This is a genomic window from Burkholderia sp. lig30, assembly GCF_000687455.2.
Taxonomy (GTDB): Bacteria; Pseudomonadota; Gammaproteobacteria; order Burkholderiales; family Burkholderiaceae; genus Burkholderia.
In genome coordinates, this window is record NZ_JGVW01000066.1 from 1 (window position 1) to 57,671 (window position 57,671).

Here is a 57,671-nt window from a genome sequence, read left to right on the forward strand (position 1 = left end):
GTGCCGTGCCGTGCCGTGCCGATGCGGCGTCCCGCCGCCTCGGCCCCCGTTGCCCTTCGTCTCCTTGCTCGCGATGAACCTCGTATCGATTCAGGCGCCCGCCGCCGTCGTGATGATCCGGCCGCACCGCTTTCTCCCCAACCCGCAAACCGCCGCCGACAATGCGTTTCAACGCGACGCCGCGGCATGCGGCGCGCACGACGCGCACGCGTTGTCGGACGCGGCCCGCGACGAAGTCACCGCCGCGGCGCAGACGCTGTCGGAGACCGGCGTGCGCGTGCACGTGTTCGACGACCTCGGCGAGCGCGGCACGCCCGACGCGGTGTTCCCGAACAACTGGTTCTCGACGCATCCGGGCGGCCACGTCGCGCTCTATCCGATGTACAGCCCGAACCGCCGCCGCGAGCGGCGCGGCGACGTGATCGAGATGCTCAAGCGCGAATACCGCGTGCAGGACGTGATCGACTATTCCGGCCTCGAATACGACGACGTGTTCCTCGAAGGCACCGGCGCGATGGTGCTCGACCACGTCGCGCGAATCGCGTATGCGGCGCGCTCGCGCCGCGCCGATCCGGTCGCGCTCGAGCGGTTCTGCACGCACTTCAACTTCGAGCCGGTGTGCTTCGACACGGCCGACGCAGACGGCAGGCCGATCTATCACACCAACGTGATGATGAGCGTCGCGACCGAATTCGCGCTGATCGGCCTCGACCTGATCGCCGATCCGCGGCGGCGGGACGAGGTCCATCGCCGCCTGGCCGAAACCGGCCGCGCGGTGATCGCGCTCGATCGCGCGCAGATCGCGAACTTCGCCGGCAATGCGCTCGAGCTGTCGGCGCGCGACGGCCGGGTACTGGCGCTGTCGCGGCGCGCGTTCGACTGCCTCACGCCGCACCAGCGCAAGCGGATCGAGCGCTCGGCGCGCCTCGTGCCGCTCGACGTGCCGACGATCGAGATGGCGGGCGGCTCGGTGCGCTGCATGCTCGCCGGCATCCACCTCGCGCGGCGCCAGGGCTGACGCACCGCGGGCCGTGTGGCGCGCGCACCGCTGGCCGGGTCAGCCGGCCTGTTCGGCCAGCGCGTCGATCAGCGCCGTCGCGCACTGCACCGCCAGCGCCGCGCTGCGCGCCGGGTCGACGCTCGCGCCGGTTGCCAGCATGCCTTGCACCATACTGCACAGCAGCTCCTTGGCCAGATCGGCAATGTCGTTGTCTCGCTCGGTCATGATGTGCCTCCTGCGGTTCGTTTCACCGCGACGATTCATCCGCTCCGCTCCGGCGGCCGCCGCCCCTGCCGATCCGGCAAGGCCCGCCGCCGTCACGGCCCCTTCATTCGTACGACGATCTGCGCTTGCGTGTCGCGCTCGATTCGCGCGAGCGCCGCGCGCATCGCGTCGAAATCCTCCGGCGTGCAGACCTGCCGGTCGAAGCGCGCGTCCAGCCGCCGCGTGATCTGCACGACGTGCGCGGCGGAATCGTAAACATAGCGCGACGCGAAATCGAAGAAGCGATCGCGCGCCGACGCGTCGGCCGGCATATCGGTGACGACGGCGGTGTCCGGCAACGCGATCTGTGCGGTCTCGCGAAACGCGCCGCCGATGCACACCCACGGCTGCGTGCGCGCCGGCTCCGCGAGCCAGCCCTGCACCTGCGTGGCGATGCCGCCCGCGAGGCTCGACAGCGCGGGCAGCGCGGTCGTCCCGTCCGGCCATACGAAGTGATCGAGCGTGCCCGTCATCGTGACGGAAAACGGCCCGCCCGTCGCGTCGCGGTCGCTGCTCTCCCACCGCGCGACGCCGCGCAGGCCGCTTTGCCGCAAGCGGTCGGCGACGATCTGCTGCGCGCGTTCGCGCGGCGCACGCCGGAACAGGTTGCGCTCCAGCTCGGCAGTCCAGCCGGCATCCTCGACATAGGACTGAAAGCGCGCGGCGCCGGTCTGCGCGGCGTCGATCTGCAGATGCGCGACGCGTTCGCGCGCCTGCACGGGCGGCGTGCGGGCAAGCACGCCCTCGTCCACCCGCAGCGCCGGCCGGTCCATCACGATCGGCGGCAGGTCGCCGAATGCGATGCCCGCCGTCGTGGTGTCGGCATACAGATCGAGATCGGGCATCCAGGTGATCGCGTGGTTGATCGCGCTGACCCCGTAGCCGGGCACCGCGGGCAGCGTATAGACGGAACCGAGGTTGAGCAGCACCGGTTCGCTGCGAATCCCCGCCGCCGCGAGCAACGCGCCGAACAGCGCCACGTGATCCTTGCAGTCGCCGTAGCGGTTGCGCAGGATGTCCGTGACACGATGAGGCGCGGCCGCCGTTTCGCCGAGAAACAGCGCGACGTAGCGCACGTTCGCCTGCACCCAGTCGTAGAGCGCGCGCGCCTTGTCGCGCGGCTGCGGCGCGTTCGCAGTCAGCGCCTGCGCGAGCTGCACGATTGCGGGGTCGGTCGCGCCGGGGTCGACCGCCGACGCGCGGTAGCGTGCGGCGAACGACGCGAAATCCGGGACGGTCGTGACCATCAGCCGGTCGCCGTAGGTCGCATAGCCAACCGCGCCGTTCTCGATGCGCTGATAGGGGCCGTGGCGGTAGTCGAACTCATAGCGGGTGCGGCCGTTCTCCGTGACCGGCTCGCGCGCGACGTAGCCGCGCGCATCCGCATAAAGCGGCATGTCGGTAGGCAAGTCGAAGATCAGGCGCTGGCTGTCGACCGGCTCGCGCGACGGTTCGACGTAGTACGCGAAATAGCCGGGATTGAGCGGCCGGATGCGTGCCTTGCGGAACGCGATGCGCGTGCGCGATCCCGCCTCGACGCCCGGGAACACCACCGTGCGGAGCACGCCGTCCTGAAACGTCGGCGCGCCCGCGGAGCGCGGCTCCTGCACGTCGCGGATCGCTTCCGGCCCGACCGGGTGCGCGACGCCGTCGCGATCGATCGTCTCGGCCGCCAGCAGTTCGACCTTCTCGATGTCCTTGTCGAACCACACATAGCGTTGCGCGACCGCGTCGATGCCGCTCGCGGTGTTTGCGCGCAGCGTCGATTCGTCGTGCTCGTCGAGCATGCCGTCGCGCTGGATCACGAACACGTGGACGTCGCTTTCGATCGAGGCGGGCGACGTGTCGTCCGCGTCCGGCGCGTCCGGCGTCGCACTTGCGCGGCACACCGACAGGCAGACGCACGCGAAGCCAAGCAACCGGACGAAAGAGCGCATCGCGTCGAACCTCGCGGCAGGCATGCCAATGGAGTGGCGGCACCGCGCCGCACTGGCGATCAGACTACGCCTATTGCGTGGCGTCCGCTGCATGCCGTTTGTGGCACGAATTCAGGGCCGGAGTGCTCGCGAAGCGGCGCAATGCGCGGGGAGAATGCGCGACGCAGCGCCTGTTGGCGCGGCGTCGCATTCCATCGCGGCCGGAGACCGGCTCAGCGCCTGTCGATCGAATACTTGCCCGGCCCCGTCACCGCCAGCAGCAGCATGCCGCCGGCGATACTGACGTTCTTGTAGAAGTTGATCATCGCCATGTACTGATCCATCCCGTGCAACGCCCAGTAACGGTGGCCGATCAGCGCGGTGGCGACCGTATAGACGGCGAAGATCAGCGCGAGCGGGCGAGTGTAGAAGCCTGCGAGGATCAGCAAGCCGCCAGCCAGCTCGACCGCCACGGCAATCACCGCCGACAGCGCCGGAATGGGCGCCCCCGTCGACGCCATATACGCAACCGTACCCGAGAAGCCGGCGAGCTTCTGCCAGCCAAACAACACGAACAGCACCATCATCAGCACACGAGCAGACAGCAGCATGCCGTCCTTCTGCGATTCCAGCGAAACGTATCTCATAGCACTCACCCAATAAATGAACGGTTATCCGGCGCGCTCAGGCAACGATGTGCGACATGCCCCTGCGCCGAGCCAAACGAAAACACCCATCGCGCGACGTTCAGATAGTCAGCAAACCTGTCTGCACGCCGTTCGACCCGATGCCGCGATGCTTGCCGAATCCGGCGGATCGAATCTCGCGAAGCAATATCGGTAGTCTACTGACACATACAGATTGATCAACGGCACAAAACGAGATTGGTTGTCACGTTTTGGTTGACGATCAAAAGTCTATCGGGGCATGGGCATCGCGACCGTTCATTTTTTTGCGCTGTTCGAGCTCGCCGCCGCCATCATCTGCGCCCGCTTCGGCGATGGCTTGCGCTCGCGAATCTTAATCAGGAAGCCGAATCTTCCTGAGTTTCGTCGGCGTGATGCCGAAAAGATGCCTGAATTTAATGGTAAAAAGAGATTGAGAGTTGTATCCGCAGCATTCGGCAATGCGGCCTATCGGCTCCATGGTTGTCTGCACCAGATGGAGACCATGCCCCAACCTTACCCTGTCAATGATCGACTTGATGCTCGCTCCCTCCTTTTTCAATCGCCTGCGGAGCGTCGACTCACTTACGGCCATTTGTACCGCAAGCCGCTCGACATTCCAGTCACCTTGAATGTTCTTACTGACGATTTCATGAATCTGGTGACCAAGCCCCGGGGGAGCCGAAATAGAACCCACATCCTCGTATCCCGAAAGATATAGAAGCTGGAGAAGCTCTTCCTTCCTGAAGTCCCACAATTCGCGAGGCGCAAAACTCGACCACTCGATGAATTGCATCAGGGTCTTTTTCAGCGTGAAATCGATTTCCCCCTGAAAATATCGCCTTCTGCCTCTTTTCCCGCTCCGGAATTTATTGAAGTTTCCGTAATCGAAGTCGACCAGAATCGCCAGGTACTCATCGCCCGGAATATTCCTCATGTCTATGTCGGAAGCATTGGGCAGGAACAGGAAGTTTCCAGCCGGGCATCTTATTTCATCCGCCTCGCCCAGCTGTTTGATGCCGGCGAGCACGAAAATCAGCAGCGGCTTCGAAACAGGAGCATTCAGGATCCTTTGCTCCTTGAACGACGAGTACACCGAGAATGGCAGCGCCTTCTCGTCATGCAACATCTTCTTGGCTAGAGACACGAGATCCTGCATTTTTCGAGGCCGGATTTAATTGAAAAATGACCGTGCGCCTTTCCACGAAAAAGCGGAAAGGCGCACGAGGTTCATGCCGCCGTTACACTAGGTGGCTTGAAGAACTCGCCCCTGCGGCTCGAATTCCCCGTTCCTGGCTGCGTCCACGATGTCGGCAACCTCGCGAATGGAGCGGGCCGACATGATGTCCGCCACGGAAAGCGAAACCTTTCGGCTGGACGTAGAACACTCGGCCTGAAGCGCGCTCGCGAACTGCACGATGCCCAGCGATGCAAGGCCACACTCCTCAAGACTCCACTCCGGCTTCGCCTCCATGCCGGTAGTCCGCTGCACGATCCGAAGCACGATGGACATCGTATCTTTCTCCGGATGCGACGTCGCGCCGACCTTTCTCAATGAACTCAACGCAAGGCCGAACCACCTTCTTATCACCCCATCGGCAGGCTGCACGAGCTTCCCGAAGAGCACGACCAGGCCGACGACATAGAAATACTCGTACCATTCCACCGGAACCGGCTGCGGGCTGAACCAGTAGAAGTCCTTTCTATGACTCCACCAGTTCCACCATTCGCCGTTCCTTGTGATCGCATAGTACCACTGACCGACCATCTGATGAAACAGGAAGCACGCGTAGGCGGTTGGCGCCAGCACTTGCGAAACAGGATTAAGCCGCAGGATCCTTGCCGTCATCCCTTGCCCGGTGCTCAACGCAAACACCCAAAGCAAAGTGAACGGAGCGAACAACCTCGAATTGACCTCATCCCAAATTCGGTTGACTATCCCGGGATCGGCGAAATTGTCGGCCGCCTCGGGACGCAGGAAAAACGTTTCGAGAGAAGCTTTATCCAGCGACGGCCCATGAGGAATATACCCTTGCGCGACATGCGCAACACTCACCACGATGATGAGCACCGTAATGGCGTCGGCAATGTAACCCCAGATGTAGGCTCGACGTTGTTCGGAAGGACGAATCGCATCGTACAGAAATGCGGCGCACATGCCCGCCGCGAAGTACACCATCCAGAATGGCGCGAACAGGTAGAAGCCCAGCATGACGGCATTGTCCTTGTCTGCCATCGCTGCCTGCTCGGCGGTCGGGACGATTTTCTCGCCGGTCAGACGATCAAAGAAGCCATAGCCCGTCGCATCCGCTGCGTATCCGTACCAGAATCCGAGCAATATCAGGACGTTGACCCCCAACCCGCCTGCCGTCAGCAGAATCAGCCGCTTCGTATTGCCCCGACTCTTGAGCAGAGCGTTGTACAGAAACGGAAACACCACCAGGCACTGGAAATACATGGAAATGAACCAGAGATAGAATCCCAGGAACCATGAAGCGCTCCAAAGTGGCGTAGCCGACAACCCTGTCAGATATATCGCCAACGTCGACACCAGGTTGGCCATCCACGAACCCTGGAAAATCGGCGTGCCTTCACAAAACAGTCGGCCAACATCACCTGACTGCGAATTCCAATGGAATACGGAAGAAAACGTCGACGGCTGGCAGTTCGGCACAAGATTGATCAGCGCCAGGAATACCGCGAATGCATACAGTGGATATATCGTCGAGATTCTGGCCCAGACAAAGGATGCCTTTCGCGTGATCAGGGACGGCATGAAAACCGTCAGCGAGAATCCCGCCACGACAAAGAAAGCATGTACGTGCCACGGAAATTGCCGCAGGTTCGCGAAGGCTCCCCAGGACTGATCTGAGCCGATGTGCATGAACATCACATAGCAGGCCAGAAGAAATCGAAGTCCGGCGATAGCGGACCAATCGACGTTCGGTTTTCCGTCAACGCCCGTTTCGACCGACGCCGCTTTAGCGCCTGATGCGACAGCAGGGGGCGGCGTTTTTTTCGACGCAGACGCCCCCATGCCGAGAACCTCCGCAAGCCCGTTTCTGATGTACTTCCGACTTGACGTCTTGGGCAGATCCTCGTCCTGGACAAGCTTTATGAAAGCCGGAAGCTTGTGGGGAGCCAATCCCTCTTTGCGCAGAAATTCCCGCACTTCTTTCGTCGCATCCTGGTCGGTGACACGCAACGTGGCGGATGATTTAAGGACCAGCGCGCAACCCACCTCTTCCCCATAAACGTCGGAGGGCACGGGAAAGCACACCGGGGTGCCGACCCACGGGTGCCGAGCCAGGATGTTTTCTATTTCGAACGGAGAAATCTGCTCCCCGCCCCTCTTGATCATCTCCTTTATTCTTCCTCGCAAGGAAAGCGTCCCGTCATGATTCATTTCGCCCAGGTCGCCGGTCAAGAACCAGCGGCGAATCGATCCATCCTCATGGGACTTCAACAGAAAACGCGATTGACGATTGGCTGCCTGATTATTCAGATATCCGGAGAACACCGTCGGGCCGGATAGGGCGACCTCGCCGACGACGCCGAAGGGCAGCGGGCGCAATGTCGCGGAATCGACCACCGCCATGGAAGCCGTCACCGGTACGCCAACCGACCCAGGCTGTTGCAGCCACCCCGTTTCGCTCCTGGGAGGCTGCGAAATCGGCATTTGCTCCGACATGCCGTACGTGGTGACGACTTCACATCCGTACGTGGTCTCGAGTAGCTGGCGGTCCACTTCCTTGAGTTCGGCGGCCCCCGAGCGGATGACGCGGAGATGGTGAGATGGCCAAGTGCCGCTCTGACTCAGATAGGTTTCCGCGTTATCGCGAAGATATCGTGCCGTAGCGTTGTGAATGGTCGGAACGGCGGAATACCAGGTCGGCTTGGGATTCGATCGGCTCAGCGCCTCCACCATCCCTTGCGGGTTGTACAGGCCATCGCACGTGATCGATGCGCCCACGGCCACGCTGCACAGAATCGATGCGCTGATTCCCCCTATATGGTCCAGGGGCATGATGCTGTACGTTACGTCGCTGGCATTGATCCCGATGCCGTCAGCCAGGATCGCAGCATTCCAGACCAAATCGCGTTGACGCAGCGGAACCACTTTCGGTGTCGAGGTGCTGCCGGAAGTGCGAAGCAACAAACAGGGCGAAGCGCGCGGATTGAAAAGAACCGGAGACGTTTCAAATCCCTCGACGGAATCCTTGTATCGATACAGGCCCGGAGCGGTTTCCGCTGAACTGCTGGCGAAATGAATCCGGGCCCGGCCGTTCTTCGAATGGATCTCAAACGCCGACCGGACTCCCGGAGCGGCAACCTCCTCGAACAGTATCATGTGCCGGACATCGAACTGTTCGAGCGCAAGAAGCGTATCGGCTTCGCTCATGCCGGCATTGAACGGGGCGGCGCAAGTCTGGGACGCAATGGATATGAACGCCACGGCTGCGGTTGCATTCCCTCCAGGCGGAGCGACATATGCGACGACCTCGCCGGCCCGCACGCCGAGTCTCCGCAGATCGCCGTCGCCACCCGGTCGAGAGAAGGCCAGCACCTGACCATAGGTCGCGCATGCATTTGCATTCTCCTCCCTGGCGTGGCGAAACAGCGGTGCATCGGCAGGCTGGGCCGCAAGCATCTCGACAATCGTCTCCGGCAGCCCGTCGGTTTCCACGTTTACCGCACTGATCTGAAGATGCCTTGCAACAGCCCGGTGGCTCCGGCTGCTCGATTTCTTCCACTCCCATTCGCCGTGCCTGGAGCCTGGCGCGCTGCCGCTATCCGAATCCCCGTTAAGGCATTGCCGCACCGCTTCGCAGACTTCGCCGTCATGTCGCTGCCGGTTTATTTCATGAGCGCCGCTCAGATAAAAAACATCCGTCGATGGCGAATTCAGCGTGGCGGCAAGCGACTCCGACCATGACTTATATTCGTCTTCGATGCCGATCAGATGAATGATGCGGGATTGCAACGACGTGACCGACGGCGCCTCTCCCAGCCCGGCTCTCGAACGAAGCTCCGGCAACGGGATAGCCGATCCTGCACAGGCGATGACGACGGCGCGAAACGGCAACCCCTCTTGAATGAGTGGCGAAATCAGTCGATTCGATCTGCTCTTCAAAAGAGACAACAGCGAATCATCCTGCAAGAGATTGTTGACAAGGCCGGCAATGACACCCCCTTGACTGAATCCATAGATTCCGTCGAACGGACCTTCCGATTCCAGAACGGACAGCACGTGCTCCACCGCCGCACAAATGGCATCCGCCAGGATTTTTTCGTTTCCCGACGCGCTCTCGCTCAGATTTTCCGGCAGCCAGGAATACCAGGGGCCGGAGACCAACCCCTCCAGCTCCTCCACGCCCGGCCCCGGCCGGCTGGACGTAATCGGCCCGTCGACGTAGCGTATCTCGTAATCAGACTCCGACAATCCTAGATTGTTTATCTGAAGTCTTGTGACATCGCCATTGCTTCCTCTTCCGTGAAGCGCCAATAATTTTGGCTTCGGCACAATTCGCCCTGCTGGCGTGCTCATTTCCATTCCTTTAAATATGCTTTTTATATTGACAAATTGGCATGGAATAGCGGGCGGGCATCCCGTCAGATGCCCGCCCACATGATAAAATACCGTGCCTCTATTACTCGCCGCCGCAGACAGCAGACGTGCAGTCACCCTGCTTTTCTTATATCGTTTTGAGCGATTTTTGATTCAACACACTTGCGCGACCCGACATTTTCATTTTATTTATTGAGCCATCCGCCGCGCCGACACTCATCCGCAGCATTTTCGATATCAGAAAACCACCGGATCATGATTAACATCGCCGCGGGCAGCCCACCCTCCAGCCAATGAAGAATGGGCCGGTTACGTTAACTTGTTGCTCTCCCCGGCATGTACTTATCCACGCAAGCAAGCAAATACGAAACGATTGACGGCTCCATATAAATGAATCCCTCAATCCTTCTTATAGAGAGCCTCGATAGTGCTTGAACCGATCGAATTGGCTCGCACCATATAGCCAGCCAGGGCTCCCGAGGCATTCTTGGGCAGCTCCAGCTTCTTCGAGAGCGCATATACGGTGAACTGGTAACGATGGGCGCCATGCCCCGGAGGCGGACAAGCGCCGCCAAACCCGACTACGCCGTAATCGTTCCGGGTGCTGACGCTTCCCGCCGGAGCCAGATTCTTGCCGGGATCGCCCGCACCCGCGGCCAACGTAGTGACCTCCTTGGGGATATTGATGATCTGCCAATGCCACCAGCCACTTCCGGTAGGCGCGTCGGGATCGTATGCAAACACCGCAAACGCTTCCGTACCTTTGGGGGCGCCAGTCCACGAAAGTTGCGGAGACAGGTTGCCGCCGCTACAGCCAAAGCCTTCGAATTCCTGAGCCTTGACCATGTACTTTCCATTCGATATATCGGTGCTGGTCAATTGAAACGTTTCAGCAAAAACAGATCCGGAAAGGAATACCGATACCGGCAAGGCAAGTTTCAAAAGTTTCCTGTGCATGCTAATCCTCGCTGTTTGAGAAAGTGAAATTCCACCTATGGCGTTGCTGCATAAATCGAATTTGAAGACACGAGCGCTCCCATGAGGGGAGACTCAGGCGATACGGATAAAATGCGGGCGGGCAATCACGGCCGTGCGGTTGAGCGCGCCCGTGTGGATTCCTGCTTCGGTCACCGGGGAGCCGTCCTTGCGTGCCCGCGGGCAATGTCCGGTGGGCACGCGAGCTGGCACGTCAAGCGCTCAAGCGGCGCGCGCCGGTAGCGGCCGTCGGTCTTTTTCCATCCGCGTCGACCGCTCCGGGCAATGGCGTCGAAGACCAGTCGCGCCATGCCGCGCCGGGCGTGGTGTCGGCCCGGGATATCGCCCCCTCGCGCGACGGAATCGACAACCGCACACCACGCCGGACAACGGCCGCATGGCGCGGCTCGCGTCGTACGCGCCATCGCCGCCGACGGTGTCCACAAGCTTCAGCCAAGCGGCCGTGTCCCTGCGTATCTTCCCGGCAAAATTCGGGAATCAACGCCCCCGCATTGCTTGCAGCTCACTGTCCCGATGGTTTCGCGTAAGCGTCAGCCCGCCGTGCAGCGGCGGGACTCATGCAACAACACCGCTGCGAATCATAGGAATTTTATGCAGAACTTATTAGTCGAAAAACAGTCAACTTTTATATGAAAACGGGCATGTGGATCGCACGGGCCGCCGACGAGCCCCCACCTTCCGGCCTGGCCGGCCCGCGGCGTCCCTGTTCGCCCAAGCGCTGCCTCAAGCCGGACGGGAGCGTCAGATTGCCGGAAAACCGGGCTTCCCGAGCCGGTTGGCCGTTGTCCGGTGGCCATGCATGTCCTCAAGGACGTCCAAGACTATTCGACAGCCGAACCATAGTCCCGCCTCGATCAGTTCCCGGATCGGATCGGCAATGCCTCATGTCGCGCTCGCCTTCCTCGATCCAGTCCGGCATCACGTCGAACCGGCACAGCTTGTTTCAGTGGATTATTGAAGCGGCGACAGTGGAGGAGATACCTGGGCCGCGTCCGCACAAATGCCCTGTCGCGCCAAGAGAAATAAATATGCATACCTGATTGATTGCGGCATGCCAGCGCGTGACTGCGTCCATTCGGATGGACGCCAATCTCAAAATCTTGAGATCCGGTCATTGCACGGCGATGCAGCGCAATGACCGGATCATGCCAAATGACCGCATTAAGCGAGCGAAACGTCGGGATTCAAGCTGTAGAGCCCTGTCAGACTGGTTTGAGCCAACACCGGGGTCGAAGCCAGGGCAGCGAGCACGTTCGCGCCGGTCAGCGGGCCTTCGACGGAAAGCGTGGGCGTGGCCAGCGCATAAACCGTGAAAACGTAACGATGTGCCACAGTGTCGTTCCACGGGGGGCAAGGACCGTCGTAGCCGTAGTAATCCCCCTTCATCTGTTCGTCGCCGGAGAACCACCCGGTGTAGTCGTTGATGCCATGACGCAATCCGTTCGGCGCAACAGGGCCAGGCTTGCCGCGCGGCGTTACGCCGCTTGAGTGTTGGCCAGCTTGGATTTCCGTGACCGCGGCCGGAATGTCGAGCAGCAGCCAGTGGAAGAAGTCGACGCGCGGCAGTGTCGCGGAAACTTCCCGGCCTTCCTGGTTCACGTCGTCACCGCGGCTCGGCACGTCCGGGTCGTGACAGACCACGACGAAAGATCGAGTGCCTTCGGGTACGCCGCTCCATGCGAGATGTGGGTTCCGATTCGACGACAGGGCGATATGCGAGTGCGCGTCGGGCACGGCGAACGCGAATTCGCCCGGGATTTCATGGCCGTCTTGAAAACTATTGCTGCTCACTTGCATGGCGAATTTTCCAGGTTTGCATTGAAAGATGGCTAAGGAGGATCGTACGCATCCTTCTTCGCAATTTTAGAAAGCAAAATCACCTGAAATTGTCTTGATTCGATCAATGTTTCTTCGAATTCGCTCAATCGTGAATGAAGGGGGGTCGAGAAACCCGGCGAGATCGCCTGTTACTTTGCGCGGCGCCCGCTCGCGGGCGCCGCCTCCTGCCCCAGTTGCTCCGCCAGAAAATTGATGAAGGTCCGCAACGTGACGAACGCCTCGCGATGCTGCGGAAACACGGCGTTCAGCCGCAACGGCGGCGGCGCGTAGTCTTCGAGAACCGGCACGAGCGCGCCGCTGGCGAGCGCCGGCCCGACGATGAACTGCGGCAGCAGCGCGATGCCCAGCCCGGCGATCGCGGCATCGCGCACGATTTCGCCGTTGTTCGCGAGAAGCGGGCCTTGCACGTCGATCGTGCGGCGCCCGCCGTCGACCCGGAATTCCCAGCCGGCGCGCCCTTCCCGCCCATACGGCAAACACACGTGCGCGAGCAGATCAGACGGCGTCGCCGGCACGCCCCGGTCGCGCCGGTACGCCGGACTGCAACACACCACCATCGGCCACTCGCCGAGGCTGCGCGCGACGAGCGACGAATCTTCCAGCGGGCCGATGCGCAGCGCGACGTCGAACCCCTCGCCGATCAGGTCGACGCGCCGGTCGGTCAGGTCGACATTGAGCCGGACGGCGGGGTGCGCGGCGAGGAACCGCGCGATCAATGGCGACAGATGGGTCACGCCGAACGACATCGGCGCGCTGATCCTCAGCGACCCGTGCAATTCGGTGCGCCTGACCGACATCGCCTGCTCCGCGTCGGCGACCTCCGCGAGAATGCGCTGCGCGCGGGCATAGAAATCGACCCCCGATTCCGTCACGGCGAGCTTGCGCGTATTGCGGTGAAGCAGCCGCACGCCGAGCGACGCTTCGAGCGCCATCGTGCGTCGGCTGACGAATTGCTTCGACAGCATGAGTTGATCTGCTGCTGCGGTGAAGCTGCCCGCATCCACCGTCGCCACGAACATGCGGAGATCGTCGAGTTCCATGATTGTCCACCAAAACGTGACACTGATTATCCGTTCCTTTATTTATTTGTCAAACCGATTGACATAAGCTGACGTCATTGATCGGCCGGCGCCCATTCCGGCGCACCGGCAGTCCACAGGGAAACCATCATGATCGAAGTCAGAGCCGCAAACCAACGGGGCCGCGCCGAGCACGGCTGGCTCAGCTCCCGCCATACCTTCTCGTTCGCCAACTACTACGATCCGGCGCAGGTCGGCTTTTCCGACCTGCTCGTCATCAACGACGACCGGGTCGCGCCCGGCGGCGGGTTCGGCACGCACCCGCACCGGGACATGGAAATCCTGTCGTACGTGCTGGACGGCGCGCTCGAGCACAAGGACTCGATGGGCACGGGCTCGGTGATCGTGCCGGGCGACGTCCAGCTGATGAGCGCGGGCACCGGCGTCGCGCACAGCGAGTACAACCATTCGCGCGCCGAACCGGTCCACTTCCTGCAGATCTGGATCGGGCCGTCCGTGCGGGGCGCGCAGCCGCGCTATCAGCAGGCGGGCATTCCCGCCGCCAGCAAGCGCGGCAAGCTGCAGCTCGTCGTGTCGCCCGACGGCGCGGACGGCTCGCTGGAGATCCGGCAGGACACGCGGGTCTATGCGGGGCTGTTCGACGGCGACGAGCGCGCGCAGGTCGCGTTGCCGCCCGGCCGCTACGCGTACATCCACGTCGCGCGCGGCAGCGTGACCGTCAACGGCGTCGTGCTTGGCGAGGGCGATGGTGCGCGGGTGCGCGAGGAGGAGGCGCTGACGTTCTCGGACGGAAAGCAGGCAGAAGTGCTGCTGTTCGATCTGCGTCCGATCGAAGTGACGGCCGAGTGGGCATGACGCCTGCCGGCGAACGCCCCGGCCCCGCCCTTCGGCGGGGCCGCCGCGCCGCTACCCGACGTTCATCGGCAGCAGCACCATCTGCCGGCCCTGCACGTGCAGGCGCGCCTGCAGCTCGACGGGCGTCTGGTTGTGCAGCCACGCGGTCAGGAAATTGACGCGCCTGAAGATCAGCTTGCTCGCGAAGCACACGCTGTTCGGAAACTCATCGAGCGTGGTTGACGCCAGCTGCATGAACTCGACGACCGGATTCGTGCCGAAGGCGATCCGGTAATCCGCCGCGATGCCGTTGCGCCGGCAATGCGCGACGTAGTATTCGAGCGATTCGGTGATCGTGTGCCGCAGCCGTTCCAGGTGCTCGTGGCCGTCGTACGCCTTCGCGTCGACCTCGCCGACCGCGAGGAAGATCACGTTGCGGAAGTGCCCCGGAAAGAGCCGGTTGACCCATAGCAGCGCGTGCATGCTTGCGCCTCGATGCTTGCCGACCAGCAGCACCGCCGTCGGCTGTGACGGATCGGGCTTGCCCGGCGCCTTCGCTTCGTCGACGGCCGGCGGCGGGCCGGCGAACAACTCATCCTCCCTGGCGAGCTGCACGCGTGTGTCGGCATAGTGGCGGTTGATCATGAAGCAGAGCGCGATCACCGCGCTCGTCACGAGCACCGTCAGCCAGCCGCCCGCGGTGAATTTCTCGACCAGCGTGATGACCAGCACCGTCGCGGTCACGCACAGCCCGAGCGCGGACAGGAAGAAATGCTTGAACCAGCGGCTGCCCGCGTCGCGGTGGCGCCACCAGTATGTGCACAGGCCGAGCAGCGACATGCTGAACGTGAGGAACACGTTGATGCTGTACAGCACCACCAGCACGTCGACGTTGCCGTGCGTCCACAGCAGGATCAGCAGGCTCGACACCCCGACCACGATGATCCCGTTCTGGCGGACGAGCCGCGTCGACAGGTCGCGGAAATGGCGCGGCACCCACGAATCCGACGCCATGTTCGACAGCACCGCAGGGCCGTCGAGAAAGCCGGTCTGCGCGCCGACCAGCAACAGCCCCGCCTCGAACGCGAGCACGGCGGCCAGCAGCGCATGGCGCGCGAACGACGAGCCGAGCCCCAGATGATCGATCACGCGGCCGAACACGACCGCATTGAGCGTCTGGCCCTCCACCGGCGTCGCGTGCCACAGCATGTAGAGCAGGATGATCCCGCCGGCGGTGAACGCCAGCGACGTCGCCATGTAGACCATCGTCACCTTGCCGCTCGGCACGCGCGGCTCGGCGAGCATGTTCACGTTGTTCGACACTGCCTCGAGGCCGGTGTACGTGCCGCCGCCCAGCGAAAACGCGCGCATCAGCAACGCGAGCATCACGAAGGTGCCGAGCGTCTGCGACATGCCGTGCGCTTCGCGCACCGCGTCCGGCGCGACGGCGGCCAGATGATCGCCGTGCACCGCGACGCCATAGACGATCAGGCCGAAATGCAGCACCACGAAGCCGATGAAGATCGGCAGCAGCACCAGGATCGATTCCTTCATGCCGCGGAAATTCAGCCCGGTCATCAGCACGATGAGCACCAGCTCGGTCGTCAGCTTGAACGCCTGCGCGCCGACCGGCAACAGGCTGAAGAATGCATCGACCCCGCTGGCGAGCGACGTCGCCACCGTCAGCACGTAATCGACCAGCAGCGCCGCGCCGGACACGAGGCCCGGTTTCGCGCCGAGCAGCGCGGTCGACACGCGATAGCCGCCGCCGCCCGTTGGAAACAGCTCGATGACCTGGTTGTAGCCGAGCGCGATGACGAACACCGTCGCGGCGGTGGCCAGCGCGAGGAACAGTGCGAGCGGCGTGTGGTGCCCGAGCGCGAGGAATGCCTCCTCCGGCCCGTAGCAGGACGACGACAGGCCGTCGGCGCCCAGCCCCACCCACGCGAGGAGCGGGGTGACGGCGATCGCGTGGCGCGTGCGCGGATCGAGCGGGTCGAGTGGCTTTCCGACGAGCAACTGCCACATTTTCTGGAGTGCGGTCATGGGTCCTCCGGCATGCTGGACGCGTCGGGTCGTACTACTCAAGGTAAATGACTTCCCCGGGACTTGCCAGTCGGCATCTTCCATAGGCGCGGCGCCGAAAACCCGGCGTTTCTTTCAAAACACCAACGCATCGCAAACATCCAGGCAACAAGCCGTCCGCGTGGCCGAGCGCGCGATGCCACTGCGCCGGACCCACGCCGCCTTCCGCGTGGCCGGCCGCGCGCCACGACCGGCCTGGCGCGTGACAGCGGCCCGGACTCCGCACGGGGACAACGCTCCCGGCACATCCCAAGTACTTCGCATAACGAACGTTTTGGCGAGAACGTGCCCGTGCGTTGGCGACAGCCATCGTTCCCGTTCGCCCGCGCATTGTGGACAGTGAAACGGCACGCCGGCGGCTTGCCCGCCCACTTCGATCGGCATCCGGCGGCTGCCGGCACGCTCAATCGCTTCCCGCTTGAATGCCATTTCCGGCCTAAAGAATTCGCATTTCCGCATGCCGGATCTTTTCCGGAAATTCACTCGGAAAATCCGTTTCCGTTATTGCGCCGCCTGATTGAACGCATCACGCGGCGTGCTTCCTGACGCCCTTCCCCGCCTTTTTCGCCGCCAACGGATCACGCAATTCGCTCGGCGAATTCATTGAGTATCTACGCGCAAAAATGGCAATGCCGCACGGCCGAATGCACACGGCGCTCATTGCCCGCCTCGTCATCCGGCCTGTAACGGCTTTTTCCTTTTTAAATCATCTCTCTGACGAGGATTCATCCATGCAACTCAAATCGCACCCCGCATGCCGGCCATTCTACGAAGCCGGCGAGATGTCGCAATTGACGGCCTACTACGAAGAAGGCCGCAACATCATGTGGATGATGCTGCGCTCCGAGCCGCGCCCCTGCTTCAACCAGCAGCTCGTCTCCGACATCATCCATCTGGCGCGCGTGGCCCGCGAATCCGGGCTGCCGTTCGATTTCTGGGTGACGGGCTCGCTGGTGCCGGAGATCTTCAACGTCGGCGGCGACCTCAGCTTTTTCGTCGACGCGATCCGCGGCGGGAAGCGCGACATGCTGATGGCGTATGCGCGCTCGTGCATCGACGGCGTCTACGAGATCTATACCGGCTTCGGCACCGGCGCGGTGTCGATGGCGATGATCGAAGGCAGCGCGCTCGGCGGCGGCTTCGAGGCGGCGCTCGCGCATCATTTCGTGCTGGCGCAGAAGGGCGCGAAGCTCGGCTTCCCCGAGATCGCGTTCAACCTGTTCCCGGGAATGGGCGGCTATTCGCTCGTCACGCGCAAGGCCGACATGCGCGTCGCGGAAGCGCTGATCTCGACCGGCGAGCCCCATCCCGCGGAGTGGTATGCGGAAAGGGGGCTCGTCGACCAGACCTTCGAAGCGGGCGAAGCCTACCTCGCCACACGCACGTTCATCGACGTGATGCGGCCGAAGCTGAACGGCATCCGGGCGATGATCCGCGCGCGCCAGCGCGTGCTGCCGCTGTCCCGTTCGGAACTGATGGACATCACGGAGGACTGGGTGCACTCGGCGTTTACGATCGAGGAGAAGGACCTGGCATACATGGAGCGCCTCGTGATGCTGCAGAACAGGCGCGTCTCCAAGCTGCGCACGGTGTCCTGAGCCTCGCGCATCGCCCGCTGACGTAACAGGCGGCACATGAAAGCTCAGGCGATCAGCCTGAGCTTTCTCTTCTCGCCGAGCCATGCCTCGAACGCGTGCGCCGACATCGGCCGCGCATAGACATAGCCCTGCACGTAGTCGACATTGACCTCTTTCAGGAAATCGACCTCGGCATGGGTTTCGACGCCCTCGGCGACCACCCCGAAATTCAGCGCGCGCGCGAGCGCGACCATCGAGCGCACGAGCGCCTGGGACTTGGCGTTGCGGTCGATGCCGCTGATGAAGCTCCGGTCGAGCTTGATCACGTCGATCGGCAGGCGCGCGAGTTGCGACAGCGACGAATAGCCGGTGCCGAAATCGTCCAGATGGATCTCGGCGCCGAGGTGGCGGAACTGCTTCATCATCCGCAGCACGCTGCGTTCGTCGTCGATCAGGCAGCTTTCCGTCAGCTCGATGTCGATCATCCCCGGTTTCAGCGCTTCGCTTTCGAGGATCGACGCGAAATGGCCGACGATGTTCGCGTCGCACAACTGGCGCGCGGACACGTTGATCGAGATGCGAACGTCCAGCCCCTTCGCCTTCCACCGCGCGGCCTGCGCGACCGCCGTGCGCATCACCCAGCGGCCGAGCGGGCCGATCAGGCCCGACTCCTCCGCATGGTGGATGAATTCGGTCGGCGCGACGAGCCCGCGCTCGGGCGACTGCCAGCGGATCAGCGCCTCGACGCTGTGCACGTCGCCGGTCGCCATGTCCACGAGCGGCTGGTAATGGAGAACGAATTGCTCCTCCTCCAGTGCCTTGCGCAGGTTGGTGTCGAGCCACATGTACTTCGCGACCTTCTGGTTCATGTCGAGCGTGAAGACGCGATACGTGTGGCGGCCGGCCTCCTTCGCCACGTACATGGCGGTGTCGGCGTTGCGGATCAGGGTTTCCAGCGTATTGCCGTGCTGCGGATACAGCGCGATGCCGATCGAGCAGCTCGTGTAGATCTCCATCAGGTCCAGATGGATCGGCGTGCGCAGGCGATCGAGAATCAGCTGGGCCGTCGCCTCCAGCAATGAGCGCGTCGCGTGCTCGAACAGCACCAGGAACTCGTCGCCGCCGAGTCGGGCCAGCGTCGCGCCGCCCGGCACGCAGCCCTTGATGATGGCCGACACGTCCTTGAGCAGGCGATCGCCGGTGACGTGCCCGTAGTGATCGTTGACCCGCTTGAAATTGTCGAGGTCGAGAAACAGGATGCCGACCTGGTGCCGCTCGTCGTCGTGCGACGCGTTCAGCGCGGCCGCGATCTTCTCATTGATCGCGTGGCGGTTCGGAAGGCCGGTGAGCACGTCGGTGTTCGCGAGTTCGATCAGCCGTTGCTGGGCGCTGCGCTCCTCGGTGATGTCGGTGCCCGAGCAAATCAGGAATTGCTCGTCGATGCCGCTTCCGCTCTGCACGAACTTGTTGCGGAACTGGTACAGGCGCGGGCCGTTGACGGTGTTGATGTAGCGCTCGACCGAGGTGGGCAGGCTGCTCGAAAAGAATCCGGCGATGTTGCTGCGCGATTGCGCCCCTTGCTCAGGGTTCATGAACAGCGCGAAGGCGCTCTTGCCGATCACGTCCACTTCGCGCATCCCGGTGACTTCCTCGCAGAGACGGTTGAAGCGTTGCACGATGCCGTTCCGGTCGAGGATGACCACCAGCGAATTGACTTCCGAGACGACCTGCTCGGCGAACGCGAGGCCGTGGGCAAGGTCGCGCGCGACCGACAGCGTGTCGGTATACGCGGATGCGGTGCCGGCCCAGTCGGTCGTGTCGAGCTTCTTGCCGACGAGGTGCAGGCTGACCGGACGGCCGAACAGCGCGATCTCCAGCACGAGGTGCGACGTGACGCCCGTCATCGCGCGGATCTGCGCAGCCTGGGCGGCGGTGAGGGCCACGCTGACGTTGGCCATGCCGCGGACGGCCGCCAGCTCCAGCGCATTGCTGTCGCTGCCCAGGCGCCAGCATGGGCTGCTCGTCCCGAAACGGGTTTCGAGCATCGCGCAATCGTTTTCGTCGTAGACATCCATGGACGAGCCCTGGCCGAGAAAAAACCGCAATATTAGACGTACGCGGACAATGCCAGAAGCTTATCCCGCCGCCCCACATGCCATTCCTTGAATTCCGACCGCGACAATGATCCAGCGCGCCATCGCCGATTATTCGGGCCAGACTGCCCGCTCCCCCGGGTCGCGCAACGCGATTCGCGTCGGCACGATGGCGCATGGACGTCTCATCTTATCAAATTACCGATTGGCCGGGGACGCGTGAAACCGATGCCCCGCCACATGACCGAAGGGCCGCGCATGCGCCCGGTTCAACCGGCAGACCGCTGCCCGCGCCGGCCGGTCGGCCTCGGGATTTCTGCACAACCGGACCGAACCGGCGCCGGGGCCTTATCATGGCGTCCCAGTCAGTCTCACCGCGTCGACCATCGTGCCTCACCTCGCCCCCCACGGCTCCCCCGCGACACTCGTCCTGCCCGGCGGCATCCGCATGCGCTACGCGCGGGCCGGGAACGGGCCGGCCGTTGTTTTCGTCCACGGCTCGCTGTGCGACTTTCGCTTCTGGCAGCCGCAACTGATCGGCCTCGCCGCGCACTTCGACTGCATCGCGCCGAGCCTCACTCACTATTGGCCGGGGCCGCATGCCGCGTCGCTGCCGGCGTTCGGCTGGCGCGCGCACGTCGACGAGCTCGGCGCGTTCATCCAGCGCCTCGGCGTCGCGCCGGTCCATCTGGTCGGCCACTCGCGCGGCGGATACGTCGCATTTCACGTCGCCGCGCATTTTCCCGCGCTCGTCAGGTCGCTGACGCTCGCGGACCCCGGCGGATCGCTGGCCGGCGCGACGCCCGACGGCGTGCCGACGCCGCTGGAGGTGAAACGCTTGCGCTCGCGCGCCGCCGCGCTCATCGCCGACGGGCAGGTGGATGCCGGACTCGAATTATTCGTGGACTCGGTCAGCCGGCCCGGAACGTGGAAGAAGAGCCCGCATGCGTTTCGCCTGATGGCCGCCGACAATGCGCATACGCTGGCGATGCAGTTGCGCGATGCGTTGCCGCCGTATGCGGAGGCGGACGCGCAGCACGTGACGTGCCCGACGCTGCTGATCGACGGCGAGAAAAGCCCGAAGGCGTTCCACGCGAACGTGGACGCGTTGAGCCGATGGATGCCGAACGCGACGCGGATTACGATACCCGGCGCGTCGCACGGCATGAATCTCGCGCGCCCGGGCGCCTTCAACCGGCATCTCGAGGCGTTCTTCCGGTCCGTCTGACGGGCAGCATCGAACGAGACGCGCGGCGAACGACGCCATACACGCCGTTCTCGCTCCGCGCACGCCCCGCACGCCCCGCACGCCATTCACGCCGCACATGGCGGCCGCCGTGGCGTGGCACGCCGTGCCGTTCAGGCGCGATCGGCCTGCTCGTCGCACGCAGCGGCGTCGAGCTGCGCGAGCGCGTGAGCGACGCGCGCGTCGAGTTCGTCCAGCGCACGCCCGATCGCTCCGATGTCAGGGCCCGCAGCCGCGGCGATCATCGCCTCGATCCGCACACAGACCTCCGTCACCTCGGTCTGATCGATCATCGCGAACGCGCCCTTGATCGAATGGATGCTCGCGCCAATCGTTGCCCAATCGCCTGCCCCGAGCGCGTCGCGCACCACGGCAAGCGATTCGGCCGTGCGCTGCGCCAGTATTCCGCGCAGCTTCGCCGACAGCACGAGCGGCACGCGTTCGCCGGCTGTGCCCCGGCTTGCGCCCGCCGCGCCGGCGTCACCTGCGCCCCCCTCTGCACCCGCTGCACCCTCTACAGCCTTGCCACCCGCGCCGCCTCCGCCAACGGCCCCATCGCCAGCCGCGCGGCCTGCCGCCGGCGACGCCGCATGCGGATCGCTCGCTCGCTTGAGGCAGCAACGCACGGCCGCCTCGATCGACGTCAGCGACATCGGCTTGAGCAGCACCCCCGAGATCCCCGCTTCGCGAAACCGCCGGGTCTCGGCGGCCGTCACGTCCGCGGTGATCGCGATGACCGGCGTGCGCGCCCCCTGGTTGCGCAGGCACGCCGCGAGCGTGTAGCCGTCCATCACGGGCATGCCCAGGTCGGTCAGCACGACGTCGTAGTGCCGTTCGTTGAAATGGCGCAGCGCGACCCGGCCGTTCTCGACGACGTCGCTCGTGTAGCCGAGCATGTCGAGCTGGTCGCGAATCAGTTCGCGATTCACTTCGTGGTCCTCCGCCACCAGCACGTGAAGGCCGCGCAGGTCGGCCTCGTCGCCCGGCGCCGCGTCGCGCGCATCCGCGTCGGGCTCGCCGGCGCCGACGCCGGCCGGCGGGAGCGGCAACGTGACCGTGAAGGCGCTGCCGCGGCCGACCGCGCTGTCGACCGCGATCATGCCGGCCATCGCGTCGACGATGCGCTTGCACAGCGCGAGCCCGAGCCCGGTGCCGCCGAAGCGCCGCGTGATCGATTCGTCCGCCTGCATGAACGCGTCGAAGATGTGCGCGAGCCGGTCGGCGGGAATGCCGACCCCGGTATCCGTCACGCTGACGACGAGCGGCGAGCGCGCGCCGCGATGCGCGGCACCGTCCGCCTGCGCGCGCACCGCGATCGACACGCTGCCGCGATCGGTGAACTTGATCGCGTTGCCGAGCAGATTGACGACGACCTGGCGGATCCGCGCCGGATCGCCGACGTACTGCCGGGCCAGCCCGGCATCGACCGACGCGGTCAGCGTCAGCCCCTTGCGCTGCGCGAGCGGCATCATCATCGCGACGGTATCGCCGATCAGCCGGCCGATGTCGAACGGGATCGATTCGAAGTTCATCTCGCCCGCTTCGACCTTCGAAAAATCGAGAATGTCGTTGAGGATGTCCAGCAGCGCGCGCGACGACGACGCGACCGTGCGCACCCGCCCCGCGACGGGCGCCGCCTGCGGCAGCCGTTCGAGCAGCTCCAGATGGCCGAGGATCGCATTGAGCGGCGTGCGGATCTCGTGGCTCATCGCCGCCAGGAATGTGCTCTTCGCCGCGTTCGCGCTGTCCGCGGCCTGCTTGGCGGCCGTCAGTTGCCGGGCCAGCTGCCGCTCCGCCGTCACGTCCGAGAACGCCGCGACGACGACCGGCTGCCCCTGATAGTGCGCGGGCGTCAGCTTCGCGGCGACGTCGATCGCATCGCCGTCGCCGGTCGGCCAGTGCAGCTGCACGTCCGTCGTCACCGACTCGCCGCCGCGCTGCTTGCGGAATGCCGCCGGCGCATGCCGCTGCAGCGCGTCACCGATCAGCGCGCCGCCGCGCTCGCCGATCCGCGCCTCGAGCGCCTGCATGTGGGCGCTTTCGAGCAACACCGTGTTGTCGCTCACCTTGACCAGCGCGAGCCCCACCGGCGCCGTCTCGATCAGCTTGCGGCTCAGGTGTTCGCTGTCGAACACCCGTTCCGAGCGCTCGAACAGCGGCGCCAGCGTCTTGCGATTGAACAGGATCACGAAGCCCCACAGCAGCGCGACCGCGAACGCGGTCAGGAGCGCCGGCGCGGCGACGCTGGCGGCGACGCTGCGCGCGATCACCTGCCACGGCACCGTGTAGATCAGCGTCCAGCCGCTGTCGCCGAGGCCCCGGGACACCGTCAGCATGCCGCCCTCGTAGGCGCTCGTGATCTCCGTGACGGCCGCGCGGCGCTGCCGCGCCTGCACGCGCGCGACGAGCGGCGCAGCCGGCACGTCGGCCGAGGTGCTGGCCACCGGCCTGCCGTCTTCGTCGACAACGGTATACGTGCCTTCGAACTCGCGGCCTTCAAGCTCGGCAAACAGCTCGGACGGCTCGAATTCCCCGACGACGGCCGCAAACGCGTGCGCGCCGTCGAACGCGAGCGCCGCGACGCGAAAATACGTGCGTCCGCTGAGCGGGTCGACCGCGGGCGGCAACCACTTCAGCTTGCCCGGCTGGCCATGCGGCGGCCGCGGCCAGCCGGCGAAGCCGTCGAGGCCCGAGCCGAAGAACCGCAGCAGCCGCGCCCGGTCCGCGAGCGCGGCCGCGACGCGCGGGTCGGACAGGTCCGGCATCGGCAGCAGGCCGACGGTCGCGCCGGCCGGCGTCACGATGTAGCCCCGCGGATTCCAGCGCACGATCATCGAGCTGCCCATCATGCCGGCGAAGCGCACGCCGGCCTCCTCGCTGCCGCGCGCGATCGCGAGCAGGCGGCTGACCGCCTGCGCGTCGTCCTTGCGCGCGGCGGGCAGGCTGAGCATCAGCGGAATGTTCGTGTCGCCGGATTCGGGAAAGACGATCCTGCCGTCCGCTTCGAACTGCCGAAGATCCTCCGGCGCGCCCGGGCCGCGCCGCTTCCAGCTGTTCTGGACCGAGCCCGTGGCGAACCGCACACGAATCTCGGCCGCCTTGACGCTGTCGATCACGCCGGCGAGATCGCGCGTGAACGTGCCGTATTCGTCCGCGAACCGCGTGTGCACCACGCCCGCGGTCGCGAGCGCGAACGCCAGCACGACCAGGGCCGTGACGGCGGCCGTGCCGGCGAACAGCAGCATCTGCTGGTGGGCGCGAAAGCGGGCGAGCAGGGTCGGGGAAGACGGTGTGCGCATGGCGGGGCGGGACGGCCGGCTGACGGCTCGACGGTTCTTGTGAACGCCAGTATCCGGGCTGGCGCGCATGAGGGCAACCCGTCGGCCGGCGCGGCCGGCGCGCAGGTATCATGGATGCTTCGCGCCGCCGCGATGACGCGCCTGGGAAGCGGCATCGGCGACGCATGAACGACGACAACATCACACACAAAAGTCGCGAACATCATGAATCTTCAGTTTTCGATCCGAGTCATCATTGCCGACGATCACCCGACCGTGCTCGGCGGGCTCGTCCACACGCTCGAGCCGGTCAGCACCATCAAAGTGGTGGCGTCATGCTCGAACGCCAGCGAACTGATCACGGCGCTCGAAAAAACGCCGTGCGACGTGGTCGTGTCCGACTATTCGATGCCGGGCGGCGAGTACAGCGACGGCATGGCGCTGTTCGAGTACCTGCAGCGCCACTATCCGGACACCGGCATCGTCGCGCTCACGGTCATGGACAACGCCGCGGTGATCCAGTCGCTGATGGGCGTCGGCATCAAGTCGGTCGTCAGCAAATCCGACCCGACCGGCCACATCATCACGGCGATCCACGCGAGCTATGCCGGCGGCGCCTATCTGTCGCCGACCATCGAGGCCGCCATCAGTCATTCGGCCGACCCGACCTCCGGCGCGCAAATGCTCACGCCGCGCGAGAGCGAGGTGGTAAGACTGTTCGCGTCCGGCCTGTCCGTCACCGAAATCGCGAAACGCCTGAACCGCAGCAAGCAGACGGTCAGCACGCAAAAGATGGTCGCGATGCGCAAGCTTGGCGCGGCCAACGACGTCGAGCTGATCCGCTATGCGATCGAAACCCGCCTCGTCGCGGCCTCGCAGCCGAGGGAGCAGTAACGCCCGCCCCGGCGGCGCAACGCGCCGCCTCCATGCCCACCTCATACCGCCCGCTTCACTTTAGGATAAGTACGAACCAATCCCACCGAAATCCGGTCCCCAGTACGATATCGGCTCCCCGCCGATGTCCCTAGACTTGCCTGAGCGCCTTCCGGCGTGCACGGGTACGAGAACGACGAAACCTTCCCGGCTGCGCGCGGCGGGCGCGCCGCCGTCGATCCGCCCGCCCTCGCGTATCGCACGCCTCGTCAACACCGGACATCCCCGCATGCAGAAATTCGCCATTCGCGTCGTGATCGCCGACGATCATCCCGCCGTCCTGATCGGGCTCGAGCAGATCCTCGCCGCCGTCGACACGATCCAGCTCGTCGCCGTGTGCCGGAACTCGACGGAACTGGTTGACGCGCTGCGCCGCACGCCGTGCGACGTCGTGATCTCCGATTACGTGATGCCGTCGGGCGACTACGGCGACGGGCTCGCGCTGTTCGGCTACCTGCAGCGGCATTTCCCGGACGTCGGGCTCGTCGCGCTCACGATGATGAACAACCCGGTCGTGATTCGCGCGCTGGCCGCGCAGGGCGTGTCGTCGGTGCTCAGCAAGGCCGATGCGATCGGCCACATCATCACTGCGATTCACGCGAGCTTCGCGCACGGCACGTACATGTCGCCGAACGTCCGGGCAATCCTCTCCGAGACCAGTCATGGCACGGCCGGCATGGCGCAGGATCTGCTTCCCCGCAATCTGTCGCCCCGCGAGGCGGAAGTCGTACGGCTCTTCATCTCCGGCTATTCGGTCGCGGACATCGCGGCCCACCTGAAGCGCAGCAAGCAGACGGTCAGCACGCAAAAGCGCAGCGCAATGCGCAAGTTCGGCGCATCGACCGATGCCGAGCTGATCAAGTTCGCGCTCGAGGCGGCCAGCGACGGATCGGCCGACGTCGGCGGCATCAACCAGGCTTGACGAACGCGGGGGGCGCGTCGGAAAGGCGCTGATTCGCGTCGATGCATCAGGCCAGGCGCCGCGCCAACGCGGCGCGCCGCACGCGGGTTTGCGATACGCGGCACGCGGCGAGTCGCCCGCCGCGTGCCGCGCCGGCATCAGAACTTGTGCCGGATCCCCGCGTGGACCATCAGTTGCTTCGACGACGACGACAGATCCTGCGCGCCCGGCACGTAAGCCTGATCGAGCGACGAGCCGGTCGCCGAGCCCGCGACCTTCTGGTATGCGCCGAGCAGATAGACGTCGGTGCGCTTGGACAGGTTGTAATCGGCCATCAGGCCCACCGAATGGATCTTCGGTTTCACGCTGCCCGTGGTCGCCTCGTAGCTCTCCATCGTATAGACGTACTGCGCGCCGACGAAGAACGACGGCGTCACCTGATACTTGCCGTTCACCTCGAAATTCTGATACTTGAGCGACGTGAGCGTCCCGCCCGCGAGCGGCCCGCTCACCGGCTGGATCGTCTCCGTGCCGAACAGGTAGCCGACGTTTTCCGACGGGCGGCTGATGTTGCTGTTCGTGTACGCGAACCCGACCGTCGCAGGACCGGCCGTGTAATTGATGCCCGCGCCGAAGATCCGCAGCCGCGACGACACGAAGTTCGCATCGGCGCCGACCGTCCCCGAGCCCGCGATCGCGCCGCCCGACGTCGCGCCCGGATTGTCCGCGTTGAGGAACGCAGCCGCGACGAGCAGCCCGCCGTTCTCGTACTGCGCGCCGACGCTCCACTGGCGATTGTTCGCGAATCCCGTATCGTTGCTGAAGCTGTAGGTGCCGCCGAACGAGAAGCCCGAGAAATCCGGGCTCGCGTACTTGACCGTGTTATTGACCCGGAACGAGTTGCCGGTGTTGTCGTTGTCGAACGGATGCGAGAACGGATACACGCCCCAGCTGCCGTTCGCGGTCGTCGGCGCGAGATAGTCGACGAGCGAATCGTACTGGCGGCCGAGCGTCACCGTGCCGTAGCGCGTGCTGCCGAGACCCACGTAAGCCTGCCGGCCGAACGCGCGGCCGCCCTGCGCGAGCGTCCCGGTGGCCCCGTTGAAGCCGCTCTCGATCTGGAACAGCGCGGAATATCCGCCGCCCAGGTCCTCGTTGCCCTTCAGCCCCCATCGGCTACCCTGCGCGAAGCCGCTCGCCATCTGATAGTCGCTTTTTCCGCCGACGTTATTCGTATAGCCGATGCCCATATCGATGAGCCCGTAGAGCGTCACGCTGCTCTGCGCGAACGCGGGCGCCGCGAACATCGCCGGAACGATGACGGAAACCAATCTCCACTTCATTTGCATACCTTATCAATCATGGCCGAGAACGGCCTGTTTTTACGACTTGCCCGTCGAGCCGTCAGTGCGGCTCGACGTCCCCTTCCGCCATCCGGCGCATGGTCTTCGGCACGCCGCCCGCGTCACGTCGCCTGACGATGCGCGGGCGCCATGCGGCGTTCATTTCGCGCCGTAAATGTCGAAGTCGAAATATTTCTTGTTGATCCGCGCGTACGTGCCGTTCGCGAGAATGGCCGCCAGCGCCTGATTGAACGCCTCGCGCAATGCAGCATCTTCCTTGCGAAGCCCGAGGCCGTCGCCGAGCCCGAAGTATTTCGGATCGTCGATCGGCGCGCCGGCGAACGCGAAGTCCTTGCCTTGCGGCTTCTTCAGGAACCCGTCGCTCGCCGCGATCGATGCCTGGAACGACGCGTCGAGCCGCCCCGACACGAGATCGATGTAGACCTGGTCCTGGTTCTGGTACGACACGATCTGCACGCCCGCCGGCTGCCATTTCGCGATTGCATAGTCCGCCTGGCTCGATCCCTGCTCGACGCCCACGCGCTTGCCCTTCAGCGCTTCGGCGCTCGGCAGCAGCGACGAGCCCTTTCGCACGACCAGCCGGGCCGGCGCGTTCGAGATCTTGTTCGTGAACGCGATCTGCTGCATGCGCTTCGGCGTGATCGTCATCGACGACGAGATCACGTCGAACTTGCGCGCGAGCAGGCCCGGAATCATGCCGTCGAAATTCGACTCCACCCACACGCAGCGCGCACGCAGCTCCGCGCACAGCGCGTTCGCGATGTCCACGCCGAAGCCGGTCAGCTTGCCGTCCGCCAGCTTGTATTCGAGCGGCGGATAGGTCGGATCGACCGCCAGACGGATCTCCTTGCCCGAAAAATCGTCGGCATGCGCCGCACTCGTTCCCGCCGCGAGCGCCACTGCGAGCGCCGCCATCCACTGTTTCATTGCCTGTCTCCTTGAATGAACCGAATCCGTCATCGGCGTGCCGCGACGCCGTTCTTGCCCCGTCGACGCGCCGCGCGTCACCGGAGAAACCGCTCCGCCAGCGTGACCCAATAGCTCGCGCCGACCGCGAGGCACGTATCGTTGAAATCGTATTCCGGGTTGTGCAGCGCGCAGCCGGCCTCGCCTTCGCCGTTGCCGATCGACAGGTAGCTGCCGGGGCACGCGTCGAGCATGAACGCGAAATCCTCGCTCGCGGTGAGCGGCCGCATCTCGTCGATCAACGCATCGGGGCCGCCCCATTCGAGCGCGACCTTCCGCGCGAACGCGGTCTCCTCCGGGTGATTGACCAGCACCGGATAGGTATGCCGATAATCGATCTCTGCCTCGGCGCCGAAGCTCGCCGCCTGCCCGTGCACCGTTTCGCGGATGCGTCGCTCGAGCAGCGCGCGCACGTCGGCCGACAGCGCGCGCACGCTCAGTTGCAGGTCCGCATGCGCCGGGATCACGTTCGACGCGGTGCCCGCGTGGATCGACCCGACCGTGATGATCGCCGCGTCCTGCGGGCTCACGTTGCGCGCGACGATGGTCTGCAGCGCCATCACGATCGACGCGCAGACGACGACCGGATCGACCGTCGTCTGCGGCGCCGCGCCGTGCCCGCCGCGCCCGGTCACGCGTATCCGGACCTCGTCGGCGGACGCCATGAACGGCCCACTGCAGAAACCGATCTTGCCGGCCGGAAACCCCGGCACATTGTGCATCGCGAACACCGCGTCGCACGGGAACTGCTCGAACAGGCCGTCCTCGATCATGCGCCGCGCGCCGCCGAGCCCTTCCTCGGCCGGCTGGAAAATCAGGTTCAGCGTGCCGCGGAACCCCTCGCGGCCCGCGATGCAGCGCGCCGCGGCCAGCAGCATCGCGGTGTGGCCGTCATGGCCACAGGCGTGCATCACGCCGTCGATCCGGCTCGCGTACGGAAGCTGCGTCGCCTCGCGGATCGGCAGCGCGTCCATGTCGGCACGCAGGCCGAGGCGCAGCCCCGTCCCGCGCGTCAGCGTGCCGACGACACCCGTGCCGCCGAGCCCGCGCGTCACGCGATAACCCCACGTTGTCAGGCATTCGGCAACCAGATCGCTCGTCGCGCGCTCCTCGAAGCCCAGCTCCGGATGCGCGTGCAGGCGGTGGCGCAACGCGATCATCTCCGCCTCGATTTCCGCCATCTCGGGCAGCACGCACTCACGCTTCACGTTCCCTTCTCCTTGAATTCGTCTCGCCGTCGCCCTTTGGCCGGCGGATCGTGACTGGATCGTATGCAGCGAAAATCCGTTGGAACAGCCGCAGTTTTGTTATGATGACAACCGTTTGTTGTCACATATCGTCACGATGAAGCTGCATCAACTGCAGGCGCTGGTCGCCAGCGCGGAGGCCGGGAGCATTCGCGGCGCGGCACGCGCGCTGGGACTGTCGCAGGCCGCCGTCACGCGGGCGCTGCGCGAGCTGGAGGCCAGCGAGCGCCTGCCGCTGCTCGTGCGCGCGCCGGAAGGCATCGGGTTCACCGAGTACGGCAAGGCGCTCCTCACCCACGCGAAACTGGTGCTCAACCAGCTCGAACATGCACAGAACGACCTCGCGCGGATGCGTGGCCGCGTCGAAGGGCGGCTGAGCGTCGGCGTCACGCCGTGGGTCACGCTGACGTTTCTCGCCGAGACGGTGCGGCTGTTTCGCGAGCGCATGCCCGACGTGCGGCTGGAGCTGTACGAGAGCCTGATGGCCGTGGCCCAACCGCTGCTGCGCGACGGCAGCATGGATTTCGCGCTCGGCCAGTTGCAGCCGAGCGCCGCCGCGCAGGAATTCGCGAGCGAGCCGGTGCTGACCTACGAGACGTCGGTGATGGTGCGTGCCGGCCACCGTCGCGAGCAGGCGCGCTCGATTCACGAGCTGCTCGACGAGGATTGGGTGCTCAATTTCGCGCCGGACGGGCAGGCGGCGCTCGTCGACTACCTGTTCACGCGGCACGGCGCGCAGATCGACGATCGCCGGATCGTCCGCGCGCAGTCGCTCGCGATGCTGCAGACGATGCTCGAGCAGGCGGACATGTGCAGCTGGTGCCCGACCATCCTGAGCCACGTCCAGCCGTTCGGCGGCCGCATGCGCGCGCTCACGCTGAAGGAAACGTTCGAGCCGAGACAACTCGGCATCGTCACCCGCCGCAACAGCACGTTGAGTAGCGCCGCGCGCTGCTTCATCGACTGCTTGTTCCAGGTGATCCGGCGCCACGCGCGCTCGGCCAGAAAGGAAGACCTCGCGTTGTTCGAGACGCTGGCGCTGCTGATCTGACGCCGGCGGGCGAGCCGTTGGCGGAGCCGGGTAACGCACGGCGGAGGCACGCGCGCGGCAACCCGGCGAAGCGCGGCCGGCCCCAAAAAAGGTTCATCGAGGATTACCGGGGAGCACGGCGCAGACCGTCCGCGTTCGGCCAAATTCGAACGTTCGACGCGGTGATGGAATCGGCCGAACCCCAATCAGAACCGGTCGCTCAAACCGTTAACGATTCGAGATTGAGGGTGTTCGACGTCAGGTTGATCCCACGCGTGGCGCTCGCTTCCGGATTGAGACGTTCGCGGGACGAGCCACTGACGTACGAGGCGATTTGACGGGTCTGCGTAGATCCGTCCGATCAACGCGCTCAGGCAGGTAGAAAGCAGCAGATAGCAGGCCACGAGCCCCAGCTTCTCATCGCCTGTCACGTCGGAAGGAGGAAAGAGCGTCCGCAACATGCCAAGCACGATGAGGTGAAACAGATAGTCCGGTTTCGCGTGCCGGCGCAAGTCATGCCGCGCTCGTGGCCCACTGCACGAACGCCGTGCCCGCTTCGCGCAAAACGGCCTCGCGCGCGTCCATGCCGATGCCGGGCGCATCGTAGTAGACGGCGACGAGCAACGGCGCGCGCCCGGGCGGGCGCACAAGCGCGTAGTCGTTGGTCTCGCTCTCCACGCGGGTTCCGGGCCGGTCGGCGGCCAGCCAACCGGCGGGCAACACGGGGCGAATCCGGTTGCGGCCCGGCTTACAGTCGATCATGCCGCGCTCCAGTTGCGCGCGCGAACGGGTACTCAGGACATCGCCGAGCAGAAGGCGCTGCGCCGTGGTGGCGATGGCCTTCGGCGTCGTGGTGTCGATGCGAATGGTCCGGTCGTCGGCCATGGTCAATGGCGGAATTCTCCTGCGTCACTGGAAAGCGGGTCACGTCGGGTTTGGCCACCTGATCTGAAATCGATGTCATCGCTAGATTAGCTACAGTCGTGAGAGCGACACAGTCATCTCGCAGAAGAGCTCGCATTCGCGGGTGCGAACCTCATGTTGAACCAGGACGCACCGCACCGGTAGCGTTGTTGCCGAAGTCTCCGCTATGGATGGCTACAGGGTGAACACTGGGCTCGGGAAATGACGAGTGGCTGTCGCGGATGGACTCCGGATAACGCCGTTAGTCGAACGTTTCAATTAGTTTGAGTCCTTCAGGCCAATCGCCGAGGCCGCTATCGCCATTGAGATGCCCCCGCGCTCCAACTTCGATCAGTCCGCCACCCCAGGCTGCTGCGCGGGCGCGTGCGAAGTCTGCGCTGCCATAGGGATCATTGGTGCTGGACACGACGATCGTCTGAAACGGTAGCCGCTCCGATGGCAACGGAATGAATCCGCTCGCGGCCACCGCGGGAAATGCCGGCGCGGCCGGATCCGGCACGGCAACCAACAGCGCACCACGGATCCGGGTTGCGTGGCGGACGGCCCAATGCACCACGGCCAGACATCCGAGGCTATGCGCCACGATGACTGTTTCCTCGCCGATTTCCGCTACCTGACGTTCGATCGCCGACACCCAGTCGTCGCACACGACCTGATCCCAATCTTCGACTTCGAGGCGCCGCCAATCCGAATGCGCCGCCTGCCACATGCTCTGCCAGTGCAATGGACCGGAGTTGCCGATGCCTGGAACAACAAAAACGGGGTAGTCCATCTGCCAACTCTCCATCAGTGAATGAGCAACCAGTGTAAAAGCTCACGAATTCAGGCAACATCGCGAATCAAATGAATTGATGGCGATATATGTCTAAATTGACGGAAATTGAGGGCTCCCACAAATGAAACCAAGGCCGGTAACGTTGGACAGGCTTGACTGGCGGATACTCGAAGCGCTCCAGCGCAATGCACGCATCAGCAACACCGAGCTTGGGAAGCAGATCGGACTGTCGCAACCAGCCGTCACTGCCCGCATCAAAAGACTCGAGGAGCAAGGCGTCATTGAAGGTTACGCGGCGCGGATCAATCCGGGTCTCGTGGGCCGCGGCATCGCCGCGATCGTGCGGATTCGCACCACCCACGCTCAGATAAAGCACTGCCTCAGCGCCTTCGAAGCGATGCCTGAAATCGTCGAGGCGCACCGGATCACCGGCGAGGACTGCTTCATGGTCCGCATTGTGGTCGAAGAGATGACACAACTCGAAGTGGCAATCGATGCGCTGGCCAGATTCGGACCGGTGACGACCTCGGTCGTGCTGGCCAGCTATCCACCGAAGACGATCTGCGGATCTCAACCTTGACCGGCTACCATGTGGATATCGGCCGCACCCTACGCGTTGGCATCTCCTGTCGCCTGGCCCTGAACGTCTCTCGGCCGAAGGATTTTCTCAACGAGGCGTGCCGACATCTCGCGACTCAACAGCCTTTGCAAATTGGCAAGCAGCCGGTTCTGCGTCCCGACAATCCGATAGCTCCGGTTGCGATCCAGCGCCCACAATGCATCCTGCACCACACTCGCGACAGGCATCGGCGTGCCGACAGCCGCCTCCTTCGCGCCAACGACATCGAAAAAAGCGGTTTGCGTCGCGCCGGGACATAGCGCGACGACCCGGATGCCGCGATGCCGGTTCTCAGCCCAAACGGCTTCTGAAAATGACAAAAGAAAGGCCTTGGTTGCGCCGTAGACGGCCATATAGGGATCGGGTTGGAATGCGGCTGTTGACGCGACGTTGATAACCGCACCATCGGATCGCGCCTGCATCCCCGGCAGCAGAAGATGAGTCAGCTCGATTGCGGCCATGCAGTTCACCAGCACTTCATCGCGTTGGCGCGTCCATGCAATCGTTTCGAAGCGCCCGTAAGCTGCAAAGCCCGCATTGTTGACGAGTACATCGACGAGCGTGCCGGTAGCCTTCAGGTGATGACCGATCGTGTGTACGGCGTCAGTTGCGCGCAAGTCGACCGCCAGGAAATCGGCGTCGCACGCATAGTCGCGTCGCAGTTCTGCAGTCAGATCGCGCAGCTTGTCGTGAGAGCGGGCGACCAGCAGAAGTTTCGCACCACGTCTGGCCAACGCGTAGGCGAACCCGCGCCCGATACCCGACGATGCACCCGTGACAAGGGCTGTTTTTCCGTGAAAATCGAAACGATTTCTCATAGCCAGCTGATGGAGTGGAAGGTGAACTGGACTGTAAACCGTTGACTAAAGGCAACGGTCAAGCCTTAATGACGGTCCACCACATTGAATGGAGGCAGCATGCGCATCGGCGAACTATGCAAGCGGGCGGGCGTTTCGCACGATACCGTGCGCTACTACGAGCGGATTGGTCTGCTGGACAAAGCAACACAACCTCACGCGACCAATACGTACAAGCGCTATTCCGAACTCTCGTTACAGCGGATACGGCTGATCATCCACGCGAAGGCGTTGGGCTTCACCCTCGCGGAAATTGGCGATGTCATTCATGTATGGGATAGTCCGGCGTTCGGTGTCGCGCAAAAGGTCGCGTGCCTGCAAGCGAAGCTCACGGAACTCGACGAAAAGAGCCACGCGCTGACCACGCTGCGTGCAGGGCTGCTGAATGCGCTGGCCAAAGTAGGCAGCGATTGTGTCGAAGGACAAATCGCGTGGTGAGGCGCGGTTGGTGAAAGCGACAAGCCGCCTCAAGCAAAAAGCGTCAATGGCCACTTCGGTTCCAGGCGAGAGTCCGGTTCGGGTCGAATGTTGCTCGACGCGGCCGCATCGACGATGCCTACGTCGCCATGTCTCGCATCGGGTCGTGGTCGGCCAGGAGCGGTCCTCGACCATAAACGCTTCGCAGTCCTGCGAGTGTCGGCTTTCACGCAACGGCAGCCACGCAATGCCCGGAGCTCTTTTGGTCCGGGCAAGGGGCTTTGACATTGAGATCCGCGCAATGCATAGGCAGGGATGCGTTCGGGAGAAGTTGAACGGCTATCTATTGACGGCCATATCAACGCTTCCGAAGCCAATTCCACCGTCAGCCGTTCGCGTTATTTGAATGGTGAGTTTCGAGAGATATTTCGCAGGCGTTGCAATCCATCGCATGATCGTCGCCTTTTCATCGCCGCCTGGGATATCTTCCCCGGTCTCATTCTGAAGCAGTAAATCCTGTACAACACCCGCAGCCAAATCAGGCACGCTCAACAGATCGTCCAAATGGCCTTTCTCCTCGAAGGACTTCGCAAACCCGACGACGTCGAGCCTGTGCGACAGGTACATGCCAAGCACTCGGACGAGTATTTGCTGGGTATTCGTGAAATTCCACTTTCTACCGTCTTCGTTGATCACGTCTTTGTCGCTGTACCAGAGCAACCTCTGGTTCTCGTGCGTCAGCAACGACGCAAATGCCGCGATGATGTTGACTATGCGAAGAACCTTTTCGGCTCCCGGGCCATGCCATTCGCCGAGGCCTTCCTCTTTCAGTTGCGTCACCATGACCGAATGAGTCTGCTTCTTTTGTGCACCGAATACAGTCTGAATCCGCTTGTCGATCGCGATGGTAATGATCGCACCGTGAATGAAACTGTCGACCAACTGCAGATACTCGGGAAGCGCGCGTGCCTTGGCACCTGATGAAAGCTTCTTGTATGCGAACTCGCTGTAATGTTCGAGCAGGCCATACTTCTTTCGCAGCTCCCTTATCTTCTCTTCGAATGGCCCGACCTTGTTGTATGCAAGGAAAAGGAACGAGTAGGTGTGAAACTTCGCGCTCGAATGTTCACCACCGAAGTCTGACATTACAGCGATCTTGCTGTCGTCGGAGAAGTCCGGGAGCTCTCGAATCGATTGTTGAACGATTAGGTTCAAGAGGTGTGAGAAATACGGGTATTCGTCCGTCACCTTCGAAAGCTCAAATGGCCCGATTTTTTTGATTTTCTGTTCGACAGGGACGACTACAACGGAGAACTTCGTCGAGTCAGGTGCATCAGTTTCGGGCGATTCCGTAGCTGCACCAATTATTGTCTTTTTGAATGGAGGCTTCATTGATTCCATTGGGGCGCTCAGATTTCCAGGGGTTTGAAACACGCCGCTGCGCGTCAAGCTGTCGCCGAAGCCATGCCTTTTTGTATATCAACCCGCTTAGGCCAGCATTGCACCTGCTGTCACACCCACCCCAAGTCCTTGAGTGACCTCAAGTCCTGCCGTACCAATCGTGCTAAGTACTTTCGCTCCCATAGTTTTACCCTCCTTGGCGCTCAAAGTCTGCGCCTGACGTGAAGCTAGTAGATGGTTTTTAAGCACTGCAACCAACAACACAAGAAGGACCTGGAGCGGGATGAGCCAATGGGGAATCGAACCCACGATGCCGACCACTAGCCTAAACGGGCTGAAACTGCGCACGATTTTCCGTGTTTTGTACTGTCGGCGCAAGGGGTTCGCGGTCCACTACTACAGCACATACCGCGCCTACTGCCGGACTGAAAGGGTGAATCCGGGGGGCTGTCGGATTCCGTCGGTCGCCGTCGCGGCATCAAGGACACTCGCCCGATTGCTCCACTCGGACACCGAGCCTTCGAGGTGAGCGGCACTCAACGGAGGTAAAGGGTTGCGTTATGCCTTTGCATGCCACGCGCGGGAGGCGAACTTCGTGCTCGGTTGCCGGTCGGTCAGAAGCGGCCACTCGCGAAAACCAAGCCAAGTGACCGCTTCGGGTCGGGATCTGCCATCCGTGTCCGCGGCCTCCGACGATACGGTACGATCTTCGTCGTCGGGGCGCATTCGGCCGATTTGGGACATCCGGCGGGGCGCGCCAATTGTTGACAATCACACCCTCGACGCATCGCGCATCGGCTCATGATCGCCGTTCGTTCGCTCGTGCTACGATTCGCGGTGCCTGACTGACAAACGAAAGCAGGCAATGACCAACCCGTAGCCAACTGAAAAATCCACAATCGAGCAATGTACGCAGCTGCCTGGCCTCCTTCGAAAACGCACTGAACACCTGCGTCGATGCAGTGATTGCATCCACCTTGGTATTCGTCCCGGACCTGTTGTAAATAACGGTCCGGCGATGTCGCTCGAATCGAGTTATCACATCCAGATTCGTGCGCCTGCATTTTCAAGAGACCACAAACATGCGTATTCTCAATACGATGGCGGCTCGCGCCATCCCGCTCGTTCCCCGTTCGCTGATCCGTAAGATCTCCCGCCGCTATATCGCGGGCGAAACACTCTACGATGCCCGCACGCGCATTCAGGCGCTCCACACAGCAGGTTTCCGAACAACCGTCGATGTGCTCGGCGAGACTGCGTCCTCGTCTGATCAGGCAGAGTCGATGACTCGCGACTATCTCAATCTCGTCCAGGCGCTCGGTGCGGAAAATGAGCCCGCCGAGCTTTCGATAAAATTGACCGCACTGGGGCTGCATCTCGACGAAGACGCGTGCATCGCACGAGTCTCGACGATTCTGCGATCGGCAGCATCACACGGGATCAGCGCATGCATCGACATGGAAGACATTAGTTGCACCGAGAAAACGCTCGACGCGTTCTTGAAGCTCGAAGCCGACGGATTTGCAGTCGGAATCGCACTACAAGCGTATTTGAGGCGCACGAACAATGACATCGTTCCACTGCAGGCGCGCAAGAGCCGCATGCGCATTTGCAAGGGAATTTATGCAGAGGCAAACGAATATCTCGTCGACGGTGCATCGAAGGATCGGGCAACGATCAATGCGCACTTTGTTCGACACGTATCGAGCGCGATTCTGGCGGGATCATTTGTGGGCATTGCAACCCACGATGCACAATTGATCGATGCGTTGATCAATTGGCTGCAACGCGAGCGGATCGACAGATCACGATTCGAGTTCCAGATGTTGCTGGGGGTCTGCGAAACGCTGCGTGACGCTCTGCTTGCGCAAGGATTTAACGTGCGCGTATATGTGCCATACGGTCATGACTGGTACGGCTACAGTACCCGGCGAATCAAGGAAAGTCCGCGAATTGCAGGATATATCCTAGCGGCGATGATACGCGGCGATCGGGCGCGCTAACAGTTACAGCAGCATCGGCGGAGCGGGACCGATCAGGTCGATGGTTCCGCTCTTTGCGTTTATCGAAGATGATCGTAAAGCCATTGCGCTGCGCAAAGCGGTCTACGTATCGAACGGCTGCTTTCGAGAAGTCCGGCAGGCCGCTTCGGGTCGGTGCACGACATCCACAGAAATCCACGAAGAACAAAAAAAGCGCGCGACGGCCGCAACCGTCGCGCGCTTTTCCGTTGGGTGCCGTCAACGCCGCGAAGCGAGTCGCCTCACGACCGACACGAGCGCGTCGACCTCGTCGCACGTGTTGTAGAACGCAAGCGACGGCCGCACCGTCGCTTCGAGCCCGAAGCGGCGCAAAATCGGCTGCGCGCAGTGATGGCCGGAGCGCACCGCGATGCCTTCCTCGTTCAGCGCCCGCCCCACTTCCTCGGTCTCGTAGCCCTTCAGCACGAACGACAGCACGCTCGCCTGGTCGCGCGCGGTGCCGACGAGACGCACGCCCGGCACCGGCGCGAGCACGCTCGTCGCATATGCGAGCAGGTCGTGCTCGTAGCGCGCGATGTTGTCGATGCCGACCCGGCTCACGTAGTCGAGCGCCGCGCCGAGCCCGACCGCGTCCGCGATGTTGCCCGTGCCGGCCTCGAAACGGTTCGGCGGCGGCTGGAACAGCGTGCGCTCGAAGGTCACGTCGGCGATCATGTTGCCGCCCCCCTGCCACGGCGGCATGTCGTCGAGGATCGCCCGCTTGCCGTACACGACGCCAATCCCGGTCGGGCCGTAGATCTTGTGCCCGGAGAACACGAAGAAATCGGCATCGAGCGCCTGCACGTCCACCCGCATGTGCGAGATCGACTGCGCGCCGTCGACCAGCGCCTTCGCGCCCGCGCGATGCGCAAGCTCGACGATCTCCTTCACCGGCACGACCGTGCCCAGCGCGTTCGACACCTGCGTGACGGACACGATCTTCGTGCGATCGTTGAGCAGCTTCCGGTACTCGTCGAGCAGGACCTGCCCCGAATCGTCGACGGGAATCACGCGCAGCGTCGCGCCCTTCTGCGCGGCAAGCTGCTGCCACGGCACGATGTTCGCGTGATGCTCGAGATGCGACACGACGATCTCGTCGCCTTCGCCGACGTTCTGCGCGCCCCAGGTCTTCGCGATCAGGTTGATCGCCTCGGTCGTGCCGCGCACGAACACGATCTCGTCCGACGACGCCGCACCGATGAAGCGCCGCACCGTATCGCGCGCATGCTCGTAGGCATCCGTCGCGCGACCGGCGAGCGTATGCGCGGCGCGGTGGATGTTCGAGTTCTCGTGCGCGTAGAAATACGCGAGCCGGTCGATCACAGCCTGCGGCTTGTGCGTCGTCGCGGCGTTGTCGAACCAGACCAACTGCTTGCCGTTGACGCGCTCCTGCAGGATCGGGAAATCGCGGCGGATCGCGTTGACGTCGAACGGCGGATGCGCGCCGCGATACGCGTCCCCTTGAGGCGCGCCGCCCGCGAGCGCATGCGGCTCGACCGCGCGTGCATCGTCGATGAAGTAGCGCGGCACGTCCTGGCCCGCCGCGCGCGACAGCGGCACGTCGCGACGCAGCGCCAGCAGCTCGCGCAGCGCGTCTTCGTCGGGCAGCCCGAACGCGCCGGCCGACGCGGGCCCGTGGTCGGGCACCACGATGTCCTGCGCGCCCGCTTGCCAGCCGTGCTGCGTCGCATCGGTGAAGTAGTACGGCGACGGCGTGGCGGGCGCGGCCGCGTCCCGCGACGCGAGGCCGTTCGCCTGCGGCACGCCGAGCAGCGCGCCGCCGACCCGCGGCTCGAGCGCCGGGGCGACCGATACCGCGTTGTCGGGCAGGCCGTTCTGCGCGGCCGCGTGCGGCGCGAGCGCCGGCGCGCGGTTGCCGAGCGACAGCACGTGCGTCGGCGCGGACGGCGCGAGGTTCGCGCCCGGCACCTTGCCCTGCGGCAGCGCGAGGCCCGGCACGCCGGTTCCCGTGCCGCCCGGCCCGGCCAGCGGCGAGCCCGCGGGCGCGGGATTGCCGACCGACGCGAGGATCGGCGCGGCAGCCGGCAACGCCGACGGCACGCCGCCCACGGCACCGCTGCCGGCCGACAGCCCCGGTGCGGCAGCCTGCCCCGGCAGCGCCGAGAAGAACTCCGTCGCGAGCCGCGCCAGCGTGGCCGGATCGGGCAGCCCGGCCGGCAGCGGCGCGTGCGGCAGCGCGTCGGGATTAACGGTAGGTGTCGGGGTAGTCATGGTACTTGCCGATTTCCACGTCATCGAGGACAGCCAGCGCATCCGGCGAATGGACCGCGAGCGAGCAGTACAGCGAGATCAGGTAGGACGCGATCGCCTGGTTGTTGATCCCCATGAAGCGCACCGACAACCCCGGCCCCTGTTCGCCCGCGACGCCCGGCTGATACAGGCCGACAACGCCTTGCCGCTTGTCGCCGACGCGCAGCAGCAGGATCTTGGTCTTGCCGTCCGCGACCGGCACCTTGTCCGACGGAATCAGCGGAATGCCGCGCCACGTGAGGAACTGCGAACCGAACAGGCTGACGGTCGGCGGCGGCACGCCGCGCCGCGTGCATTCGCGGCCGAACGCGGCGATCGCGAGCGGATGCGCGAGGAAGAACGCCGGCTCCTTCCACACCTTCGTCAGCAGCTCGTCGAGATCGTCGGGCGTCGGCGCGCCGGTCAGCGGGAACACGCGCTGCTCGTCCGCGACGTTCGCCAGCAGGCCGTAGTCGGGATTGTTGATGAGCTGGCTCTCCTGCAGCTCCTTGATCGTCTCGATCGTCAGGCGAAGCTGCTCCTTCACCTGGTCGTGCGGGCTGCTGTAGAGGTCGGAGATCCGCGTGTGAACGTCGAGCACCGTGCTCACGGCGTTCAGGAAATATTCGCGAGGCGTTTCCTCGTAAGGCACGAACGTGCGCGGCAGGATGCGCTCGTCCTCCAGCTGCGTGCAGGTGGCCCGCACGGCTTCGGGATTCTTCACCTGGTTCAGGCGATAGATGCCCGCCTCGACCGGCACCCATTGCAGCAGGTGCGTGAGCCAGCGCGGCGTAATCGTGGAAAGCTGCGGGACGGTCTTGGTGGCGTTCGCTAGTTGGCGTGCGGCGTGATCGCTCAGTGCCGCCGAACCGCTTGCTGCAGTCGACATGTGTGGCTCCGGGTTCCTAAGATGAAAAACTGCTTTGCTTATGACAAGCGCTGATTATCGGAAGCACGACCCGGCCGGCTCAACATGCTATAGCCGGCAGGTCGCGCGTTTGGGGTTATGGACGGGAAGGCGCGCCGTGTCAGGCGACGAGCACGCCGGCCGCGGCAGGCAGCAGCGTCGCGATCGACACGTCGAAGGCCCGCGCGAGCTTGAGCGCGGTGACGATCGACGCGATCGACTCGCCGCGCTCGATCTCGCCGACGTACGAGCGATTCAGGCCGGCGTATTCGGCGAGCTGCTCCTGCGACCAGGTGCGCGCCTCGCGCAGCCGGCGCACCGTCGCGCCGAAGGTACGGATCAGTTCGGTCATGATGCAGCCCCTGCGACAGAAAGTTGGGCGGCCGGCGCGCGGTGCGTCTGCGTCGCCTCGCTGCGCAGCACCGCTTGCGTGACATGGCTGCCGGCCGGCACGTCCTGCGTCAGCCAGACGTTGCCGCCGATCACCGCGCCGCGCCCGATCGTCACGCGGCCGAGGATCGTCGCGCCTGCGTAGATCACGACGTCGTCCTCGACGATCGGATGGCGCGCCAGCCCCTTTTCCAGATGGCCGGCCGCGTCGCGCGGGAAGCGTTTCGCGCCGAGCGTCACCGCCTGGTAGACGCGCACGCGCTCGCCGATCACCGCGGTCTCGCCGATCACGACGCCGGTGCCGTGATCGATGAAAAAGCCGCCGCCGATGCGCGCGCCCGGATGAATGTCGATGCCGGTCTCCGCGTGCGCCTGCTCGGCGATGATCCGCGCGAGGAGCGGCAGGCCGAGCCCGTACAGTTCGTGCGCGAGGCGGTGGTGGATCATCGCGAGCACGCCGGGGTAGCACAGCAGCACCTCGTCGACACTGCCCGCCGCCGGATCGCCATGAAACGCCGCCAGCACGTCGCTGTCGAGCAGGCGGCGGATCTCCGGCAGCCGCGCGGCGAACGCCTGCACGGCCGCATCCGCGTTCCCGGCGCCGGCCTCGTCCGAATTGCGCTGACGCGCGGCGTAGCGCAATTCCAGCTTCACCTGCGCGAGCAACGCATGCAGCGCCGCGTCGAGCGCGTGGGCGACATAGAAGTTTTCGCTTTCCTGGCGCAGATCGGGCGGCCCGAGGCGCATCGGGAACAGCACTCCCTTCAGCGCGCCGACGATCTGCGCGAGCGCTTCGCGGGCCGGCAGGTCACGCCCGCCCGGCTCGAGCGAGCGCCGCTGTTTTTCCCGCCAGGCGCGACGCACCGTCTGCAGGGACTGGACGATGTCGTCGATGTCGAATGCGGCCACAGTCTGGTTCTCCGTTCGGTTGCGGTTCAATCCTGGCGCCACGGCAGGCCCTGGAAGCGCCAGCCGTTCTGGCCGCCGCGGCGCTGGCGCGCGTCGAGATCGCCCTCGAAGCCTTCGAGCACGTTGAAGACCTGCGTGAAGCCGGCCTTCGCCGCCGCGTCGGCCGCCTGCGCCGAGCGGTTGCCGCTGCGGCACAGCAGCAGGATCACCGCGTCCTTGCCGGTCCTGGCCTCCAGCTCGCGCGCGAAACGCGGATTGCGCGTCAGGCTCGTTCCCGTCGCCCACGGCACATGCAGCGAGTCCGGCACGTGACCGACGAACTTCCGTTCTTCCGCGGTGCGCACGTCCACCAGCAGCGCGTCGCCGGCAGAAAAAAGCGCCCACGCCGCCGTCGGCGTCACCCCGCCCGCGTATGCGAGGCCGGCCGCCGCGGCTGCGTCGCGCGCGTCGTCGAGCGCCCGTTGCGTCGCGGTGCGTTCTTCCAGTGCAAACGTCATGATTCTTCCTTCCCGATTGGTCCGATTCGCGTTTTTCCCGGCGGGGACAGTGGCCTGCTGTCTATAGCCGTCAAGGCAACTATGCGAGGGCGGCCTGCGAAGCGGAACCAATAAATTTTCATTTCCAAATCAGCGCGGCGCGAAACGGAATCGGGGGGGCGGCTCGGGGCGAAGTGCAGGCGACGGTATGCGTGCCGGGTGTCGCCGGACGCCGGGACGTCGGCGGCCGCTTCATGCCGTCCGATCGCGGACGCCGGATCGCAGGCGCGATTCCGGCCAGTCGAGTCAATCAGGATCACTTACTAAAATTAAGCAAGGATGAAAGCATGGCAGTCATCGGCCGTGACCGCGCTGAGGTCAGGCCGATACGCATGCAATGGATGGAATGGAAGCAGTCGACCGGGCGTCCGGGTCGGAATATGCGCCGTTGCGCGTTATGACGTCGGCGCTCGGAAGGAACCAAGCAGGGATCGAATCGCGGACGAGGATGCGCCCGCCTTGCTCGAATCCCCACGGGGCGCGAGCGGTGCGGCCACGCGCGCCGTGCGTGCCGTGCGTGCGACGCTCGTGCGTGAGCGTGTGCCGCGACCGGGAGGCAATGCGTGCGCTTACAGCGCGCGCACGATGCCGCCGTCGACGCGGATGTTCTGCCCGGTGATGTAGCCCGCGCCGTCGGACAGCAGGAACGCGACCGTCTTCGCGATTTCCTGCGTCTTGCCGAAGCGTCCCGCCGGAATCCGCGCGACGATCTCCGGCGTTTCCGGCCAGCTGTCGATGAAGCCCGGCAGCACCGCGTTCATCCGGATGTTGTGGGCCGCATAGCACTCCGCATAAAGGCGCGTCCATGCATCGAGCGCGGCGCGCAGCGTCGACGACACCGGCATCGGCTGTTCGGGCGCGACCGCCGCGAAGCTCGAGATGTTCACCGCCGCGCCGCCGCCCTGGGCCAGAAAGATCGGCGTCACGCGGCGCATCACCCGGACGACGTTGAGCAGCAGCAGATCGAGCGCGCCGTGCCAGCTCTCGTCGGCGATCGACAGCAGGTCGCCCTTCGGCGGGTGACCGGTGTTGTTCACGACCGCGTCGATGCGGCCGTAGCGCGCCATCGTCTCGCCGATCAGCCGCTCGATGTCGGCGTCCTCGGTCACCGAGCCCTCGAGACCGAACCCGCCCAGCTCGCCAGCCAGCGCAGCCGCGCCGCCGGACGGCGACATCAGCGCGACGCGGTAGCCCGTCGCCGCCAGTTCCCGCGCGATCGCCGCGCCCATGCCCTTGCCTGCTGCCGTCACGACGGCCACTTTTTCTACTGTCACAATGCGCTCCAGAATGTCGTTGCCGCGACGCATGCCGGTATTTCACGCCGCATCGTGGTACTTTAGGTACGCCAGTTCGCGCTGTCGAATCATTATTTTTTCGCTCAGACAATAGATTTTCTACTGCCATACGATGCATGCCAAACGTCCCGCCCGGCTGCCGCCGCTTAATGCGCTTCGTGCGTTCGAGGTGTCCGCGCGGCACCTGAATTTCCGTATCGCCGCCGACGAGATCGGCGTGACGCAAGGGGCGGTCGCGCAGCAGGTGCGCCATCTGGAAGACGCGCTCGGCGTCAGGCTGTTCGAGCGCGTGCCGCGCGGCCTCGCGCTGACGCTCGACGGCGCGGCCTATTTTTCGGACGTGCGGCGCGCGCTCGACGCGATCGCCGACGCGACCGACCGGCTGGCCAGGCGGCGCGCCAGCCTGACGATCAGCACGACGCCGTCGTTCGCGTCGAAGTGGCTGATCCCGCGCCTGTCGAGTTTCACCGACGCGCATCCGGCCGTCGACGTCAGGGTGATCGCCGACCAGCGGCTGGCGACCTTCCGCGACGACGGCGTCGACCTCGCGATACGCTACGGCAAGCCGCCGTTCGGCAAGGGATTGGCCGCCGACCTGCTGTTTCCGCTCGACGTCTACGCGGTATGCAGCCCGTCGCTGCCGGCCGGGCCGGACGCGCTCGCTCGCCCCCGCGACCTCGCCGGCCACGTGCTGCTGCATGACGCGCACGATCTGTGGCCGGAGTTCCTGGCCGCGCTTCCGGAACCGGTCGCGGTCGATTCGGCCAAGGGGCCGCGCTTCAACCAGTCGTCGCTCGCGATCGACGCCGCGATCGCAGGCCAGGGCATCGCACTCGCCAGCGATCCGCTCGTCGAGCGCGACATCGCCGCCGGACGGCTGCGGCGCCTGTTCGACTTCGCGTTTCCGCTGTCGCTCGGCTTCTACATCGTCTATCCAGTCGAGCGCCGCGATGCCGGCGACGCCGCGACGATGCGCGACTGGCTGATTCTTCAGGCGCGACGGGAAGCCGGCCCGGCAGCCTGAGCGTGCTTCGGCGCGAAGCGTCGGTTGCCCTTGAGTGCGCGGAGGCTGCTGAGAACGACGGCAACGGACATTTGTGCGGCCTGCCGGGCGCGCGTGCAAACAAACGTTGCCAGTCGAATGAGTGACATGAATCGCGTTTCAATACATCAGCTTCCTACCTTCACCGGCGGCAGGAATTTTCCGGGCACGCCCGGTTGTTGAAAGAGAATTGTTGCGATGTCTCCGTCAGCCACGGCGATATCCGGCTTCCCGTCGCCGTTCAGATCGGCGATTGCAACGGACAGCGGCTGCAGCACGCCTGCATAGTTGACGGCAGGCAGGAAGACGCCCGGCCGGCCGGGATCCTGCAGCAAGACCGATACGCTGCCGGTCGTCGATAACGCCCCCGCGTTGGCCACCACGAGGTCGGGTTTGCCGTCGCCGTTGAGATCTCCGATCGCAACGTCCTGGGAACGTGCGCCTGTGGGATAGTTGGCCGGAGCCAGAAAGCTACCGGGATGTGCCGGATCCTGAAGCAACACGGACACGCTCGCCGTATCGGGATTGGACGGCGTACCCTCGTTCGCGACGATGACATCAAGCAGGTGATCGCCATTCACGTCCGCCAACTTCAGTGCCACAGGCTGGGCGCCCGCCGCAAATTCCGTTGGAGGAAGAAAGCTTCCCGGGTGCGCTGCATCTTGCAACAGCACCGCGACATCCCCGTTGCCATTGTTGTCCTGGGTCAACGCGACGAGATCCTGCTTGCCATCCCCGTTCACGTCACCAATGGCGACTGCGACAGCCGATTTGCCAACCGCCACCGAGGTGGGCGGCAGGAATGACCCCGGCGGGCCCACTGGATTCTGAATCAGGACTGCCAGATTGGGACTCACTGTGGCCACAACGATGTCTGGTTTACCGTCACCATTCAAATCGCCGACGGCGAGGCCGGTGGGGTGCCCGCCCACCGGCACGACAACAGGCGGCAGGAAGGTCCCGGGATTAGCGTGATCCTGGATAAAAATCGATACGCTGCCGGCGCCGTTGTTGGAAACCACAAGATCGAGCCTGCCGTCACCATCCAGATCAGCGGCTACGACCATCTGCGGATCACTACCGGTAGCGTAGTGCACACCGGGCGCGAATGTGCCTGCCGCCGATGGGCGCTGGAGAACTACCGCGACAAATCCCGAGTGTGGCGGCGCTGAACTGACGAAGGTCGTTGCAACGGCGAGGTCCTGCAGCCCGTCCGAATTGAAGTCTCCGACAACAATGGAAGAGGGGAGATTGAAGGGGGCTGGCCCCCCACCACCACCATCCCCTCCTCCTTCGCCGCCGCACGAGAGAAGCAGAATCGTGGCTAGTACGATACATGCACGCAATTTTGGCCGCATGTCCGTCTCCTTCGCACTCTTACCGCATGACCTGATTATAGAAACTGAATTTGCACGGACATAGTCGCCCGACGGGACGGAGGCGAAAATAGCCCGTCCAGGCGGCGGGTTATTTAAAGCGGCGTGAGTGGCGCACTCACCGGATGCGAACAGCCAGATTAGTGGCCCATGCTGCTGATCGGCACGACTGCTTTTAACATGGCAGGACTTGATGAATCACTGTTTCACCCACTGCTCAACGGATTCATCGACTGGACACGCAATCAACCGGTCGCGCCGAAAAAAACCAGCAATCGCGCAGTAGGCAGGCCCTTCAAAGCCTCGATTGTTTCGACGAATGTGCGTTGCCTGCTGGAGAGCCGACATACAAATGTCAGCGTGAGAACCGTGGCCAGCGTCGGCAGCTGGCCGGATCCCGCCCGATGTCGAACTTCCCGGTCGACGCCGAGCGACCACCCGATACTCCACATAGCGGCCATTCAAACCACACGCTTTCATGCACAGACATTCAAGAAACGGCCACCGGACTGGACTTGCGCCATTCCTCCCGGCGGCCGTACGCGGTGCCGGTCAGCATTCGCCCTTTTTCGCGTGCCCGGGCGGACAGTGATCGTGCCCGTGATGGTGGCGACGCTCCTCCCATTCGTCACGGTCCCAATAGCGGCGCCCGTCCCAGTAACGGTCCCCGTGCCATCCGGGCGACACGACGACCACCGGTGCCGGTGCGACCACGACGGGCGGCGGTACGCCAATATTGATGCCGACCGCAACGTCGGCGGCATTCGCAAGTCCTGACGCGCCGATTCCAATACCCGCTAGCGCCGCGGCGATGAAGAGCTGTTTCATGTTATCCCCCGAAAGAGCAGCAACACATTGTCGGTCGACCATCTCACACGTAGCCGCCGTTGTTCAATCTCACGTAGTGTGCGGCGTTGTCATGTCCGTTTCAATGCGAACTTGTAATAGCTTGTGCGACTGATAGCGAGCAAGGCAGAAGTCTATGAGCTCGCGCGTCGCCAGCCACAATATCAGAATGGCCAGAAGAGGAAGTGGCGATGATGTCGCGCGCGAACCGCGCGAGGGGGCCGCGTTTCGGGGCCGAGTCGAGCACGGGGATCGATGACTCGGGCACGCAGCGCCATGTCATAGAACGCACCCACCATCGGCAACGCGCTGTGCGCCCCTTCACCCCAATAGTCGTTGCCGAGCGTCACACGTGCATCGTCGAAACCCACCCACGCGCCCGCGACCAGTTGCGGATGCATCAGGATGAACCAGCTATCGGTGTTGTCCTGCGTCGTGCCCGTCTTGCCGGCAACGTCGGCGTGAATCCCGAAGCGGGTTCGGATGCCCGCGCCGGTGCCCCGGTTCACGACGTCGCGCATCACGTCGACGAGCGTTTGCGCTGCGCTGGCCGGTAGCGCCGGTTCCGGCGACACGCTCGGGAATGCTGCGAGTACCTTGCCGTTGTAATCCTCGATGCGCGTCACCATGCGCGGCTCGATATACGCGCCGCGGTTTGCAATCGTGCAATACGCCGAGACCATTTCTTTCAGCGTGACCGGGCTTGTGCCCAGTGCGAGCGACGGCACCGCTTCGAGCGGACTTTCGCGCACGCCCATCGCGCGCGCAAGCCGTGCGACCTTCTCGGGGCCTTCCTTTTGCATGAGCTGAGCGGTGACCCGGTTGCGCGAATACGCGAGTGCGTCGCGCAGCGTCATCGGTTCGCCAGTGGGCGGCTCCGCGTCGGTCGGCCGCCAGATCGCATGTCCGCTCAGGGGAATGGCGACGTTCCGGTCGACGATCGTATCGCCCGGCCGCGCGCCGTCCGCAAAGGCCGCGCCGTAGACGAACGGCTTGAACGTCGAGCCCGGCTGACGCCGCGCCTGCTGCACGTGATCGAACGGCTCGTCGCCGAAGTCGCGACTGCCGACCCATGCCTTGATATCTCCGTTGCGTGGATCGATCGCGACAAAGCCCGCCTGGATCTGCGCTTTGCTCCGGCACAGTGCGCGGATGAACGTGGGGTCCGCGGCGAGCTTCCTGAGCGCGGCCCGATCCGACTGACCCGCGTCGCGCGCGGCGCGGTAGTCGGGCGTCTGCCGGATCAGCGACTGGAACAGGTCGTTGCCCGGCGCGCAGCCCGTGCGTTCGTTCCATGCCGCGTTCGCGATCCATTGCAACTGGTTCGTCTGCCAGTCCATCGCCTGCGTCGCCATTGCCTGCAGACGGGAATCGATGGTCGTGCGCACGACGAGCCCGTCGGCATAAATGTTGTAGCCGTTGCGATCGGCCCATCCGGTCAGCCACTTGCGCAATTGCGCTGCAAAATGCGGCGCGGGGCCCGGTGACGCGGTTTGCCGCTCGAAATCGACGTTGAGCGGTTGCCGCTTCAACCATTCATACGCAGCGGGCTTGAGCTTCCCGTACTTGTTCATCTGCCCGAGCACCGTGTTGCGCCGCTGCAAGGCGCGCTCGGGATTGAGCACCGGGTTATAGGCGCTGTTGGCCTTCAGCATGCCGACTAGCGTTGCGCTTTCGAGGATGTCGAGCTGAGCGGCCGATTTGCCGAAGTAGGTGCGTGCGGCCATTTCCACGCCGTATGCGTTATACAGGAACGGCACCGTGTTCAGGTACGTCTCGAGAATCTGGTCCTTGCTGTACACGGCTTCGATCTTGAATGCCGTAATCGCTTCCTTGAGCTTGCGGGTGAGGGTCGGCGCACGGCCGATTTTGTCGGGATACAGATTGCGCGCGAGCTGCTGCGTGATCGTCGAGCCGCCTTGCCGGTCACCTGAAAACGTGTGCAGCGCGGCCGACGCGGTGCGCGTCCAGTCGATGCCGTGATGCTCGTAGAAGCGCCGGTCTTCGGTCGCGGTCAATGCGTCCACCACATAGGGCGAGATCTGCTTGAGCGACACCCATTCGCGATTGAGCGGCTTGAATTCTGCGAGCAGTTTGCCGTCAGCGGACACGAGCAACGCGGGTCGATCGACACGGGCTTTGCGGATGTCGCCGATGCCGGGTGTAAACGGCACGAGCGCGAGCACGTACAGCAGGAACAGCGCTGGCACCGCGCCGACTGTCAGCGCGATGCCGCGTCGCGTCGGGTGCCTCAAGCCGCGCAGCGCGGCAATGAAGACGAGTCTGGCTTTCGTTCTGCCGGCAGCGGCCAGCGGCTGGATGCGGGCGAGCCACCTTGTGCAATGCTGACGAAACAAGGACAGGTATCGGCGATTCACGGTGACGACGCGCAGGCGGAAAAGGCGGGATCGTACCAAAGCGCAACGGCGTTTCTGCCGTCCAAACAGGGCTGCCGCCCGCGCCATTAACAGACGATTACATTTGTTTCGAGTGGATGACCGTCGCTGCTGCGGCCCCGTTTCGGGTCTTGGAAACACGTCCACTGCAACGGCGGCTCTCGCGCTACAGTGAACATCTTCCCGATGCTTTTGAGTCAACCGCCTTCACACGAAAATTGACGCGAGGTCGAGCAATGCAACTTCAAACCGGTAACCTGTTCAGCTTCGAAGGGACGCGCGGCGGCGACGAGCGGATCGACATGCTTGTCACAGGTCGGCACGTGAATGTGGAGCGGATCGTGTCGATGGGACACGCGAGTCCCGAGGGGTTCTGGTATGACGACTCGCGCGCCGAATGGGTGGTGCTGCTGTCGGGGGCGGCCGTGCTCGAGTTCGAAGAGGACTCGACGCTGCACGACATGCGTCCGGGCGACTACGTGCTGATCGAGCCGCATTGCCGGCATCGCGTCGCGTGGACGCATGCGGAAGAGCAAACCGTCTGGCTCGCGATCTATTGCGAACGCTGAATCGAGCGCCAATTCATATGTATATCCGGAGACCCGATCTGACCGGTTGCTGGCCGCCACTCGCCTGATGTGACAGACAGCCGTCGACCATAGAGCGTCCGTTTTTTTCTGTCGTTTAAAGCACCGTTCGCAGGGCAACGGCGCGCTCCGACGCCCACGTGCGGCATTAGCTCGTCAGGAAACCGGTGGCAGTCACCTTGGAGTAAGCCGATGCTGGCCGTCAGCCACGACGCGACACAAGAGCATGGCCAAAAATTCAGCTCCCGGTTGTAAATCAACCTATACTTTTCAAGGATTGGTCGCACGTCGACGATCCGATTCCCCCGGAGTCCAGTACAAGTCCCATGCCGACGGCAGTCTGCAGCCCGTGAATAAGGATGGAACTACAATTCGGACGTGAACGCTCAAGAACCGAAAGCATTATGCCTTCCTCTCATCTCCTGACTGGAGAATTGACGTCATGAAGCCATTAATCATTGCGGTTCTGGCGTTCGTGCTCGCCGGATGCGCTGCGAACCAAAGCATGTCAAACAATGCGCCGGCGTCGCGCATGGAAAGCTGCAAGGTCACGTCAGATCAAGAGATTGCGGCGTTGTTTGATCGATGGAATCAGTCACTGCAAACCGGTGATCCCCACAAGGTGGTCGCCAACTATGCGGAGCGATCGATTCTTCTTCCAACGGTATCCAACAAGCCGCGCTTGACCGTCGCTGACAAAGAGGAATACTTCCATCATTTTCTACAAGATGGCCCGTCCGGAAAGATTGACTTCCGCTACATTGAACTGGGGTGCAATTCTGCTGTGGATGCCGGTCTTTACACATTTACCTTCGCAAGAACTGGAGCGGTTGTTAAGGCCCGCTATACCTACACATATCACTGGGATGGGGTGCAATGGCTAATTACAAGCCATCACTCGTCGGTCATGCCGGAGAAGAAGTAACAGCGGCATGCATTTAAGTTACCTGTGGACAAGAAGGTGACTTGACGAAGAAAGGGCGGATTTGCTGAACGGCCGCCCTGTTGCTTTTGATCGGTAGTATTCGACGCCGAGTTACCCTGAAAACCTGGTTGGCATATGGACGGCTTTCGATCGGCTTGTGAAAACGTGTTGATCGCCTATAGTTAGTCAATGCGTTTTCCGACGGTGGCCCACGAAGGGATTCATCAAAAAGTGCAAGGCAGGCGGATACCGTTGGCCGAGGCAAAGATGTTCGATGGTTTAATTGTAGCGTTCGGAGTCCTATCCTCGTCCGCACGATGTCGACCTCTCCTACATGGCTCAAGGAACTCGCCAACGGCGCCCGCGATACGATCCCGATGATGGTCGGCGCGGCCCCCTTTGGCGTAATCTTTGGCACGCTCGTCACCTCTGGCCCGCTGCATCTCTGGCACGGCCAGCTGATGTCGCTCACCGTCTTCGCCGGCTCGGCGCAGTTCATCGCGCTCGGGCTCCTCGCCGGCCACGCAAGCCTGATCGTCGTCTGGGCAACGACTTTCATCGTCAATCTGAGGCATTTACTCTACAGTGCGACGCTCGCGCCTTACGTTGCACGACTGTCTCCACGCTGGCGCTGGACGCTCGCCGCCCTCCTGACTGACGAGGTGTTCGCCGTCACCTATAACCACTACCGGCTTGCGCCGCCCGGCGCGATCGGCCCACATTACTTTCTGGGCTCTGGTCTTGCGATGTACGCCAACTGGCAGATCTGGACGCTCGTCGGGCTGCTGTTCGGCGCCGCCTTTCCACACCTGCAGTCGCTTGGCCTCGACTTCGCGATGGTCGCCACGTTCATCGCGATCGTCGTGCCGCAACTCGTTGCACTGCGCTATATAGCTGCGGCTGTGGCCGCCGGCGCGCTCGCCTGGCTCTGCCACGACTGGCCGTACAAGCTCGGGCTGCTGGTTGCCGTAGCAGGCGGCGTGGCTGTCGGCGTCGTGCTGTCGCGATCCCATGAGCGGCTTGCCGCGACAAGGAGTGAGTGAGGCGATGAGCTACGTCGTTCTTATCCTTGGCATGGCCATCATCACCTGTCTGATTCGCGCAGCCGTCTTCGTGCTCGGCGAACGCGTCGTCTTTCCGCCGCTTGTGCGCACCGCGCTTGAGTTCGTGCCCGTCACCGTGCTCACGGCCATCATCGTGCCGATGGCCGTCGCGCCGCACGGCGGCGACGCCGAACTGACCTGGCGCAACCCGCAGCTCGTCGGCGCGCTTGCCGCATGCGGCGTCTCGGCGCTCACGCGCCGCCCCCTGCTCACGATTGCCTTCGGACTGGCGGTGTTTTTTGTCTGGCAGAGCCTTCTTGCCCGCTAAAGCGTAAAGATCTAACAAGCGGTGGACTTGAGCTGCTCCACTTGCAGCCCGAAGAGCGGACGAAGACGCGTGCCAAGCACGTTTCCGAAAAATGCCGCCGTGAGCCACAGCCAGGCGTGCAGGCTCCCCGAGACGATGCCGCTGAAGTACGCGCCGATCGTGCAGCCATACGCGAGCTTGGCACCATAGCCAAGCAGCAAACCGCCCACGATGGCGGCGACGAGCGAGCGCACCGGCAACCGCCATACCGGCGCAAAGCGGCCGGCCAGCGCTGTTGCAAGCATGCCGCCCAGCACGATGCCGACGTCAATAACGGAGTTCACGTCATGCGAAAGCGGCGCCGCGAGCGCCGCGGCCTGGCTGTTGCTCGCCCAAAATGGCCAACTTGCAACGTCGACGCCAAGGGCCGATGCCGTTTTCCCGCCCCACAGCGCGAAAGCCGACGTGAGGATCAGCGGCTGCCCTGACAGCGCCAGCACGATGAAGTTGAGACCGGCGAGCGCAACCGCTCCCGTCATGAGGGGCCACGGTCCGTGCAGCCACGTCGACGTATTGCGGCCCGTTCGACTGTGCGCTGCGACGAGTCGGCCGTGGCGTCGCCTTTCAATGAAAATGGTGAGTGCCACGATGGCCGCGAATACGATCCAGTTGACTGCAAGCGCGGGCCAGACGCCAAGCGCCTCGATGAGCGAAAACGCCTTCAACGCAGGCAGCGCGGCCCAGAACGCCATATGCGCGGTCGCCATGAGCGCGCCTGCGATGAATGCGCCGAGCGTCACGATCTTGCGCGTGCCGCCTCCGCCCACGGTGTACAGCGTTCCGACGGCGCATCCGTCACCGATCTGCATACCGACACCGAACAGGAACGCACCGACCGCCACCGAGATGCCCGCCGGAGACACATGGCCAGTCACCGGCATGCCGAATAGCGAACCGGCCGAGAGGACAGGAAAAAATAGCGTGACTGCCACAGCGAGCATGACCATCTCGGCGCGCAGACCAGCGCCGCGACCGTCGGCAATGAATAATCGCCACGCCGACGTGAAGCCGAACGCGGCGTGATAGAACACAACGCCAAGCAATGCGCCTACCAAGTAAAGCGCGGCCTGCCGGGCATTGACGGTTTGTGCGAGATACCACGCTCCGGCAATGATCAAGATAGCGGCGACGCCGAGCGGTTTTGGATTGACGTCAGTACGGCGCGGTATCGGCGGGGCTACATCGCTCATTTCGGGCTCGGGAGAAGTGAGCAGCTATCAGTCCAGCAACACTATGACGACCCCACTTCGACAACCTGATGGAAGCTTGTTGACCTAACGAGGCATCAGGACTCGGTGAGACAGCGAAGCCTGACGAGGGCAGCGTACGGCGCCCCGATCCCGTTTTATTGGTGCACTTAAGTTTGAACTTCCGAATCTTCTCGGCAGGTGTTCGACATATTCAATGGAGTATAGGCTGGGCGCTGCAAGAATTCTGGTCTCGGAAACAAGTCCACTGCAACGGCGGCTCCCGCGCTACAGTGGACGTCTTCACGACGCCTTTGAGTCAACCGCTTTCACACGAAAATTGACGCGAGGTCGAACAATGCAACTTCAAACCGGTAACCTGTTCAGCTTCGAAGGGACGCGCGGCGTCGATGAGCGGATCGACATGCTTGTCACAGGTCGGCACGTGAACGTGGAGCGGATCGTGTCGATGGGACACGCGAGTCCCGAGGGATTCTGGTATGACGACTCGCGCGCCGAATGGGTTGTGCTGCTGTCGGGGGCGGCCGCGCTCGAGTTCGAAGAGGACTCGATGCTGCACGACATGAGTCCGGGCGACTACGTGCTGATCGAGCCGCATTGCCGGCATCGCGTCGCGTGGACGCATGCGGAAGAGCCAACCGTCTGGCTTGCGATCTATTGCGAACGCTGAATCGAGCGCCAATTCATATGCCTATCCGGCGCCCCGATCTGACCGGTTGCGGGCCGCCACCCGCCTGATGTGACAGACAGCCGTCGACCCACTGCCGACCTTCGATCAATGCCGGCCAATGCCCGCTTCGCATCCGGGTTTGGTCGCACGGTAAATGAACGCGAGATCCGTGCCGAACAGACCGAGAATGCTACCGCGCGCGGCTCGAATTTTTCGCTCGTGACTTAAACCGCGCAACCTCTTTGTCGGTGAGCACGTAATCATTGCAGTCATGCAGGCGGGCAAAGGCGAGATCCAGAAATGCCCGCACTCGTTTGGGCTGAGCAGTCCGGTTTCCGTAGTAAAGATGCAACCCGATGTGAGTGCTCATATGCTCGATGAGAACCGGCACCAGTCGTCCAGCCCGGATATGGGATGCCGCCGAGAAATTCGCAAGCTGTCCTATAACCTGGCCGGCGAGAACGGCCTGCAGTTCGAGTTCACTGTCGTTGGTCGCGAACGCAGGGGACATCTGCCGGTGTTCGAGCTTGCCATCCACGCTCAGGTACCAGGGTGCTACCTTGCCAGTGACCGAATGGCGGAACACACTACACCGGTGTGCCGTCAACTCATCGAGAGTCGATGGTGTTCCGTGCAAGTCGAGATATCGCGGCGCTGCACACACGATCATCTGGATCGGAAAGAGCTGCCGACCGATTACCCCCTCACTGGCCGACACCCCGATCCGGAAGCCAGCATCGACACGATCGAGCACCCAGTTGCCGATGCCATCATCGAGTTGGACATCTGGCTCAATACCAGGGTGCTCGCGACAGAACTCGTCGAGCAGCGGCATGAGGATATCGTCTCATCGACACCGCTGCGTCCTATAAGAATGAGGAGGCCACCGGGCGCGGCCTCAAGCGTTGCGGGGTTCCGCGCGACCAGCTTTTTGTCACGAGCAAACTGTGGGTTGAGGATGCTGGCTACGAACGCGCCCGCATGGCCATCGACAAGTCGCTGAAGCGACTCGACCTGGATTACCTTGATCTGTTCCTGATCCACCAGCCATTCTCGGACGTTCACGGCGCGTGGCGCGCGATGGAGGAGGCGCATCGCGCGGGCAAATTGCGCGCGATCGGACTGAGCAACTTTCAGCCGGATCGACTCATGGACATCACGGCGTTTAACGAGGTCAAGCCTGCGGTCAACCAGATCGAGATCAACCCATTCCACCAGCAGGCCGAGAACGGCGCAGCATGAACAGGAACGGCACGATCGCGCAGCCGATGAAAAACGGCACGCGCCAGCCCCATGCACCGATCTGCTGCGCGGACAGCCATTGGTTCAGCGCGTAACCGATAGCCGCCGCCACGACGATCGCAACCTGCTGGCTCGCCGACTGCCAACTCGTGTAAAAGCCCTTGTTATCGGGCGTCGCCATTTCCGCGAGATAGACAGACACGCCGCCCAGTTCCGCGCCCGCCGAGAAGCCCTGCAACAGACGCCCGAGCAGCACGAGCGCTGGCGCGAGCAGGCCGATGGTCGCGTACCCCGGCACGCAGGCAATCAGAATGGTGCCGCTCGCCATGATCGACAGCGTCACGATCAGCCCGGTGCGCCGTCCGACCTTGTCGATATACGCGCCGAGAAAGATCGCGCCGAGTGGACGCATCAGAAAGCCCGCGCCGAACACCGCGAAGGTGAGCATCAGCGAGGCGAACTCGCTGGTGGACGGGAAAAAGATCTTCGAGATCGATGTCGCGTAGAAGCCGAACAGAAAGAAATCGAACTGTTCGATGAAATTGCCGCTGGTCACGCGCAATACGGCGGCGGCCCTCGCCATGGGCGAAACGCCGGACGTAGCGGCGATCGATTCTGTGCGGTTCATTGCGTCTCCTGCTTCTTATCTATAGTGATGGGCGCCCAAGGCGCCCTGGTGACTGCTAATCCGAACTGAGGCTCAGTGTGTTGCGTTGCCGCTTCTCTATCGACGATTTGAGCAACGCCGCCGAGCGGAAGATGCCGTGCGCGAACTTGCCGTAAGGCAGCGTGGCGAACAGCGCCATCACGATGCCGAGATGAATCGCGAGCAGCGACGGCATCGCCGAGGTCGTGCGGAGCGCGAGCAGCGCGAGACCGGATGCGCTCGTCAGAAGCAGGAGCGCGATGAAGCCGCGGTCCATCGGACGCTGACGGGCATCGCCCCGCTCCGGAACGCGTTTCAGGTTCAGCCACAGCAGTCCCGCCGGCCCCGCAATCAGTCCGACGCCGCCCGCGGTTCCCAGCAGCACCGGCACGCTCAGAAACGGATACGGCGCTTCCAGACCGAATGCATAGTGATAGAGCGTCGCGACTGCGGTTGCCGCAAAGCACAGCATGAAGCCGTAGAACGTCAGGTGATAGAAACGGCGCCGCGCCAGCGTGAAGGCATCGTTCTCTTCGTTGCAGCCGTCGCCATGGCCGCCGTCCAGGTACTTGAGCGTCAGCGCGTTCTTGGCCGCTTCCGCGACGGCTGGCGCGCTCGCACTCGCCGTTCCTGCCGACACGTCGCGCCAGAAGCGCGTGACGCCCACGCCGAGCGCGAGCATGGCGAACAGGAAAACGATGCCAAACATCGCCGCGAGCAGGTTGTGCGGGAAGATCGCGTAGAAGTTCGCTGGCGCGACATCGCCCGACAAGCCGCCGTGCAATGCCGTACCGAGCAGCAGAAACAGCACGAGTCCGGCCGCCAGTGCAACCGACAAAGTCAGGCCGTTGCGCTTGTACAGCGCGCCGAACGACGCGGGAAACGCGTATTCGGTGTAGGTTTCGAGCCGGACTTCGGCCATCGCTTTCGGCACGTTCACGCCGAATTCGTGCGGCGGCGCGTATTGGCACGCGTGATAGCACGCGCCGCAGTTGTGGCAGAGATTCGCCAGATAGTTGACGTCCGACTTGCCGAATTCCAGGCGGCGCGTCATGGCCGGGAACACGGCGCAGAAGCCTTCGCAGTAGCGGCAGGCGTTGCAGATCTGCATCTGCCGTGCCACTTCGGTTTCGCCGGCGCTCATCGGCACAATGGGGATCACGCGCGCCGTGCTGCCGT

At 63.7% G+C, this 57,671-nt stretch carries 46 protein-coding genes and 3 pseudogenes (1 of these 49 running past the window's edge); 18 read left to right on the plus strand and 31 right to left on the minus strand.

Annotated features, from left to right (window positions below):
• Positions 1-73: 73 nt before the first annotated feature.
• Positions 74-1,018 (plus strand): citrulline utilization hydrolase CtlX, encoded by a 945-nt coding sequence (ctlX, locus tag LIG30_RS08915; protein WP_038711413.1) that lies wholly within the window; start codon positions 74-76, stop codon positions 1,016-1,018.
• A 39-nt stretch (positions 1,019-1,057) separates the two neighbouring features.
• Here the strand turns inward: ctlX and LIG30_RS26980 are convergent, their stop codons facing one another.
• The 8 genes from LIG30_RS26980 to LIG30_RS08950 all read right to left on the minus strand — a co-directional run bounded on the left by LIG30_RS26980 (position 1,058) and on the right by LIG30_RS08950 (position 13,289).
• Positions 1,058-1,225, minus strand: coding sequence for a hypothetical protein (locus LIG30_RS26980; RefSeq protein ID WP_200929657.1), 168 nt, complete (start codon positions 1,223-1,225; stop codon positions 1,058-1,060).
• Between the two features lie 92 nt (positions 1,226-1,317).
• Complete coding sequence (locus LIG30_RS08920) at positions 1,318-3,201, minus strand: DUF3857 domain-containing transglutaminase family protein (protein WP_038711480.1); 1,884 nt, start codon at positions 3,199-3,201, stop codon at positions 1,318-1,320.
• A gap of 212 nt (positions 3,202-3,413) precedes the next feature.
• Complete coding sequence (locus tag LIG30_RS08925; RefSeq protein WP_038711415.1) at positions 3,414-3,827, minus strand: DoxX family protein; 414 nt, start codon at positions 3,825-3,827, stop codon at positions 3,414-3,416.
• Between the two features lie 373 nt (positions 3,828-4,200).
• The gene (locus LIG30_RS08930; protein WP_038711416.1) at positions 4,201-5,004 is read right to left on the minus strand and encodes a helix-turn-helix transcriptional regulator; all 804 of its coding nucleotides are present in this window, start codon (positions 5,002-5,004) and stop codon (positions 4,201-4,203) included.
• Between the two features lie 87 nt (positions 5,005-5,091).
• Complete coding sequence (locus LIG30_RS08935; protein ID WP_083493968.1) at positions 5,092-9,393, minus strand: AMP-binding protein; 4,302 nt, start codon at positions 9,391-9,393, stop codon at positions 5,092-5,094.
• Between the two features lie 420 nt (positions 9,394-9,813).
• A complete protein-coding gene (locus LIG30_RS08940) occupies positions 9,814-10,371 on the minus strand; it encodes a YbhB/YbcL family Raf kinase inhibitor-like protein (protein WP_083493962.1) in 558 nt (185 codons plus the stop codon).
• A 1,200-nt stretch (positions 10,372-11,571) separates the two neighbouring features.
• Positions 11,572-12,207 carry a YbhB/YbcL family Raf kinase inhibitor-like protein gene (locus tag LIG30_RS08945; RefSeq protein ID WP_038711419.1) on the minus strand — a complete coding sequence of 212 codons (636 nt, stop codon included), beginning with the start codon at positions 12,205-12,207 and terminating at the stop codon, positions 11,572-11,574.
• Between the two features lie 170 nt (positions 12,208-12,377).
• Complete coding sequence (locus tag LIG30_RS08950; protein ID WP_038711421.1) at positions 12,378-13,289, minus strand: LysR family transcriptional regulator; 912 nt, start codon at positions 13,287-13,289, stop codon at positions 12,378-12,380.
• A 129-nt stretch (positions 13,290-13,418) separates the two neighbouring features.
• Between LIG30_RS08950 and LIG30_RS08955 the strand changes: the two genes are divergently transcribed.
• The gene (locus tag LIG30_RS08955) at positions 13,419-14,144 is read left to right on the plus strand and encodes a pirin family protein (protein ID WP_038711423.1); all 726 of its coding nucleotides are present in this window, start codon (positions 13,419-13,421) and stop codon (positions 14,142-14,144) included.
• 51 nt (positions 14,145-14,195) lie between these two features.
• On the opposite strand, the gene LIG30_RS08960 is transcribed toward LIG30_RS08955, so the two are convergent.
• Complete coding sequence (locus tag LIG30_RS08960; RefSeq protein WP_038711424.1) at positions 14,196-16,169, minus strand: APC family permease; 1,974 nt, start codon at positions 16,167-16,169, stop codon at positions 14,196-14,198.
• A 378-nt stretch (positions 16,170-16,547) separates the two neighbouring features.
• Between LIG30_RS08960 and LIG30_RS26150 the strand changes: the two genes are divergently transcribed.
• Together LIG30_RS26150 and LIG30_RS08965 are read left to right on the plus strand one after the other, a co-directional pair.
• On the plus strand, positions 16,548-16,754 hold the full coding sequence (locus tag LIG30_RS26150) for a hypothetical protein (protein WP_152986047.1): 207 nt from the start codon (positions 16,548-16,550) through the stop codon (positions 16,752-16,754).
• A 185-nt stretch (positions 16,755-16,939) separates the two neighbouring features.
• A complete protein-coding gene (locus tag LIG30_RS08965) occupies positions 16,940-17,806 on the plus strand; it encodes a crotonase/enoyl-CoA hydratase family protein (RefSeq protein ID WP_038711426.1) in 867 nt (288 codons plus the stop codon).
• A 44-nt stretch (positions 17,807-17,850) separates the two neighbouring features.
• Here the strand turns inward: LIG30_RS08965 and pdeR are convergent, their stop codons facing one another.
• Positions 17,851-19,860, minus strand: a complete 2,010-nt coding sequence (pdeR, locus tag LIG30_RS08970; protein WP_038711428.1) for a cyclic di-GMP phosphodiesterase — start codon at positions 19,858-19,860, stop codon at positions 17,851-17,853.
• A gap of 466 nt (positions 19,861-20,326) precedes the next feature.
• On the opposite strand from pdeR, the gene LIG30_RS08975 reads away from it, so the two are divergent.
• A complete protein-coding gene (locus LIG30_RS08975) occupies positions 20,327-21,106 on the plus strand; it encodes an alpha/beta fold hydrolase (RefSeq protein WP_051994932.1) in 780 nt (259 codons plus the stop codon).
• A gap of 131 nt (positions 21,107-21,237) precedes the next feature.
• On the opposite strand, the gene LIG30_RS08980 is transcribed toward LIG30_RS08975, so the two are convergent.
• A complete protein-coding gene (locus LIG30_RS08980; RefSeq protein ID WP_083493963.1) occupies positions 21,238-24,423 on the minus strand; it encodes a hybrid sensor histidine kinase/response regulator in 3,186 nt (1,061 codons plus the stop codon).
• A 204-nt stretch (positions 24,424-24,627) separates the two neighbouring features.
• Between LIG30_RS08980 and LIG30_RS08985 the strand changes: the two genes are divergently transcribed.
• Both LIG30_RS08985 and LIG30_RS08990 read left to right on the plus strand, forming a co-directional pair.
• Positions 24,628-25,296: a response regulator transcription factor gene (locus LIG30_RS08985; protein WP_038711432.1), complete on the plus strand. Its 669-nt coding sequence runs from the start codon at positions 24,628-24,630 to the stop codon at positions 25,294-25,296.
• Between the two features lie 268 nt (positions 25,297-25,564).
• On the plus strand, positions 25,565-26,257 hold the full coding sequence (locus tag LIG30_RS08990) for a response regulator transcription factor (protein ID WP_038711435.1): 693 nt from the start codon (positions 25,565-25,567) through the stop codon (positions 26,255-26,257).
• A 137-nt stretch (positions 26,258-26,394) separates the two neighbouring features.
• Here the strand turns inward: LIG30_RS08990 and LIG30_RS08995 are convergent, their stop codons facing one another.
• The 3 genes from LIG30_RS08995 to LIG30_RS09005 form a co-directional block, all read right to left on the minus strand.
• Positions 26,395-27,579, minus strand: a complete 1,185-nt coding sequence (locus LIG30_RS08995; RefSeq protein WP_038711437.1) for a porin — start codon at positions 27,577-27,579, stop codon at positions 26,395-26,397.
• Between the two features lie 159 nt (positions 27,580-27,738).
• Positions 27,739-28,527 carry an ABC transporter substrate-binding protein gene (locus tag LIG30_RS09000; protein WP_038711438.1) on the minus strand — a complete coding sequence of 263 codons (789 nt, stop codon included), beginning with the start codon at positions 28,525-28,527 and terminating at the stop codon, positions 27,739-27,741.
• 77 nt (positions 28,528-28,604) lie between these two features.
• Positions 28,605-29,726: a M20 aminoacylase family protein gene (locus LIG30_RS09005; protein WP_083493969.1), complete on the minus strand. Its 1,122-nt coding sequence runs from the start codon at positions 29,724-29,726 to the stop codon at positions 28,605-28,607.
• 175 nt (positions 29,727-29,901) lie between these two features.
• Between LIG30_RS09005 and LIG30_RS09010 the strand changes: the two genes are divergently transcribed.
• A complete protein-coding gene (locus LIG30_RS09010; RefSeq protein ID WP_235510262.1) occupies positions 29,902-30,864 on the plus strand; it encodes a LysR substrate-binding domain-containing protein in 963 nt (320 codons plus the stop codon).
• A 492-nt stretch (positions 30,865-31,356) separates the two neighbouring features.
• On the opposite strand, the gene LIG30_RS09015 is transcribed toward LIG30_RS09010, so the two are convergent.
• Together LIG30_RS09015 and LIG30_RS09020 are read right to left on the minus strand one after the other, a co-directional pair.
• The gene (locus LIG30_RS09015; protein WP_235510264.1) at positions 31,357-31,728 is read right to left on the minus strand and encodes a serine hydrolase; all 372 of its coding nucleotides are present in this window, start codon (positions 31,726-31,728) and stop codon (positions 31,357-31,359) included.
• A 280-nt stretch (positions 31,729-32,008) separates the two neighbouring features.
• The gene (locus LIG30_RS09020; protein WP_038711490.1) at positions 32,009-32,539 is read right to left on the minus strand and encodes an RBBP9/YdeN family alpha/beta hydrolase; all 531 of its coding nucleotides are present in this window, start codon (positions 32,537-32,539) and stop codon (positions 32,009-32,011) included.
• A gap of 124 nt (positions 32,540-32,663) precedes the next feature.
• Here LIG30_RS09020 and LIG30_RS09025 point away from each other — a divergent pair, with 124 nt between their 5' ends.
• On the plus strand, positions 32,664-33,122 hold the full coding sequence (locus LIG30_RS09025) for an Lrp/AsnC family transcriptional regulator (protein WP_038711441.1): 459 nt from the start codon (positions 32,664-32,666) through the stop codon (positions 33,120-33,122).
• 29 nt (positions 33,123-33,151) lie between these two features.
• Here the strand turns inward: LIG30_RS09025 and LIG30_RS09030 are convergent, their stop codons facing one another.
• Positions 33,152-33,979, minus strand: a complete 828-nt coding sequence (locus LIG30_RS09030; protein WP_038711442.1) for an SDR family NAD(P)-dependent oxidoreductase — start codon at positions 33,977-33,979, stop codon at positions 33,152-33,154.
• A 99-nt stretch (positions 33,980-34,078) separates the two neighbouring features.
• On the opposite strand from LIG30_RS09030, the gene LIG30_RS09035 reads away from it, so the two are divergent.
• Positions 34,079-34,456, plus strand: a complete 378-nt coding sequence (locus LIG30_RS09035) for a heavy metal-responsive transcriptional regulator (protein WP_038711443.1) — start codon at positions 34,079-34,081, stop codon at positions 34,454-34,456.
• 318 nt (positions 34,457-34,774) lie between these two features.
• Here the strand turns inward: LIG30_RS09035 and LIG30_RS09040 are convergent, their stop codons facing one another.
• Complete coding sequence (locus tag LIG30_RS09040) at positions 34,775-35,836, minus strand: hypothetical protein (protein WP_200929659.1); 1,062 nt, start codon at positions 35,834-35,836, stop codon at positions 34,775-34,777.
• 1,082 nt (positions 35,837-36,918) lie between these two features.
• On the opposite strand from LIG30_RS09040, the gene LIG30_RS09045 reads away from it, so the two are divergent.
• Positions 36,919-37,839 (plus strand): proline dehydrogenase family protein, encoded by a 921-nt coding sequence (locus tag LIG30_RS09045; RefSeq protein ID WP_038711445.1) that lies wholly within the window; start codon positions 36,919-36,921, stop codon positions 37,837-37,839.
• 237 nt (positions 37,840-38,076) lie between these two features.
• Here the strand turns inward: LIG30_RS09045 and LIG30_RS09050 are convergent, their stop codons facing one another.
• From LIG30_RS09050 to LIG30_RS09075, 6 genes are all read right to left on the minus strand, one after another.
• Positions 38,077-40,089 carry a family 2A encapsulin nanocompartment cargo protein cysteine desulfurase gene (locus LIG30_RS09050; RefSeq protein ID WP_038711447.1) on the minus strand — a complete coding sequence of 671 codons (2,013 nt, stop codon included), beginning with the start codon at positions 40,087-40,089 and terminating at the stop codon, positions 38,077-38,079.
• Positions 40,064-40,996, minus strand: coding sequence for a family 2A encapsulin nanocompartment shell protein (locus LIG30_RS09055; protein ID WP_038711449.1), 933 nt, complete (start codon positions 40,994-40,996; stop codon positions 40,064-40,066). The genes LIG30_RS09050 and LIG30_RS09055 overlap by 26 nt, the downstream gene beginning before the upstream one ends.
• A gap of 139 nt (positions 40,997-41,135) precedes the next feature.
• Positions 41,136-41,366 (minus strand): helix-turn-helix domain-containing protein, encoded by a 231-nt coding sequence (locus LIG30_RS09060; RefSeq protein ID WP_038711450.1) that lies wholly within the window; start codon positions 41,364-41,366, stop codon positions 41,136-41,138.
• Positions 41,363-42,313, minus strand: coding sequence for a serine O-acetyltransferase EpsC (gene epsC / locus LIG30_RS09065; RefSeq protein WP_038711452.1), 951 nt, complete (start codon positions 42,311-42,313; stop codon positions 41,363-41,365). The genes LIG30_RS09060 and epsC overlap by 4 nt, the downstream gene beginning before the upstream one ends.
• Before the next feature lie 26 nt (positions 42,314-42,339).
• The gene (locus tag LIG30_RS09070; RefSeq protein WP_038711454.1) at positions 42,340-42,810 is read right to left on the minus strand and encodes a rhodanese-like domain-containing protein; all 471 of its coding nucleotides are present in this window, start codon (positions 42,808-42,810) and stop codon (positions 42,340-42,342) included.
• 608 nt (positions 42,811-43,418) lie between these two features.
• Positions 43,419-44,123 (minus strand): SDR family oxidoreductase, encoded by a 705-nt coding sequence (locus tag LIG30_RS09075; RefSeq protein ID WP_038711494.1) that lies wholly within the window; start codon positions 44,121-44,123, stop codon positions 43,419-43,421.
• Positions 44,124-44,256: 133 nt separating this feature from the next.
• Here LIG30_RS09075 and gcvA point away from each other — a divergent pair, with 133 nt between their 5' ends.
• Positions 44,257-45,168, plus strand: coding sequence for a transcriptional regulator GcvA (gene gcvA, locus LIG30_RS09080; protein WP_038711457.1), 912 nt, complete (start codon positions 44,257-44,259; stop codon positions 45,166-45,168).
• Between the two features lie 146 nt (positions 45,169-45,314).
• Here the strand turns inward: gcvA and LIG30_RS09085 are convergent, their stop codons facing one another.
• From LIG30_RS09085 to LIG30_RS09090, 3 genes are all read right to left on the minus strand, one after another.
• Complete coding sequence (locus LIG30_RS09085; protein ID WP_083493965.1) at positions 45,315-46,544, minus strand: FG-GAP repeat domain-containing protein; 1,230 nt, start codon at positions 46,542-46,544, stop codon at positions 45,315-45,317.
• A 570-nt stretch (positions 46,545-47,114) separates the two neighbouring features.
• Positions 47,115-47,390 carry a hypothetical protein gene (locus LIG30_RS25195; protein WP_083493966.1) on the minus strand — a complete coding sequence of 92 codons (276 nt, stop codon included), beginning with the start codon at positions 47,388-47,390 and terminating at the stop codon, positions 47,115-47,117.
• Positions 47,391-47,572: 182 nt separating this feature from the next.
• Positions 47,573-49,786 carry a transglycosylase domain-containing protein gene (locus LIG30_RS09090; protein ID WP_038711461.1) on the minus strand — a complete coding sequence of 738 codons (2,214 nt, stop codon included), beginning with the start codon at positions 49,784-49,786 and terminating at the stop codon, positions 47,573-47,575.
• Between the two features lie 254 nt (positions 49,787-50,040).
• Between LIG30_RS09090 and LIG30_RS09095 the strand changes: the two genes are divergently transcribed.
• The 4 genes from LIG30_RS09095 (at position 50,041) to LIG30_RS09105 (ending at position 52,687) form a co-directional block, all read left to right on the plus strand.
• Entirely contained in the window at positions 50,041-50,373 is a 333-nt protein-coding gene (locus LIG30_RS09095) for a cupin domain-containing protein (RefSeq protein ID WP_038711462.1), read from the plus strand.
• A gap of 460 nt (positions 50,374-50,833) precedes the next feature.
• Positions 50,834-51,316, plus strand: coding sequence for a DUF4440 domain-containing protein (locus LIG30_RS25200; protein ID WP_038711463.1), 483 nt, complete (start codon positions 50,834-50,836; stop codon positions 51,314-51,316).
• A gap of 317 nt (positions 51,317-51,633) precedes the next feature.
• Positions 51,634-52,359: an AzlC family ABC transporter permease gene (locus LIG30_RS09100; RefSeq protein WP_038711464.1), complete on the plus strand. Its 726-nt coding sequence runs from the start codon at positions 51,634-51,636 to the stop codon at positions 52,357-52,359.
• Positions 52,360-52,363: 4 nt separating this feature from the next.
• The gene (locus LIG30_RS09105) at positions 52,364-52,687 is read left to right on the plus strand and encodes an AzlD domain-containing protein (RefSeq protein ID WP_038711495.1); all 324 of its coding nucleotides are present in this window, start codon (positions 52,364-52,366) and stop codon (positions 52,685-52,687) included.
• 11 nt (positions 52,688-52,698) lie between these two features.
• Here LIG30_RS09105 and LIG30_RS09110 read toward each other — a convergent pair whose 3' ends face one another.
• Positions 52,699-53,916 (minus strand): YeeE/YedE family protein, encoded by a 1,218-nt coding sequence (locus LIG30_RS09110; RefSeq protein ID WP_038711465.1) that lies wholly within the window; start codon positions 53,914-53,916, stop codon positions 52,699-52,701.
• A 355-nt stretch (positions 53,917-54,271) separates the two neighbouring features.
• Here LIG30_RS09110 and LIG30_RS09115 point away from each other — a divergent pair, with 355 nt between their 5' ends.
• Positions 54,272-54,604 carry a cupin domain-containing protein gene (locus tag LIG30_RS09115; protein ID WP_038711467.1) on the plus strand — a complete coding sequence of 111 codons (333 nt, stop codon included), beginning with the start codon at positions 54,272-54,274 and terminating at the stop codon, positions 54,602-54,604.
• 190 nt (positions 54,605-54,794) lie between these two features.
• Here the strand turns inward: LIG30_RS09115 and LIG30_RS09120 are convergent.
• Positions 54,795-55,445, minus strand: a pseudogene (locus LIG30_RS09120) (substrate binding domain-containing protein); the annotation flags it as partial.
• Here LIG30_RS09120 and LIG30_RS09125 point away from each other — a divergent pair.
• A pseudogene (locus LIG30_RS09125) lies at positions 55,442-55,834 on the plus strand (aldo/keto reductase); the annotation flags it as partial. The pseudogenes LIG30_RS09120 and LIG30_RS09125 overlap by 4 nt on opposite strands.
• Here the strand turns inward: LIG30_RS09125 and LIG30_RS25205 are convergent.
• Together LIG30_RS25205 and tcuB are read right to left on the minus strand one after the other, a co-directional pair.
• A pseudogene (locus tag LIG30_RS25205) lies at positions 55,830-56,474 on the minus strand (MFS transporter); the annotation flags it as partial. The pseudogenes LIG30_RS09125 and LIG30_RS25205 overlap by 5 nt on opposite strands.
• A gap of 55 nt (positions 56,475-56,529) precedes the next feature.
• On the minus strand, positions 56,530-57,671 hold the 3' portion of the coding sequence (gene tcuB, locus LIG30_RS09135) for a tricarballylate utilization 4Fe-4S protein TcuB (protein WP_038711470.1). Its footprint extends 73 nt past the window's final position; 1,142 of the gene's 1,215 nt are visible here — the last part of the coding sequence; its start codon lies beyond the right edge, outside the window; the stop codon is at positions 56,530-56,532.

Excerpts from the sequence above, each read along its gene's own strand:
- ctlX (WP_038711413.1), top strand. The coding sequence starts at position 74 with ATGAACCTCGTATCGATTCAGGCGCCCGCCGCCGTCGTGATGATCCGG.
- LIG30_RS09005 (WP_083493969.1), bottom strand. The coding sequence starts at position 29,726 with ATGATCGCGTTGCGCCACCGCCTGCACGCGCATCCGGAGCTGGGCTTC.
- LIG30_RS09115 (WP_038711467.1), top strand. The coding sequence starts at position 54,272 with ATGCAACTTCAAACCGGTAACCTGTTCAGCTTCGAAGGGACGCGCGGC.
- LIG30_RS09085 (WP_083493965.1), bottom strand. The coding sequence starts at position 46,544 with ATGCGGCCAAAATTGCGTGCATGTATCGTACTAGCCACGATTCTGCTT.
- LIG30_RS08950 (WP_038711421.1), bottom strand. The coding sequence starts at position 13,289 with ATGGAACTCGACGATCTCCGCATGTTCGTGGCGACGGTGGATGCGGGC.
- LIG30_RS09025 (WP_038711441.1), top strand. The coding sequence starts at position 32,664 with ATGAAACCAAGGCCGGTAACGTTGGACAGGCTTGACTGGCGGATACTC.
- LIG30_RS09000 (WP_038711438.1), bottom strand. The coding sequence starts at position 28,527 with ATGAAACAGTGGATGGCGGCGCTCGCAGTGGCGCTCGCGGCGGGAACG.
- LIG30_RS08965 (WP_038711426.1), top strand. The coding sequence starts at position 16,940 with ATGCAACTCAAATCGCACCCCGCATGCCGGCCATTCTACGAAGCCGGC.
- LIG30_RS09070 (WP_038711454.1), bottom strand. The coding sequence starts at position 42,810 with ATGACGTTTGCACTGGAAGAACGCACCGCGACGCAACGGGCGCTCGAC.
- LIG30_RS09030 (WP_038711442.1), bottom strand. The coding sequence starts at position 33,979 with ATGAGAAATCGTTTCGATTTTCACGGAAAAACAGCCCTTGTCACGGGT.
- LIG30_RS08975 (WP_051994932.1), top strand. The coding sequence starts at position 20,327 with ATGCGCTACGCGCGGGCCGGGAACGGGCCGGCCGTTGTTTTCGTCCAC.
- gcvA (WP_038711457.1), top strand. The coding sequence starts at position 44,257 with ATGCATGCCAAACGTCCCGCCCGGCTGCCGCCGCTTAATGCGCTTCGT.
- LIG30_RS08940 (WP_083493962.1), bottom strand. The coding sequence starts at position 10,371 with ATGCACAGGAAACTTTTGAAACTTGCCTTGCCGGTATCGGTATTCCTT.
- LIG30_RS08925 (WP_038711415.1), bottom strand. The coding sequence starts at position 3,827 with ATGAGATACGTTTCGCTGGAATCGCAGAAGGACGGCATGCTGCTGTCT.
- LIG30_RS09050 (WP_038711447.1), bottom strand. The coding sequence starts at position 40,089 with ATGACTACCCCGACACCTACCGTTAATCCCGACGCGCTGCCGCACGCG.
- LIG30_RS08945 (WP_038711419.1), bottom strand. The coding sequence starts at position 12,207 with ATGCAAGTGAGCAGCAATAGTTTTCAAGACGGCCATGAAATCCCGGGC.
- LIG30_RS09040 (WP_200929659.1), bottom strand. The coding sequence starts at position 35,836 with ATGGAATCAATGAAGCCTCCATTCAAAAAGACAATAATTGGTGCAGCT.
- LIG30_RS09020 (WP_038711490.1), bottom strand. The coding sequence starts at position 32,539 with ATGGACTACCCCGTTTTTGTTGTTCCAGGCATCGGCAACTCCGGTCCA.
- LIG30_RS26980 (WP_200929657.1), bottom strand. The coding sequence starts at position 1,225 with ATGACCGAGCGAGACAACGACATTGCCGATCTGGCCAAGGAGCTGCTG.
- LIG30_RS08980 (WP_083493963.1), bottom strand. The coding sequence starts at position 24,423 with ATGCGCACACCGTCTTCCCCGACCCTGCTCGCCCGCTTTCGCGCCCAC.
- LIG30_RS08935 (WP_083493968.1), bottom strand. The coding sequence starts at position 9,393 with ATGAGCACGCCAGCAGGGCGAATTGTGCCGAAGCCAAAATTATTGGCG.
- LIG30_RS25195 (WP_083493966.1), bottom strand. The coding sequence starts at position 47,390 with ATGAAACAGCTCTTCATCGCCGCGGCGCTAGCGGGTATTGGAATCGGC.
- LIG30_RS09035 (WP_038711443.1), top strand. The coding sequence starts at position 34,079 with ATGCGCATCGGCGAACTATGCAAGCGGGCGGGCGTTTCGCACGATACC.
- LIG30_RS09105 (WP_038711495.1), top strand. The coding sequence starts at position 52,364 with ATGAGCTACGTCGTTCTTATCCTTGGCATGGCCATCATCACCTGTCTG.
- LIG30_RS08930 (WP_038711416.1), bottom strand. The coding sequence starts at position 5,004 with ATGCAGGATCTCGTGTCTCTAGCCAAGAAGATGTTGCATGACGAGAAG.
- LIG30_RS09015 (WP_235510264.1), bottom strand. The coding sequence starts at position 31,728 with ATGGCCGACGACCGGACCATTCGCATCGACACCACGACGCCGAAGGCC.
- LIG30_RS08990 (WP_038711435.1), top strand. The coding sequence starts at position 25,565 with ATGCAGAAATTCGCCATTCGCGTCGTGATCGCCGACGATCATCCCGCC.
- LIG30_RS09100 (WP_038711464.1), top strand. The coding sequence starts at position 51,634 with ATGTCGACCTCTCCTACATGGCTCAAGGAACTCGCCAACGGCGCCCGC.
- LIG30_RS09110 (WP_038711465.1), bottom strand. The coding sequence starts at position 53,916 with ATGAGCGATGTAGCCCCGCCGATACCGCGCCGTACTGACGTCAATCCA.
- LIG30_RS08955 (WP_038711423.1), top strand. The coding sequence starts at position 13,419 with ATGATCGAAGTCAGAGCCGCAAACCAACGGGGCCGCGCCGAGCACGGC.
- LIG30_RS09055 (WP_038711449.1), bottom strand. The coding sequence starts at position 40,996 with ATGTCGACTGCAGCAAGCGGTTCGGCGGCACTGAGCGATCACGCCGCA.
- LIG30_RS08920 (WP_038711480.1), bottom strand. The coding sequence starts at position 3,201 with ATGCGCTCTTTCGTCCGGTTGCTTGGCTTCGCGTGCGTCTGCCTGTCG.
- LIG30_RS08985 (WP_038711432.1), top strand. The coding sequence starts at position 24,628 with ATGAATCTTCAGTTTTCGATCCGAGTCATCATTGCCGACGATCACCCG.
- LIG30_RS09060 (WP_038711450.1), bottom strand. The coding sequence starts at position 41,366 with ATGACCGAACTGATCCGTACCTTCGGCGCGACGGTGCGCCGGCTGCGC.
- pdeR (WP_038711428.1), bottom strand. The coding sequence starts at position 19,860 with ATGGATGTCTACGACGAAAACGATTGCGCGATGCTCGAAACCCGTTTC.
- LIG30_RS08960 (WP_038711424.1), bottom strand. The coding sequence starts at position 16,169 with ATGACCGCACTCCAGAAAATGTGGCAGTTGCTCGTCGGAAAGCCACTC.
- LIG30_RS09095 (WP_038711462.1), top strand. The coding sequence starts at position 50,041 with ATGCAACTTCAAACCGGTAACCTGTTCAGCTTCGAAGGGACGCGCGGC.
- LIG30_RS09045 (WP_038711445.1), top strand. The coding sequence starts at position 36,919 with ATGCGTATTCTCAATACGATGGCGGCTCGCGCCATCCCGCTCGTTCCC.
- LIG30_RS25200 (WP_038711463.1), top strand. The coding sequence starts at position 50,834 with ATGAAGCCATTAATCATTGCGGTTCTGGCGTTCGTGCTCGCCGGATGC.
- LIG30_RS08995 (WP_038711437.1), bottom strand. The coding sequence starts at position 27,579 with ATGAAGTGGAGATTGGTTTCCGTCATCGTTCCGGCGATGTTCGCGGCG.